The sequence below is a fragment of the Dermabacter hominis NBRC 106157 genome (genome assembly GCF_001570785.1).
Lineage (GTDB): Bacteria > Actinomycetota > Actinomycetes > Actinomycetales > Dermabacteraceae > Dermabacter > Dermabacter hominis.
Map to the genome: position 1 here is coordinate 113743 of NZ_BCSI01000004.1, position 57671 is coordinate 171413.

Sequence of the window (57671 nt, forward strand, 5' to 3'; positions counted from 1 at the left end):
AGGTCGACGACGGGGTGCTCGAATTCGTCACTGTTTCGGGCCTGAGCAGAACCGGGCTCGTGCGCTTTTTCCCTCGCGTGTTCTCGGGAACGCACGTGTCCCTGCCTAACTACACGGTTACTGCTTGCACTTCGCTCGCGATTGGCTCAGACGATCCTATTGAGGTGTGCAGCGATGGGGAAACACGCGCCTTTCTCCCACTTCGCGCTCGAGTTTTGCCCGGGGTGGTGAGCATCCTCGCCCCGCAGCTTCACGACGACCAGATTCAGGAGGCAGCATGAACGACGCTCCAGATACCGGCCTTCGCGGGCACTTTACCGAGCGCTTTGCGTTTGACCTCGATCCGTTCCAGCTGAGCGCCATGGACGCGCTGGACCGAGGAAGCTCCGTTCTCGTTGCCGCTCCCACGGGCGCTGGCAAAACCATCGTCGGCGAGTATGCCGTTCACCGGGCCATGGCGCACGGCGTCAAGGTCTTCTATACGACTCCGATCAAGGCCCTGAGCAATCAGAAGTACCAAGAGCTTGTGGAGTGGCTTGGGCACGAATCGGTCGGGCTTGTGACGGGCGACGTAAACGTCAATTCGGAAGCCCAGGTCGTCGTGATGACGACCGAGATCCTTCGCAACATGATGTACGCCGATTCGCCGACTCTTCATTCGCTCGGCTATGTCGTGATGGATGAGGTCCACTACCTCGCGGATCGAATGCGAGGGCCCGTGTGGGAAGAGATCATTATTCACTTGCCGCGAAGCGTGCAGCTCGTTGCGCTGAGCGCGACCGTTTCGAACGTCGAAGAGTTTGGTGCGTGGATAGAGGAGGTGCGGGGGAGTACGGAAGTGATCGTTTCCGAGCGCCGCCCGATCCCGCTGTGGCAGCACGTGCTCAGCGACCACGAGCTCATCGACGTGTTTCTCGACGAAGACGGGCGGGCAACGCCCTCCCACGGGCCGTTTGCCCATCGGCGCTATCGCGAGGTCAATCCCATGCTCGCCGAAATCGGCAAGGGGACATGGGGCGACGTGCCAGACGGTCAGCGCTACGGAGGCAAACGTCACGGGCGGGGGCGGAAGAGCGGCAGGTCGGGCCGCCGGGGCTATCGGGATCGGCGCAACGATCAGCGTGGTCCGCATCGTTCGCATCGCCACGAGCAGAGGATGCGGCCTCGGGCGATGAGCCGAGCCGACGTCATCTATCTCCTCGAGGAGCGCGGCATGCTCCCCGCGATTTTCTTTATTTTTTCTCGGAGCGGCTGCGATCAGGCGGTGGCACAGCTCATGCGAGCGAACGTGCGGCTCACGGATGACGCTGAGCGCTCGCAGATTAAAGAGGCCTTTCGCGCCGCGCTCGGGGATTTGCGTGCTGACGATTACGATGCGCTCGGGATCGGCAGGATTGAGCGGGCGGCGATGAACGGACTCGCGGCCCATCACGCGGGTCAGCTTCCCGCTGTCAAGGCCGTGATCGAGGATCTTTTTGCTCGTGGACTCATCAAGGTCGTGTGCGCAACGGAGACCCTCGCCCTCGGCATCAACATGCCGGCGCGCACCGTCGTCCTGGACAAGCTGACGAAGTTTAACGGGACTGAGCACGCGAAGATCACGCCGGGGGAGTACACGCAGCTCACGGGACGCGCGGGGCGCCGCGGCATTGACGTCGAAGGGCACGCTGTCGTCGTTGTTGGCTCCTCGATCGCGGCACAAGACGTCGCCGGCCTCGCCTCGACTCGAACGTACAAACTGCACTCTGCCTTTAGGCCCACGTACAACATGGCCGTGAACCTCCTTGACCGGTTCAGTCTTGACGAAGCGTACGAGACCCTTGAAAGCAGCTTCGCGCAGTTTCATACGGACCGAAGCGTCGTGGCGCAGGCGCGCAAGGCGCGCGAGAAGCAAGAGGTGGCCGAGCAATACCGTGAGGCGATGCACTGCTCGAAGGGCGATATCGCGCAGTACGCGGACATCCTCGAAATGATCTCGGCACGAGAAAAAGAGCTGAGCCGAACGCGTGCCGATAAACAGCGCGAGCGTACTCGCTCAATCGTCGGGAAGCTCCGACGGGGGGAGGTCATCGCCATCCCCGGGGGACGCCGCTCAGGTTTCGCGGTTGTCATTGACCATGACAAGACGGTTCGCGGGCCACGCGTGTGGGTCATCACGCGTGAGGGCCAGCTTCGAGATCTCTACACCGAAGATTTCACCGCGAGTCCAATGGTGCTCACGACCATGCGGGTGCCCGCGCTCGACCGGGTACGCAGTGCGAGAGTGCGAAAGGACACGGCATCCGCTCTGCGGGAAAAGCTCCGAGGTGAGGACTCTCCCCGCGCGGCGGTGAGGGCCCGCTCCAGTGAGAAGAGTGCGAACCCGAACCATGATTCTCTCCTCGTGCAACTCCGCGAGGACCTGCGAGAGCATCCGTGCCACCACTGCGACGATCGCGAGCAGCACATGCGGTGGATCTCGAGGTACCGGAAAGCCGCTCGCGAGGCAGCGCGGGCGGAACGAACAATTGCGCAGCGCACGTCACAGCTCGTGCGGCAGTTCGATCGGGTGCGCGCGGTTCTTGAGGCACTCGGGTACGTGGGAGAATCCGACGCCAGCCGGCACGTCACCGTCACCGCAAAAGGCGAGTTGCTCAAACGCATCTATTCGGAGCGTGACCTCATCGTGTGCGAGGCCCTCGACCAGGGAGTGCTCGACGGGCTCTCGCCGGCAGCACTTGCGGCCGTCGCGAGCGCGCTCAGTTACGAACCGCGCCGCGAAGAGGGGGGGAGCGAAGACCACGACGACCGTTCCGTCTCCCGCGCCCTGTACGCGCTGTCCGTTCTGGCCGACGACATTAATGTGCAGGAAAGGCGGGCGGGACTCGATCAAACTCCCGCCCCCCATCCCGGTCTGTGCTCGGCGGTGTACCGCTGGGCAAAGGGGGAGGGGTTCGCGCAGTCGATCGGAAACGCGGCCGTCGCCCCTGGTGATTTCGTTCGTCACGTGCGTCAGGTCATTGATCTTCTCGATCATCTTGCTCATGTCCCCGGGCAGTCCCACGCGGGCGTTGCGGCGACAGCGCGGAAGGCTCGCCTTCAGCTTTTGCGCGGGATCGTGGCCCAGGATATGTAAAAGTGCTGTTTGGAGAAACAGTGTGGGTCGAGTGATCGGTGAAGGCGAGTAATGTCGGTTCAACAAACGCGTGTGGCGGTGATTTCCGCGTCCACTCCACGCCGCCGACTCTTCGCTTTGCCGGTGCAAGGAGACCGTTGTGAAGGATAAACCCTCGGCGGCCGACGATATTCGTGAGGTCCTCGTCCCTCATTTCGAGGGAGAAAAATTTACACCGCCGATTATCGCGCTCCTCAGTGCCATCGCCGGCGGGTTTCTATTCCACCTGTCTTTTGACCCCTACGGGCTCTGGGGGCTGCTTCCCGTTGCTCTTGGCGGGCTTATTTTTGCATCGTTCACGCGCCGCTGGATCACGGCTGTGGTTGCGGGCCTCGCCTTCGGCGTGAGCGCATTCATCCCGCTTTTTTCCTGGGCCAATATTTATGCGGGACTCGGGCCGTGGCTCGCCCTCGCCGCCTTTGAGGCTCTCTACATCGCCGTATTTAGTTCTCTCACTCGGCTCATACTCGTCCGCCGCGGCATTCGCTTCTCGAGCAGCGTAGGGATCGCGTGCCTGTGGGCGATCATGGAATTCGTGCGTGCAAGTGTTCCGTGGGGCGGCCTTTCGTGGGGAATGAGCGCGTTTGCCTTCTCAAACTCCCCTCTCTTGAACTTCGGCCCGTGGCTCGGTATTACCGGGCTTGGCGCTGTTTCTGGGTTGCTGGGCGCACTCGTGTTTAGCGCTCTGTGTGCGCTGACTTTCCGGCGGGCGAGGGGGCGAAACGGCATGCACGCCGTGTGGCCCGCATCCGTGGCGATCATTATTGTTCTGTGCTCCCTTGTGACGCCTCGACCAGCTAATTCCGTTGATTCGGGCCATCACTCGATTCGTATTGCCGGTATTCAAGGAAATATCGAGCGCCCCAAGGCCGGTTCGTACTACATTCCCGACACCATGTTCGACAATCACGTCGAGCGCACGCGCGAGTTCCTTGACGCGGATGGGAGTGCGCGCCTCATCGTCTGGCCAGAGGATTCAACCGGATGGGACGTGACCGCTCATCCGGAACGCATGGCAAAACTCAAGGACCTTGCTGGCGAAGCCGGTGCGCCGATTCTCGTGGGCACTCAGCGGCCCAACGGTAAAAAAGCGCGCTTCAACACTTCAGTTTTGGTTGACGACAACGGTCTCACGGGCCAGGAATACACCAAACGCCACCCGGTGCCTTTTGGCGAGTACATCCCTCTACGAGAGTTTTTCGCCAAAATTACCGACAAGGTTTCGCTCGTCGAACGCGATATGACACCGGGGGATAAGCCCGGAATAATCGACCTCTCGGGTGCGAAAATTGGCGTGCTCATTTGCTTTGAGATCGCCTACGAGCAAAGTGTCGCCGATACCGTGAACGCGGGAGCTGAACTGCTCGTCGTCCAATCCAACAATGCGCTCTTCCTCGATTCTCACGAGTCCGTTCAGCAGCTCGCACAAGCGAAGGTGTTCGCCGTCATTTCGGGACGGAGCGTCGTGCATATTTCTACCGTGGGGGAATCCGCGATCTTTACTCCCGAGGGTCGTAAGCTTGCGGGCCTTGGCCACTGGACCGCCGGCACCATGACGGAGGACGTTCCCGTTCGCACGGGGCTTACCCCCGCCATGCAGCACGGTGTCGCGATTCGCGGAATCATCGCGGCGTGTGCAGGCGTTGTCCTACTAGGGAGCATGATTGCTCCGCCGCGTACCATCAAGGAAAGGCGTTCCCGTCCGTGACAACGCTCGTCATCATTCCCACCTACAACGAGATCGACGCGCTCCCGCCCACGCTCGAGCGCCTCAGGTCTGCAGTACCCGAGGCGCACGTACTCGTTGTTGACGATGGATCGCCGGATGGGACTGGCCAGTGGGCCGATCGCCTCGCCGAACGCGATGAGCAGGTCCACGTCCTGCACCGTACGCAAAAGGGCGGCCTCGGGCCCGCATACCTCGCGGGTTTCGCATGGGGTCTCGAGCACGGCTATGACGTGCTGTGCGAAATGGATGCCGATTCCTCCCATAGGCCCGAGCAACTCGGAACACTCCTCACGGCGCTCGAACGTGGCGCCGACCTCGCGATCGGTTCGCGTTGGGTCCCTGGGGGATCGGTCCACAATTGGCCCCTCAATCGCGAGCTTCTCTCGCGTGGCGCAAACACCTACGTGAATTTCGCTCTCGGGCTAGGCGTGAAAGATGCAACGGCAGGCTTTCGAGCCTTTCGCGCTCACGTCCTCACACGCGTTCTCGCTGGCGAGCACATCGCAAGCCAGGGCTACTGCTTCCAGGTCGATATGACGCGCAGGGTCCGTTCCGCGGGCTTTGTGATCCGGGAAGTTCCGATTGACTTCGACGAACGCGAATACGGTGAATCCAAAATGAGTTCCGCAATCATCAAAGAGGCCATGCTTCGAGTGACGCAGTGGGGTATTCACCACCGTCTCTCACAAGCCCGTTCGCTCGTGAAAAAGGGTGCATGATGAACGACGCTCGCCTATCTCGTTCCCTTCCGGCATGGCTGCTGCCCGCCGGCGCAATCGTGCTCGGCATTGTCGAGATCGCGATCCTCATCTGGATCGGTTCTGCGACTCACTGGTGGGTACCTCTGCTCCTTATTGCCCTCGGGTGGATCGTCGGCTTCGCTCTCATACTGTCCGCTGGCCAGCAGTCGATCACGCGAATCATCTCGCTGTGGCGCGCCGCCACCGGCCGCGGCGAACGTAAGAAGCACCTGTCTCGCCCAGCCTTCACGCTGATCTCCGCCATGCTGTTCTTTTTCCCCGGCGTCCTCACCGACATCGCGGGACTCATCCTTTTGTTCACGCCCGTGCAGCAAAAGACGCTCGATACCGTAGGGCTTGGCTCCGGAAAGTCTTCGCGCCGAGTTCTTTTCACCTCGCATCGGGGTTCGGTCATTGAAAGCGAGATTGTGATCGATACGACCGGGCAAGCGTCGGACCCCCAAGGCTCCCACCCTGGAACTACCGCACACCCGAGCGGCCAGCTGCCGCCTGCCCCCGAGAATGATCGCTCAAGCAGTGAGGGCGGAAACGGAAAAACGCCGCCCCCTTACGAGGGCGACGTTCTCTAAGATCTACGGTGGCGGGGGACAGGGCCGCCGCCACGGCCACTACAGGAAGTGGCGGTTCGAGTGAAGCTTACCGGCGCGAAGCAGCTCCAGACGCTTGTCGAGAAGCTCCTGCAACTCTTCTTCTGAGCGGCGCTCGAGGAGCATGTCCCAGTGGGTGCGCTGAGGCTTACCGGGCTTGCCTTCGGGCTTTTCGTGATCGCGAAGAACGGCGGTCTCACCGCAGCGGCACTCCCACACGAGCGGTACATCGGCCTCAACCGAAAACGGGAGGATGATGATGTGCTTGTTGGGGCAGTCATACTTTGCTTCCTGACGCGGAGCGGCGAGAACGCCGTCATCCGTTTCCATCGAAAGCGAACCGAGTCGGGTGCCTCGCAGTGAGCGAGAGTTCATCGAGCGACCTTCTTCCCTACATTGTCCGTTGTGGGCGCCTTTGGCGAATCTTCGCCAGCATTCACGACCTATGAACGCCTCGGCCGGTGGTGTTATTCCCTTCCAGGCCCCGTGCGGCGAGTGGCACGAGCCTCGCGAACCTTCACGAGCCGATCAACACGGTTACTCACGATACCATCCACGCCCATGTCGAGGAGGGCGTGCATGGCCGGCTCGTCATCGATTGTCCACGCGTGTACCTCACACCCAGCCCGGTGTGCGGCGGCCACAAAACGGGGCGTAAGGATCGGGAGCCCCCTAAAGCGAATGGGGACCTGGAGGGCCGCATAACGTGCGAGCACCCGTGTGCACAGCCGCTCGGCTCCCAGCCAGGAGGCTGCAAGGAACGCCGCGACCGTCGTGCGAGAAGCGCTTGCCATGACCTGATGCCCGCAGGCGCTGCTCGCTCGTGACACGACTTCGCGTGCGACCGCGGGATCAAAGCTTGTCAGGCACACCCGCCGACCGGCGCCGGTTCGCGCGATGGCCGCGACGGTGGGCTCTATGGCAGAAGCAGCCTTCACATCGATGTTGAAGGGGAGGTCGGGGAAAGACGCGAGTGCATCATCGAGGCGTGCGATCGTGCCACGACCGTGCACACGAACCGTGCTCAAACGCGACCACGGGGTTTCGGCTATCGCGCGTGGGTCACCGTCCGCGACTCGTGCAAGCGTAGGGTCATGGAAGGTCATCGCTACGTTGTCACTGCTCGCGCGCACATCTGTTTCCATGACGTCCGCCCCGTTCGCACGGGCGGCTGCAAAGGCCTCAAGGGTGTTTTCTCCACCTGCAGGCGCGAAACCGCGGTGGGCTATCGCACGGGGGAGCGGTCCCGAAAAGTATCGGCGCACTGGCGAGCTCACGATCCGTACCCTTCGTCGAGCAGTGAATCTTCCTCGTCCTCATCCGTGCCGCGCGAGCGGTGTCGGGTGTGGCGAGTGGCGCCGTAGCGCCGCACGGAACCGCGAGCAGGGGCCGCGGCGACATCGTTGGCGACGGCGGTGGCTGAGACGGCGTCGGACTCCTCCTCGCCCTCGTAGTCGCGAAGCGTACGCCGTGCCGCCACCACAAAACCGAGCACAAAAAAGGCCGAAAATATCCACCACTGGAACGCGTAGGACAGATGCGGCCCAAGCGAGGTCGAGGGTTTTTCCAGGGCGGAAAGCCCTTGCGGAGCGACCCCGTTCTCGCTTACGACTTCGCCGTAGGCGCCCTCGAGGACATCCTCGAGTTGCGGTACCTGAGAGAGGACGTCGGTCGCATTGACCGAGTGGAGCTGCCCCGGGACTTCTGGTCTGTCGGAGAGACGGGGTTCGCGCGGCCGCAAGCGCGCGACGAGCTCGACCTCGTCGGAGGGAACTTTCGGTCGGGACGCGGGAACCGAGTCCGTCTGCCCAGCCGTGACCCAGCCGCGTACTGCCAGGAAAGTACTGCCGTCGTTCGTCTCGAACGGGACGAGCTGCCAAAACCCCACGCTCGAACCCTCCACGCGGTTTCTCACGTACAGCACACATTCGGGACGCGAGCAATAGTGGCCGCGGGCGCGCACGACGGTGTAGTCATCGGCGGCGGCTAATTTCGATCGGGCCGAGGAAGGCGCGTCAGTGAGCGCAATCGGCTCGGCATCGTAGTGTTGCTCGATCACCGCCGCCCGTGCGCGCTTGTCCTCAAAACGATTCAATTGCCAGATGCCAAGCCGCACGCACGTAAGCGTTGCGAGTAGGACAAAAAGGAGTGCGAGCGCCCACCGCCAGGTCAAAATTGGGCGAAGACCGACGCGCCTCACAAGTGCTCACCGCCCCATGTCTCGCGGACTGTGCCGTCCTCGTCAACCGTGATGAACGGCTGAGAAGGCTCTGCCGTAAGAACAAAGGGGACGGGCTGTTCATCGAGGCGCTGCTCCCGATTCGGCGGTGTGGGAACCGCCTGGTCATTGGCAACGAGGACCGCGAAAAGAGGCAGGACAACCGCTCCGATCAGCGCGACAAGCTTCCATACGCCGGGCACAACGATCAGCAGGGCGAGGCACACCATGCGTATCGCCATGGCAAGGATGTACGTCCGTGAACGGCGCGACACATCGGCAGAGCGCGCAATGGGAATCGCCGCGGGTGGCGCCGAAAAAGACGTGTGAACTCTCGCGGGAGGGACGGTATTCTCGAGGGGATCAGAAGGCATGAACGCCTGACAGCGAAGACCAGTGCAGCAACGACGCCGCGGCGCTTTCACCCTTCGGTAGCTCGTTCATCGCAAAGGAGAACAGTTCCGAGAATCCATAGACCGCGGCAGCCACGAGGAGTGCGCCCACCACGCACAGGCACACGTTCACGATGACCCGCCTGCGGCGAGCGTGCGGATCGTACGGGCCAAACGCACGCGGTTTCTCCGGGGGAAAACCATTGATGAGCGAAGAGCTGGCTTCGCTTGCACTCACGTGCCCAGGAAGTTCAACGGTCGCGGGGTACTGCCGGATACGCTCAGCCACGATCTCACTTGCGTGGACGTTTTCGCTGCGCACAACGGGAGCGGGAACAGCGGGGGAAGGTCCGACGGTGGAAGGGTCATAGTCAAGACGCCATCCCGCGGGGACTTCCGGCCACTGAGGGTTCGGTTGCCACGACTGCGGAAGCGCCCCGGTACCCTCGGGAGGCTCGGGCCATGACGGAGGCGGATTAAAGCGTGACGTCACCGGTGCTCTCCTCCCGCGTGCCAATCGTGTCTTATGACGTGCCGTCCTACCATCGTAGGCTATGCGCCGCCGCGCAAGCTTTAGCGATAGGCTTGGCCCGAACCTCATTCTTCCACAGCGTGAAAGGGCAACTGTGACCTCTCGAAGCGTGTTGATTACCGGCGGCAACCGTGGCATTGGCTACGCGCTCGCCGAACACTTCCTTTCCCTCGGCGACAAGGTGGCCGTCACCTCGCGGTCGGGGGAGGGCGGCCCTGAGGGTGCGCTCACCGTTAAAGCGGACGTCACCGACTCGTCATCGCTCGATTCGGCCTTTGCTGAGGTCGAAGAAGCACACGGGAGCGTCGAGGTCCTCATTGCCAACGCGGGTATCACTGACGACCAGCTCATGCTGCGCATGAGCGACGACTCGTTCGACAACGTCGTCAATACAAACCTGAACGGTACGTTCCGCACCGTAAAGCGGGCCATCAGGGCCATGATGCGCAAGAGGAAGGGCCGCATCATTCTCCTGTCGTCAGTGGTGAGCCTCCTCGGCTCGCCCGGTCAGGTGAACTACGCCTCGTCGAAGGCTGGCCTCATCGGTATGGCACGCTCACTCACGCGCGAACTTGGCTCGCGCGGCATCACGACCAACGTCATTGCCCCCGGCTACATCGAGACGGAAATGACGCGCGGGCTCGACGAGGCTCGCAAGGAGCAGTACCTCTCGCAGATTCCCGTCGGTCGCTTCGCAGCACCCTCTGAGGTCGCAAAAGTTGCGGCGTTCCTCGCGAGCGACGATGCGTCATACATTTCGGGCGCCGTCATTCCTGTCGACGGCGGCCTCGGCATGGGACACTAAAACTGCGCACTTCCACAACGAGAATTAACGTCGAGCGCGCCTTGGGCGCAGAACGGGTGAAATCGCGTGAGTGATGAACCTCCTAGTCGCATCCTTCTTTTGATGCGGCATGGAAAAGCAGAATCGGATGCCGCAAGCGATATGGAACGCGTGCTCACTGATCGAGGGCATTCGCAGGCCAGGCTCATCGGTGACTACCTTTGCGCGCAGGGGGTACGGCCGAGCTGTGTGCTCGTCTCCTCTGCGGCGCGTACGCAAGAAACGTGGAGCGATGTCCACGCGTCACTCGGGAGCCCTGAATGCAGCGTGAGTGTGCTCGACGAGCTGTACCACGGAGGTGTTCGGGATGTGCTCTCACTCATCCGGGACGTCGACGATTCTTGCCGGGTTCTCCTCGTCGTTGGGCACGAGCCCACCATGAGCCAACTCGCTGCTTACCTCGGCAATGACGATGACTCTGACCCCGCCTCCCTCGCCCAGGTGCGCATCGGTGTGCCGACCGGCTCCATGAGCGTCCTTACCTCGAGTGCCGATTCGTGGAAAGACGTCGCAGAGGAGGAGCTCAATCTACTCACCCTCGTGCGGGGCTAACGCGGCTCACGCAAAAAAGGGAGGGGCCCGGACGGGCGCCCTCCCTTTTTCTTTCAGGTCAGTGCTGCGGCTCGATGATTGTGCCCTTGCCAATCACCGTGATTCCCGAATCCGTGACGGTCCATCCGCGAGCGAGGTCTTCCTCGCGGTTGAGGCCGATCTGGGTTCGCGGAGGGATCACGATGTCTTTGTCGATGATCGCGCGGTGGATTTGCGAGTGACGGCCAACCGTCACATTGTCCATAATCACTGAATCGGAAATAGAGGACCACGAGTGGAGCTGGGCCCCCGGGCCAATGACGGAGTTGGAGATTTGCGCGCCCGACACCACGACGCCTGCCGAAACGATCGAATCGACCGCGGTACCGACACGACCCGGGCCGGCGTGGACGAATTTCGCGGGTGCAAGGGCCGATCGCGATTCCGTAAACACCGGCCATGCGGTGTTGTACAGATTGAAGATCGGGTGGATCGAGATGAGATCCATGTGTGCTTCGTAGAAGGCATCGAGCGTTCCGACGTCTCGCCAATAGTCGCGGTCGCGGTCCGTAGAACCAGGCACGTCGTTACGAATGAAGTCGTAGACGCCCGCGTCGTTGAGGTTCACGAAGTGGGGGACGATGTCGCCACCCATGTCGTGGTTTGACTCGCCGTTGTCTGCGTCCCTCGTGACGGCCTCAACGAGGGCGTCGGCGGTAAACACGTAGTTTCCCATCGAGGCAAGCACCGAGTTCGGGTCGTCCGGCAGGCCCTGGGTCTCCTTGGGTTTCTCGACGAACTGCGCAATGCGAGTGGGATCTTCGGGATCGACTTCGATCACGCCGAACTGATCGGACTGCTCGATGGGCTGCCTGATCGCTGCCACCGTGCACGAGCGACCCGATTCGATGTGGGCCTCAACCATCTGCGAGAAATCCATCCGGTAGACGTGGTCTGCACCCACCACCACGATGTAGTCGGGTTTGGAATCACCAATGATGTTGAGGTTCTGATAAATCGCATCGGCGCTCCCGAGGTACCAGTGCTTACCCATGCGTTGCTGAGCAGGGACGGGGGCGACGTAATTGCCGAGAAGTGAGCTCATGCGCCATGTCTTTGCGATGTGCGTGTCGAGCGAATGCGACTTGTATTGAGTAAGGACGACAACCTGGAGATAACCGGAGTTCACGATGTTGGAAAGCGCGAAGTCGATCAGCCTGTAGGAGCCTCCAAAAGGCACGGCGGGCTTTGCGCGATCGAGTGTGAGCGGCATGAGGCGCTTGCCTTCACCGCCGGCGAGAACAATTGCGAGGACCTTCGTTGCGACCATGCTTCAATCGTACTGCACAGTTAGGTGCATCACGTCCTCGTTTACCGCGTGCTCACCTCGGTGCCGCTCAGCTTTCGTTTCGCGGGAACGTACCGGCCATGCGAGCTTTCGTACGTGTGACTATCATGACAATGCGGAGGGCGAACCGCCAGAAGGTGCAGCGCCCAGCCCGTTTCGCCCTTGACGTCTCACCTAGGTAGGCAGTTCCGTAATGCGCGTTGACATCCTGACGAAGGAATACCCACCCGCGATCTATGGAGGCGCTGGCGTTCACGTCGATGAGCTCAGCAAGGTTCTTCGAAGCCGCATCGACGTACGCGTACGCTGTTTCGGCGAAGAACGCAGCGAAGCCGGCGTCCAGGCCTATTCCGTCCCCGAAACCCTCGCCAGCGCTAACTCCGCCCTCCAGACCTTCGGTGTCGACCTCGCCATGGCGCAAGACTGCGCTGGTGCGGACCTCATACACTCCCATACCTGGTACGCAAACTTTGCCGGGTTCACCGCACAGCAACTCCACGCGATTCCCCACGTGCTATCTGCTCACTCCCTCGAACCACTGCGCCCCTGGAAAGCCGAGCAGCTGCAAGGCGGGTACAGACTTAGCTCTTTTGCGGAAAAAACCGCTTACGAGAACGCCGACGGCATCATCGCCGTCTCGGGGGGAATGCGCGAGGACATCCTCCGCTCATACCCGAAAGTAGATCCCGCGCGCGTCCACGTCGTGCATAACGGCATCGATGTCACCGCGTGGAAGCCGAATCCTGCGACCGATGTTCACGAGCGATACGGCATCGATCCTTATGCCCCCACCGTCATCTTCGTTGGACGAATCACGCGCCAAAAGGGGCTGCCGTTCCTGCTGCGCGCCCTCGCCACCCTCGATCACGGCGTCCAGGTCATTCTGTGTGCCGGCGCTCCAGATACTCCGGAAATCGCCGCCGAAGTCGAGCAGCTCGTCGCCACGCTCAAATCTGAACGAGAGGGCGTTTTCCTTATTTCGGAGATGCTCCCGCGTCATGAACTCACGCAGCTACTCTCGCACGCCACCACATTCGTGTGCCCGTCTGTGTACGAGCCGCTCGGCATCGTTAATCTCGAAGCAATGGCCTGCGGTATCCCCGTTGTTGGCACCGCCACCGGGGGTATCCCGGAAGTGATTGTCGATGGCGAAACCGGCATTCTCGTGCCGATCGACCAGGTGAATGACGGCACCGGCGCGCCCGTGAATCCGGATAAGTTCGTCGGGGACCTTTCCGACGCCCTCAATGAGATCCTCTCAAACCCGGAGCGCGCCCGCGCGTGGGGCGCTGCCGCACAAAAGCGCGCACGCGATCACTTCTCGTGGGAATCCATCGCCGATCGCACCGTTGAGGTTTACAACGCCGTACTTGGCGCAGATGCGTAGCTGAGCGTGAGGGCAAGCACCTCGCGCCCCTCCCGTCCAAGAATCCGCAGCTCCTCTAAAGCCTTCTGCGCACCCGCATCTGACGAGGTCGTTGCCTGCGCGATCGCGGCCTCTGCAAGCGATACCAATCGCCCGGCGAGCCTCGCGGCGTGCACATGCGTATCGGGCATGCCCCGTGGAGGTTCGACCAGAACAAACCCCTGAGGGAGCGCCTCCGGCCTCACGGGCTCCTCGGGAATGAGGTCGTATTCGACAAGCCGCTCATGGGTCTGTGAAAGGGCTCTATATAGGCGCTCACGCGCGCTGGCTGCATCCGATGCCGCAACGGGAATCGGTGTCGGCGCCACGTCGAGCCTTCCGATGTCGAGCGTGCGCGCCTCAGCATGCCGGGCAGGGGCGACGGTCAGCAGATGCTGTGCGATAGCGCCGTCTCCAACCGTGAGGGCCTGCCCGCCCGCGAGCGCCGCCATCACACCTCGCGGGCCGCCGGCGATACCGGCGATCCTTCCGGGCTCGGGCAAGACGACCGTGAGCGTGGGCATGGCGAGGGCACGCACGTCGAGAATCCACGCGAGCGTGTCGAAGTGCGCGCCGCCGAAGGTACCAAAGCCCGCATCAAGGAGATCAGCGGCCTCCTCGATCGGCATGTCCCGGCGCAGTGCGGCTCCCGCAAACAACGACAGCGCACCGAGGTAGGGCGCCGGAATGAGGCTCTGCAGAGACGTAGGCGCTTTCGATGTCGAGGCAATGATTCTCATGCGGGCGTCGGACCCTGCGCACCGTCCGTACCACGCGCGCGACCTGCGCTCACGACCGAGAACTCCGCCCAGTTCCGAGACTCTTCCACCCGTTCAAGGCGCGCTTTCACGCGCGTGCCTATCGGAAGGTTCTCCCCGTCAATCCACCGCGCCACCGGGGGATTGCTGAACTGAACTTCGATTCGATCGGGGCGAGCATTCGAGGGGTTCGATCCGCCATCGGTCGCGGGCCTGAAGTCGAGCACCGTCCCCTCGAATTCACTTCCCACAAGCGTCGAGAGAACACCGATTTCGGCGATTTCGCGCGCCTTCTTCTCCACTGCCGAGTGGCGTTGCTGGGCGCTGTGCATGAGCGAGGGAAGCTCCGGCAACGCCGCACGAACGCGATCATCGAGCGGTGCTCCCGTCTTGAGGCTGTGGCAGACATGGAGAACGAAACGGTCGACGAGACGGCGCAGGGGCGCGGTGGTGTGCGCATACGGGGCCGCTATCGCCGATTGTTCGAGAACCTCCGGAAGTGTGCCGTCGAATGCCTCGTATCCCGCCCCTCGAAAGAGTGATGTCGCCTGGTCAAGGAGGGCAAGGTGGCGCCCCTTGCGCCAGTCGAGCGTGCGAAGGAATTCACCATAGGGGAGATCCTGTGGCCACGGCTCTTTCAGGGCTGCAGCTTGCGCGCGGAAGCGCTCGATCGCCTCGGGAGCTGCCGGAGGCATCGTGCGAAGAATACCGAGCTTGCCCTCGATCATGATCTGTGCGGCGGCCATCCCCGTCATGAGGGAGATTTGCGCGTTGTGCTCTTCGATTGGCTCGGGCAGGCGCCACTGAAGGTGCACGGAATCGTCATCGGTCACGACTTCCTGTTCGGGCGAGTTAAGCGAGGCTCCTCCGCGTTCAATTTCGAGCGCCGCCCGTTTTTCTCCCACCTCGACGAGCAGCTGCATCACACTGCCCGCTTCTCCGTGTTCGAGTGCGCGCTGAACCGCGGTGTAGGCGAGCTTTTCACGATTGCGCACGATGGCGCGCGTAAGGTTCACGTGCGTGACGCTTGCGCGCTCGTCGAGGGAGAAGTCCCACACGAAGGCCGGAGTGTCTTTGCCCGGTAGGAGTGAGGCTTCGTCTTCGCAGAGCACGACGGGGTGCAGCGGGATGCGCCGATCGGGTAGGTAGAGCGTGAGGCCACGCTCACGAGTCTCGGCATCGAGAGGTCCGTGAGGCTCGACGAAGAGGGGGACATCGGCAATCGCGTAGCGCACTCGGTAGCCCGTGCCGTCCCGCTCAATGTGGAGGGCCTGATCGAGATCCGTTGAGCTTTCGGGATCAAGGGTCACGAACTCGATTGCGGTGAGGTCCTCATGCTGTGCCGCATGCTCTCTCCAGGTGCGAGCTGCACTCTCGGCCTCGGCGAGGGCGGCCTCGGGGTACGTGGTATCGATGCCAGACTTTTCGAGTGCCTCATCGATTCGTGCCGCGACTGTGGTGAGCGGCGCTTTCTTGCGGTCGCCGGGCATTGAGAGGCGTTGAACGGGCACAGTTCACTCCTTGGAATAACGGTCCGTTTTAGTGTAGTGAGCATCGCCTGCCGTAGGCTGGAGGCATGGTTGCTGTGTGCTCATTGAGCGATGTTGTAGTGCGCCGTGGCGCAAAGACTCTTCTGGATCACGTTGACTTCCGTGCCGGTGAAGGCGAGCGGTGGGTCGTGCTTGGCCCGAATGGTGCGGGCAAGTCCACCCTCATTCGCCTGCTCGCGTCGCGACTGCACCCCACAAGCGGGAGCGTGCAGATTCTCGAGGAAAAGCTCGGGCGGGTCGATGTGTTCGAGCTTCGCCCCCTGATTGGCCTCTCCAGCCAGGAGCTCGCCGAGACGATTCCCGCACAGGAGACGTGCCTCAATGTTGTCATGACGGCCGGCTACGCAGTCGTGGGCCGCTGGCGCGAAACGTACGAGAGCGAGGATGAGCAGCGTGCCCGCATGCTTCTTGGCGCGTTTGGAGTGGCTCCGCTCGCTGAGCGCACGTTTGGCTCTCTCTCCACCGGGGAGAAGAAGCGCGTGCTTTCCGCCCGTGCACTCATGACCGATCCCGAGCTGCTTCTCCTCGACGAGCCCGCTTCGGGCCTCGATGTGGGAGGCCGAGAGGAACTCGTGCGCTCACTCGGGGCTCTCGCAAAGGATCCCGCAACCCCCGTCACGATCATGGTGACGCACCACCTTGAAGAGATCCCCACGGGGTTCACCCATGCACTTTTGCTGCGCGAGGGGCGGGTTGTCGCCTCGGGGCCAATCGCCGAGACCCTTACTTCGCAGAACCTCACGCGCACTTTCGGCCTCCCGCTCGCTCTTGAAGAGCGCGATGGTCGTTATTTCGCGACGGCAGTTCCGCTTGCGCAATGAGCCTCGTCTCGATGAGCGCGCACGCGGATCATCCGCTGCTCGCCGATTACGTGTCGATGACCGACGTCAAACTGCGCTCGTGCCTCGAGGTTGAGCGCGGCTTGTTCATGGCTGAAAGCTACAACGTGATCGAACGGGCCCTCGAGGCAGGCGCCATGCCACGATCGTTCATGATGAGCGAGAAGTGGCTCGAAAAATTCTCACCCCTTTTTTCGCGCTTCCCCGATACTCCCGTTTTTGTGGGCAGCGAAGCTGAGCTCGAGGAAACGACGGGCTTTCACGTGCATCGCGGCGCTCTCGCTTCGATGCAGCGACCGAAGGAGCGCTCCGTCGAATCCGTTATTGAGGGGGCGCGCACCGTGGCCGTGCTCGAGAACATCGTGGACCACACGAACGTCGGTGCGATGTTCCGCAGTGCGGCCGCCCTCGGCGTGGATGCGGTTCTCGTCACGCCTTCCGCAGCGGACCCGCTGTACAGGCGCGCGATTCGAGTCTCGATGGGCACGGTCTTTCAGGTGCCGTGGGCGCGCTTTGAGTCATGGCCTCGCGGGGGAGTGGATCTCCTGCGTGCGCGCGGTTTCGATACGCTCGCACTTGCACTCACGGAGAATTCTCGCCCGCTGCACGAGGTTGATCTTTCGGCTTCACGCAAGGTGGCCTTCGTTCTTGGCACCGAGGGGCATGGGCTCACCGAGCAGACTCTTCGCGCCGTAGATGAGAGCGTGATTATCCCCATGAGCGGTGGCGTCGATTCACTCAATGTCGCCGCGGCGAGCGCAGTCGTGTTCTGGCAGCGCGAGGTATCTATGCGCGCGTGAGGTGCGTGCGAGTTTAAATGTCTCACCCCTCCCCACAATGGGAACGTGCGTTCGATACTGGCGCAAAGGCCCCCGGATCACTCTTGATCCCACACCCTTTTCGCCCTAGTATTCGAACACGTGTTCTATTTCGTGTGAGTGGGGAGGGCAATGTCCGCACATGCTTCTGTAGCGCCGCGTATCGCGGCGGATCCGCAGCGTCTTGCGCTCGCACAGTCGGTCCTCGGGAAGGCAGAGGCGAAAACTCAGCGCGAGCGCGGCCCAGTGCGTGGGGAGGAACTCGAGCGCAGCGGGCGCTCGTTCCCCATTCCCCGGGCTCTCGAGGAACTCATTTCGCGAGGTGAGGTGCGGGCGGGTAGCAGTATCGAGGTGACGGGGCCGTGCGGAACGTCGCTCGCCCTTGCACTCGCGGCGGTCGCCATGGGGGAGGAGTCCTGGTGTGCCCTCGTGGGTATGCCCCACGTGGGGATCGCCGCGTGCGCCGATATCGGCGTAGATCCGCGGCGCACTGCCCTTATCCCCGATCCAGGGGCACAACTTTCTTCCGTGCTCTCCGCGCTCATCGATGGCATCGAGGTGATTGTTCTCGGTGCTGATCTCGCTCTCACACCCGCGCAGTGGCGCACGGCAAAAAATCGCGCGCGCACACAGGGGTCCCTACTCATTCGTCTGGGGGAAGCACGCTGCGACCTCGCCGTGCAGTCCTCCTCGCCACGCTGGGTGGGGCTTGCGCGCGGCTCGGGCAGGCTCAGGTTTCGCAGCGCTCGTGTCGCGGCATGTGGCAAGGGTGCTGCGGGTTCCGGTTCAGCAATGGAGATTCGTATTCCGACGCCTGCCGGGGCACTCGCGAGCGCACCGCGCACGGCGGTGCCCACCCCACGCAGGGGCAAAGCACCCGCTCGGGCGCGCGCGACGCTCACACTCGTGCAATCGGGGAATCGATGATGACGCAGTCCACGCGCACCGCATGCGTGTACATCGATAATTGGCCCGTCCTTGCCGCGATTGAGAGGTACGAGCGCGCCGGTGAGAAAGTGCCGAACGAGATCGCGATTATGGAACATCACCGTGTTGTCGCTGCCAGCCCCTCGGCCATGCACGCCGGTGTCGCACTTGGCATGAAGAAGCGTTCTGCCGAGGCCTTGTGCCCGCACATCGCGATTGTGGAGCGCGATCTCGATGTCGAGTGGCGCGTTTTTGAAAGCGTGTGCTCCGCCGTAGATACGGTTGCCTCGGGAATCGAACCTCTTGGGCCGGGAACGCTCTTGCTTCATGCGCGAGGTCCATCTCGACACGCCGGGGGAGAACACGCTCTCGTCCGTGCTCTCCTCGATGCCGTCGCCGACCATACGGGCTGGGAGAGCTCCGTGGGAATCGCCGACGGCCCACTCGCCGCTATTCTTGCGTCTCGCTCCGGGCGCATCATACTTCCGGGAGAATCGGCGCGTTTCCTCGTCCCCTTCCCCATAGAAGCGCTCGAGCACGCCCCCGTGGGGGCGGGGAAACGCTTTTGCACACCCGGGGTTTTCGAGGGGCCCGCGCACGTAGCCGAGTTCATCAGCGTGCTTCGCCGCCTCGGCATCACCTCTCTCGGCGCGCTGAGCGAGCTTCCGCGCTCCTCGGTGAATGAGCGTTTTGGGCCGCTCGGTGCGCTCCTGCATACCCTCGCGTGCGGAGGCGAACCAGGCGAAGGGGAGCGCGTGCGGCCCGCTCAGCCAATCCTCGTCGAGCGTCACCTCGATCCGCCGCTCGAGCGCGTCGATCAGGCTGCGTTTATCGCGCGCCCCCTTGCCGAGGAGCTCGCCGAAAAGCTGCGAAAACACGGCCTTATGTGCACGCGGCTTCGCATTATCGCGCGCGGTGAGAACGGGAGCGAGGTTGAGCGCACGTGGCGCCATGAGGGCGCCTTGAGCATCGATGACGTCGTGGATCGCGTGCGTTGGCAGTGTGACGGGTGGATACTCGCTGCCGAACGGGGCGCCTCACGCCCGGGCGGTCATCGCGAGGGCCAAACAGCAGCCGCGCCCATCGTTCACGTGCAACTCATTCCCGTGCACACCGAAAGCGCGGGGGAGTACGCACAGCGGTTGTGGGGGCATGCAAGCACGGCCGAAAAGCGCGCCGCGCGGGCCCTCACGCGTGTGCAATCGCTAGCGGGAGAGGAGTCCGTTCTTGTCCCTGCAGAAAAAGCGGGCCGTTTTTTGAGCGAGGCGATCACGGTGCGGCCCTTTCGCGCGGCACGCGTGCGCGAGCACCGCGAGGGGCCGTGGGTGGGATCTCTTCCGCGTCCCCTGCCTGCCACGGTTTTTACTGAGCGGATCAGCGCGAGCCTCGTATGCGAGGGGCAAGCGGTCTACGTGAGTGCGCGGGGACTGCTCACCGGCACCCCTGCACACCTCGTTCTCACGCATGCGGAAAATGGCGTGAGCGCCGAGGGCGCGGCACACGCGAACGTCTGCGCGCACGATGCAGCAGGATCCAGGAGCGCAGCCGTAGCCGCGAAAGGCGACGTTGGACGTAGCCGGAAAGGGGAGGAGCCTGCGCCGCTTCCCGCCGCGCTTCGCCACCTCGGCTACGAGAGGCTGCTCCCCATCGCGCACTACGGCCCTCCCATCCTCCTTGATCAGCGGTGGTGGTCCGAAGGCGCGGGAAGCCGTAGGAGCGCGCGGCTTCAGATCGTGCTCGAGGGAGGGGAGGCACTTGCCCTACTCTCACGCGAGCGCGCGTGGGAGGTGGAGGCGCTCTATGACTAGGGCTGTTTTGATGACTGCGGGTGTCGTGACGGGCGACTGTTTTGCGTGGGTCCTATGTGACGCACGTGAACGTGGTGGATTGTGCGTCTTGCCGGGTGAACATGAGTGCAGGGACAGGCATGAGTAAGTGGTTTCTTGGCCCGCCATCGTGGCGCGATCTCGAGGCGGTGTTGAGCGATCGGCCGGTTCCCGTGCGTCCCACGGTGACGCTTGTGAACGCGGGCACTCCACACGAAAGGGAACACCCGCGAGGGCGAAGCTCACGCCTGCATGCCCCAGCCCTCAATGCCGAGCTCGACATCCCCTTTGCCGAGCTTCACGCGCATTCGCACTTCAGTTTTCTCGACGGAGCCTCGAGCCCGGAGGACATGGTTGCCGAAGCTTCACGGCTCGGTCTGCGCGGCCTCGCACTCATCGACCACGATGGATTTTACGGAGCCATCCGCTTCATGAAGGCGGCGTCGGAAGCCGGCCTGCCCACGATCTACGGCGCTGAACTGACGCTTCCCACAGGGGTTACAGCCGGACTCCCGGGGCCGTCCGCATGCCCCTCTCCGCTTCGTGCGGCTGCGGCAAGCGCGCCACGCACGGGCAGCGCTGATCCCGAGGGCGAACACCTCGTGCTTCTCGCGCGTGGGGTGGCGGGGTACCGAAGGCTTTCGTCCCTCATAGCGCGTGCGCACCTTGCCGGCCCCGGCAAGGGCACGCCGCTCTACAGTGCTGCAGGCGTGGTCGAGGCGCTCACAAGCGGCGACATCGTCGTTCTCACGGGGTGCCGAAAATCCCCATTCACGCAAGAGCTCCTTGCTCTCCTCCCGCAAGGCGACCTAGAGCAATCGGCGTATGCGGCCGCGCGCGGAATCGAGGCCGCACTTCGCGCAACCGGCACGCTTGAAACCCCGGGTGCCCCCGCCCGCGATGGCGACGTCCCGCGCGTGATCGTGGAACTTCCCCTCACGGGCGATTCCCTCGAATCCGAACTTCACGACGCGCTCGTGCAAGGTGCACGCATCGTGCGAGAAGAACACGGTTTAAGCGAAGCCGAGTTGCCCGTCGCTCTCACCTCCAACGCACACTACGCACGCCCAGAACACAAGCACCTCGCGGATGTCCACGCCGCACTTCGCGCACGGCGCAGCCTCGCTGACGCGGACCCTTTTCTCCCATCGCGTCTGGCCCATCTCAGAAGCGGAGCGGAGCTTGCACAACTCGTGCCGCGCTACCCGCGCGCGATCACGACCGCCGCGCATCTCTCCTCGAGCCTCGCGTTCGATCTCTCCCTCGTCGCTCCACACCTTCCTCCTGCGCCCACCCCCGAGGGCCACAGCGAAGAAAGCTGGCTTCGGGCTCTCACCGAGCGCCTTGGCGAGGCTCACTACGGACCGAGGGCGAACCCACGCCTCGAGGGAGCGTGGGAACAGATCGATCATGAGCTTCGCATCATCACCGAGCTCGGTTTTCCCGGCTATTTTCTTATCGTCTACGACATCGTCGAGTTTTGCCGCGCACACGGGATTCTGTGCCAGGGGAGAGGCTCGGCCGCGAATTCCGCCGTGTGCTACTGCCTCGGTATCACGTCGGTCGATCCGGTCTTTCACGGACTACTGTTCGAGCGTTTTCTCGCTCCCGAGCGCGATGGCCCACCGGATATCGACGTCGATATCGCCGCGGACCGGCGCGAGGAGGTCATCCAATACGTCTTCACACGCTACGGGCGCGAGAACGCCGCGCAGGTCGCGAACGTCATCTCGTATAAGGCGAGGCTCGCGGTCCGCGATGCGGCACGAGCACTCGGCTATAGCGTGGGGCAGCAGGATGCCTATGCAAAGATGATCGAACGATCCTTTTCGTCTTTACGCGAGGCGAATATCCCCGAGGACGTGAAGACCCTTGCCGCCCAGCTTCGCGATGCTCCGCGACACCTCGGGATCCACTCGGGCGGGATGGTGCTGTGCGACCGGCCCGTCATTGATGTCGTGCCGATCGAACACGCGCGCATGCAAGGCCGAACGGTCGTGCAGTGGGACAAAGACGATTGCGCGGATGCGGGACTCGTGAAATTCGATCTCCTTGGTCTCGGTATGCTCACGGCCATTGACCACGCTTTCTCGATCATCGAACGAGTCCACCAAGAGTCGTTGACCCTCGCGAGCATCCCGCAAGAGGACCCGGCGCTGTACGACATGCTGTGCAGGGGCGATGCCGTGGGGGTGTTCCAAGTGGAGTCGCGCGCACAAATCGCGACTCTGCCTCGCCTCAAGCCGCGTGAGTTTTATGACCTCGTCGTCGAGGTCGCCCTCATTCGCCCTGGGCCCATCCAGGGTGGAAGCGTGCACCCGTACTTGCGCAGGCGTTCCGGCGCCGAGGACGTCACCTATCTTCACCCTCTTCTCGAGAAATCCCTCGGCCGCACTCTCGGGGTGCCGCTCTTCCAGGAGCAGCTCATGCAGATGATGGTCGACCTCGCGGACTTTACGCCTTCGCAAGCCGACCAGCTACGCCGCGCGATGGGGTCGAAGCGGTCAACTCAAAAGATGGCGGCGATGCGCGAGGCAATGTTTGACGGAATGGCGAAAAACGGCCTTACCGCCGAGCAATGCGAGCTTGTTTACCGCAAAATTCTCGCATTCGCGAGCTATGGCTTTCCCGAGTCGCATGCGTACTCTTTCGCCTACCTCGTGTATGCGAGCGCTTTCCTCAAGTGCCACTTTCCTGCAGCCTTCACCGCCGCGCTCCTGCGGAGTCAGCCGATGGGGTTTTATTCACCTCAGTCACTCGTCTCGGACGCCCGCCGACACGGGGTTGAGGTGAGGGGAGTGGACATCGCCTACAGCGACGCCTGGGCAAATCTCGAGGTCGATGCCGAGCACTCAGCCGCAACTTTCGCCGAGCGCGCAGAGTCGTGCGAGGGCGGGCATCCACCGCAGGTCTGTGGCAGCGAGGCCGCGCGCGGGCCGGTGATTCGTCTTGGACTCGAGTCGGTGCGCGGGATCTCGCGCGTATTCGCCAAGGAGATATGCGAGGAGCGTGCGCGCGCTCCCTTTCGGTCAATTGCCGATCTTGCGCATCGCACGGGCGTGAACACGCATCAGCTCGAGGCGCTTGCGACGGCGGGGGCGCTTGACTCACTCGCCCCCTCAAGGCGCGCAGCTTTGTGGAGTGCGGGTGCGGCGGGAGGCGTGAAACCCGGGACGATTCCCGGCCTCGCCCTCGCGCACAACGCTCCCACGCTTCCCGGAATGAGCGATGCCGAACTCATGGCAGCAGACACGTGGGCCACGGGAGTCTCTCCCACGCGCCACCCGTTCACGCTTGCTCGCGAGGAACTCCTCGAAAGCAGCGTGCTTCGCATCGAGGACGCCAAGAAAGTCGAGCACGGCACGCGGGTATGGACGGCGGGACTCATCACGCATCGCCAGCGTCCCGCGACCGCCACGGGCATCACGTTCCTTGGCCTCGAGGATGAAACCGGGATTCTCAACGTCGTGTGCTCACACGGCTTCTGGAGGGCCAACAGGGCGCTCCTTCGCACGGCGCCCGCGGTCCGTTTGCGCGGCCTCGTGGAGCGCAATGAGGATGGCGTCGTAAGCTTCCTCGCCGATGCCATCGAACCGCAGTCGCTCAACGCGACCACGACCTCGAGGAACTTTTGCTAGCCCGCGGCGCGTGCAACCCCTATGCTCGGCGACTGGCGGGGGGCCGAAGAAGGCTTCACTCGGCGAGCTCCACGCGAAAACACGAGCGTCACTGCGAAGCTTACGGCGGCAAAGAGGGCGAGTTCCGCGAGTGTCGTTCCGGTCGAGACGATCGCACCACCGAGGGCAGCACTCACGAGGCCCTGGGAGGCAACGGTGAGCGGCATGAACGCGGTGAGAGATTGCAAGAGCGAGGGGGCGCTCTCGAGGGGAAGGATCCCCACGAGGGAAACGACCTGGAGCACGAGGACGATGATTGACACAACTCGGCCTACTCGCGCGCCAAACACGGTCAGGAGCATCTGATGCACGATCGCGAAGCACAGAGCCGCGGCAATCGTGATGGCAGCAACCGACGCGAGCGAGGCTACGGGGACACCAAAGACCACGAGCAGGCCGATCACCAAAAGCGCTTGGAGAGCGGCAAGGACGAGGGGCCACAGAAGCGAGAGTAGCGCCACCCGCCACATGGGAAGAGCCGAATTGAGGAACCGCTCGCGAAGCGCCGGCCACACAAGGAAAATCCCGAATGCTCCGAGCCACAGGCCGAGGGCCGCGACAAACGGGAACGTGGCCACCGCGCCGCCATCGGCTTCGTTTTCACGCGAGGTCGAAAGCGTCACAGCCTTCGTGCTCATCTCTGCGAGATGCGTACGTTCACTCTCGGAGTAGCTCGGCACCTGATCGGCACCGTCACGAAGTCCAGTCCAGAGTTCGCGGCTGCCGTCCGCGAGGCGGCGAGTGCCGTCGGAAAGCTGAGTTGTTCCCTCGGCAAGACCATGCGCACCTTCTGAAAGGGGGGCGGTGCCCGTGGCGAGCTTCGAGGTACCGTTCGCGAGCTCGTCGGCGCCGTCGGCAAGCTGTCCCGTGCCCGAGGAAAGCTCACTCGTGCCCTCTGCGAGCCCCTTGGCTCCCTCATCGACCTGGGCGGCGCCAGTCGAAAGCTTTGCGGCACCGTCAGCAAGTTGCGCTGCCCCGCCGCGAGAGGCATCTACGCCATCGGCGACCTGCGCCGCTCCAGGGGCGAGCTGCGCCGCGCCATCTCCGAGCTTCGCGATCCCACCGTTCAGCTGATTGATGCCGTCTACGAGCTGAGGTGCAGCGTCAGCGGAGGCCATCGCACCGTCGGCGAGCTTTTGCGCGCTTGGTGTAAGGCCCGGGTTTTCGCGTGATCCGTCGCCCTCGAAAACGGTGTCGACGGCCTTTGGAACAACGTGATCGGACAGTGCCGACCGCACTCCGTTCACGCCTTCCTCACTCATCTGAGTGAGCCCGCTACACATGTCCTCCAGCCCCGCGACACGCGGGTCCCCGCTCAAGCGTGGGTCGACGCTAAAGGCCTGTTCGAGTTCCGTACAGCTCGCGGCGAGTGTGTTCATCGATTCCGCGAAGCCCGGTTGACCGTCGCGCCCCGTGTCGAATGCTTGATCGATACCGTGCTGAAGACCCTGCGTGAGTCCCTCTTGGGCTTGGGGGAGTCCTGAAGCGTACTGATCGAGGCCTTCCGCCAGCTGCTGCGCGCCCTCGGCGAGTCCGGGATTTTCCGCGCTCCCGTCGCCGTTGACCCCCGACGCGAGCTTTTCGGCGCCCTGGCGAAGCCCGGGCTGCGCGTCAGTGCCGTTGAGTCCCTCGGAAAGCTGGGCAACACCTCCAGAAACCTTATGCGCACCGTCCGACAGCGCACCTAGACCGTTCGAAAGGTCATCCGCACCACCGGAAAGATCATCTGTTCCAGAAGCGAGTGCGCCTGTACCACCCGTGAGCTTGTGCGCTCCATCAGAGAGTTTCTTCGTTCCCTGATCGAGCCCGCGTACGCCATCGGCGAGCTCCCCGGCTCCGTCGTCGAGCGCGACCACGCCGCCGTTCAGCTCATCGACTCCTGTGGCGAGCTTACCTGCGCCTTCGTCGAGCCCTTTCGCACCGTCGGCGAGTTCGTGGGCACCGTCGGACAGTTCACCTGCGCCATCGGCGGACTTGGTGAAGCCGTCTTTGAGGCTGTTGAAGCCCACGTACATTCGGTCGAGGTACTGCTTTGTCATCGTTCCGTTGAACTCGCTCGCAACGACCTGGGTAATCGCCTGTCCCACCATCGAGTCGAGCATGCCCGAGGAGTCATTCGTGTTGACGATCACGGTGGCCTGGCGAGCATCGGCCTTCCCCATGGTTGCCACATCGTCGCTGAAGTCCTTGGGGATCACCACGACCGCGGAATAGGTGCCGTTCTCAAGCCCGGATTCAGCGTCTTTCTGGGTGGTGAGCTGCCAATCAAAGCCCGCGGAGTCGAGGTTCGCCAAGCTGCCGTCGGAATTCTCGTTCTTCATGGTACCCGGCTGCGTGAGTGCGCCCGCGAGAAGCCTTCCGAAGGGGACGGTCTGCGTTTTGCCGTCCACCTCCATTTCCGTTCCTTCATCGAGGTTCACCACGGCAGCGGGGACGTTGTCGAAGCCTTCCGCGCGGTCTTTGAGCGCCCAAATACCCACGCTCGCGACGAGGAGCGGCAAAAGCACAACGATGAGGAGGGGCTTTGGGAAGCGAGCGAGAGTTTTCATGCGTATGCCTCCGCATCTGTATTCAATGGCAGGGGGTCGGTGTGGTCGGTGACGAGGGCTGTCAGGGGCAGGACCTGTACACGCGCGGGATCCCGCAGGCGTTCGGTGAAGCTCTCGGTGAGAGCGTCTTGGCCAATCACGATTGTCGCCCCGTGCGCAGCGAGCAATTCGAGCCGTTGCGAAGTCGCGTCGTCGGCCTCGAGAAGGTCGGAAAGGGATTCGATGACGATAATCCGCGAGTCTCGTTCTCGCACGAGTGCGTGGGCACTTGCGCCTCCGCGGCCTTCGGGGTAGAGCTCAACGTGTGATTGGGCCGCTCCCGTTTCGCCGGGAACCTGACGGTCATAGACGAAGAGTGTGCCTGCTGAGGGCTCGAGGCGCGCCGAGAATAGCGCAAGCACACTTGCGCGCGCGTCCACATCTTCGCTTGCGATGAGAGTGATCGATCCCGGGGAGATTGCACCCGAGAGAGGGCCGAGCTGCCCGCGGCCGCTCATGTGCGGAATTTCAACGTCGCGAAGCCGAAGAGCACTGGTGCCCCTCGCTGCCGTCCATTCACGGTGCTCGAGGGCAACCCCGAGTCCCTCACCTTCGACGTCAAGGTGGGGGAGAAGGCGGTCGAGCACAGCGGGGAAGTGCCAAGCGCGATCGCCAAGAAGCGCGAGAACGGCCGGTACAAGTGTCATGCGCACAACGAAAGCGTCCACGAAGACACCGACAGCAAGGGAGAGGGCGATCGGTTGAATCATGTACATCGACCCGGGAATGAAACCCGCGAAGATGAAGATCATGATTGCCGCGGCCGCGATCACCACGGGCGCCGACGCCGTGAACCCTCTCATGATGGCCTGACGGGCATCACGGGTATGCATGTACTCCTCACGCATGCGTGTCACGAGAAAAACTTCGTAGTCCATCGCGAGGCCGAAGAGCACGCCGAGCGTCATGATCGGCAAAAACGCAATCACGGGGCCCGTGGCTTTCGCCTGAAGAAGGTCCGCACCCCATCCGTAGGTGAACACCATGGAGGTCACGCCGAAGGCAGCACCTGCGGAAAGAAGGAATCCGGCCGCAGCCTTGAGGGGCACCCAGATACTTCGAAACACCATCGCGAGAAGCACGAGGGAGAGCCCCACAACGAAGATCGTGAAGGGCAAGAGCGCCTTGTCGAGGCGGTCGGCAATGTCGATCGCAACGGCGGTGGAGCCCGTGACTTTGATGTCGGAGATGCCGAGGTCCTTTTCCCACTGAGGTGCATCGGCACGGAGCTCATCAACGACGCTCTTCGTGCGCTCCGAAGTGGGGCCCTCCGTCGGTCGAAGCACCACGACCCCCATGTCGGCACCCATGTTGGGCGTGGCGATCTGCACGCTATCAACGCCGTCGATCGCGAGAACATCACGTTTAAGCTCATCCATGACGCCGAGTGGGTCCTCGGTGTTGATGATGTCTGCCGTGAGCATGATCGTCGCGTTATGACCCGCGCCGAACTTCTCGGTCACAATGTCGTAAGCTTCGCGGCCGTAGGAGCCCGGGTCTTCCGTGCCCTGGTCGGGAAGCGCGAGCTCGAGATCTTTGAAGGGAAGGGCCACCGCACCGAGTCCCACGGTCACCACGAGAATCGTCACGAGAGGGAAGCGAATGGCGGCACGAACCCAACGCTCGAGTAGGGGCGTGCGGCGAGGGCGTGCGGAGGGGTCCGACGCTTGCGTGGCTGTGCGTTGACGCTGACGTTTGGGGCGAATCCGCTCACCGAAGAGCCCAAGGATGGCGGGCAGCAGTGTGAGCGCGGCGAGCACGTTGCAGGCAACCGCGACGGCAGAGACAACGCCCATGACGGTGATGAACGGGATGCCTGTGATGAAAAGGCCCACGAGGGCGATGACGACGGTGAGGCCTGCGAAGATCACGGCGCTTCCGCTTGTCGCGGTCGCGCGTGCGATGGATTCATACGGGTCGAGGCCGCTTCGCAGTTGATCGAGGTGACGCGACACGATGAACAGCGAGTAGTCGATGCCCACGGCGAGACCGAGCATGAGTGCAAGCGTCGGGGTCGCCGAGGAAATGGTGAAGATACTCGTACCCATGAACATCACGATCATCGAAACGATGATGCCCGTGATGGCAGTGACGATCGGGATGAATGCGGAGCGAACTGCACGGAACACGATGCTGAGCACGATGAGGGCCGCAATAACGCCGAGAACCTCCATGATGCTCATCCCCATTTCGGGGGTCATCGTGACCTGGCCTCCGATGTAGGCATGGAGGCCGTTGTCCGCCTCGGTCGTGGAATCGACGATGTCGGTGAGAGAGTCCAGGGTCTTTTTGGGGACGGCATCAAGGTCAGGATCGAGCTGAATGTTCGCGATGATGGCCGTTCCGTCCTCGCTCGTTTCGCCCGGCATGTCTTTGTCGAACGGATTCGTTGCGGTTTCGATGCCATCGACGGCGCGGGCGCGATCCATCGCTTGGACTATGTGGTTCTCATGAGCAGAAACGGGGGAGCCGTCTTCACTCACAAAGATGATTTGGCCACCTGTACCACCGAGCTGCGGGAAACGCGTCGCGAGAGAGTCGAGCCCCTCTTGCGCTTCGGTGCCCGGAATACTGAAGGCGTCGTCGAGCCCCTTTCCGGCCGTGATTGCGCCCGCAGCTGCGAGAACAATGATGGCCAACCAGGCACCGATGACCTTCCACGGCGAACGCGAGGCCCACAGGCCGAGGCGATAGAGAGTCGATGACACGCGGGCTCCTCCACATGGTCAAGGTCCATCAATACATTTTCGTATCGAGTTTGATATTAGAATGTCTCAGCTGGCCATCCAAAGACCCTGCGGAGCCCCTATTGTGAACCTCACAACACCCAATGACACCCCACAGCTGCGGTCAAAAACCCATACCCGCCGCAAGCTGATTGAAGCCTCGATTGAGGTTTTCACCCAAAAAGGCGCCCAGGGCGCGACCGTTGACGACCTCACGCGAGCGGCAGGCTTCACGCGCGGAGCGTTCTACTCGAACTTCACGTCCAAAGAGGAGGTCTTTTGGGAGGCCTTCGCCGTCGTCACGAGTCGCTCACTGCAGGCAACTTCCTCCGTGCCACGAAACACCGACAGGCAAGTACAGGGGCTCTTTGAAACTCTTGAAGCGCTTCGCCCGCTCGGCCTCGCCTGGTACCTCATGCACACCGAGGCGGTCGCCCTTGCGCTCCATGACGAAAGTGCGAGGCCCCGGCTCGCGCGCGAGCGTGGCCGGCTTATCACGGGAATCGCCGATACTTTTCGTGAGCTCGAAAAAACGGAACCCATCGCGCTTTCGGCACAGCCTGAGGCAATTGCTGAAACACTCCTTGGCGTATATCTCAATCGCATGGTTGCAGAGTTAGCCACGGGGGAGAGGCTCGAGAAAGAAACCTCCACCATTATTGAGGCCATCCTCGAAACGTTTGTGCACGGGCATGACGGCCAGGGCCACCGCACGCCGTGGAACCCGTTTTCCGTGAAAAAATCTCTGGAGTGAGGCAATGAACGAACACCTTCCACAAGCGGGAGATCGCTCTGCACGCGGCAAGGCCGTGTATGCGACACGAGGGAACTCCCACTATGACGTCCTGAGCGCGCTCATGGCAGTCGTCGTCGTCATTTCCGGCATTGGCGCCGCCAAGGGCGTCACGATCGGATTCGTGATTACCGACGCGGCGTTCTTCCTTTTTCCTCTTGCCTATATCCTCGGCGACATCATTACCGAGCTGTATGGACCGCGTGCAGCGCGCCGCGCCATCCTAACGTCGTTCGCCCTCAACGTTTTCGCGGTCGTGTGTTACGCCGTCATCATTTGGCTCCCGGGCTTCGACGACGACTATGGAGTTGCGAAACAGGGCGCGCTCGAGCTCGCGATTGGGCCTGTATGGCAGATCGTTCTTGCTTCTCTGTGCGGCTTTCTTGCCGGGCAGAGCCTGAACTCGTTCATTGTGAGCCGAATGAAGCGCCGCACGGGCGAGCCCGGCATCGTCGCGCGACTACTCATGTCAAGCGGCACGGGCGAGCTCGTCGACACGATCATTTTCTGCACGATTGCCGCGCCGGTGCTCGGGATTACGACATTCGGTCAGTGGCTGAACTACACGGCCTTCGGCTTCTTGTACAAGGTCATCGTGCAGTACGCGGCAATTCCCGTCACGGCTTACGTGATCGCACGACTCAAGAAAGCGGAACCTAGCTACCAAGAAGCCCTCACACGAATTGCATAGAAGTTGTGGGGGTTAGGCATCGGCGCAGTTCCACCCCGCCACACGCATTACGCCGATAATGTACGTTATGTAAAGTGAATGCGGAAAACGGCTCACGGGTCTAGGTCCGACGCCTGCTCAGTAATCGTCGGACCCCTACCCCGCAAAACAACACCAGCCCTCACCCCGCCGGTGACGCACAACCTAGTGCTCGCACTGACCACACGCGAGAGCGAGACCTTTGCTCGTACACGCCTCACAGCGCAAGAACTGCTGTCGGCACGCCGGATTCACGCAATTGACATACACCGGCGTCTTTTCTCCGCACGCGACGCATGACCCAAGCGACTCGGCACCGTCGCCAAACTCCATGTGCATGCGCCCATCGAAGACATACAGGGAACCGTCCCACAGACCATCGTTGCCGTATTTTTCCCCGTAGCGGACGATCCCGCCGTCGAGTTGGTACACCTCGTTGAAGCCGCGATTCTTCATGAGTACCGTGAGCACCTCGCACCGGATACCGCCCGTGCAGTACGTGACCACGGGGCGATCCTTGAGGTCGTCGTACATGCCTGATTCGAGCTCGCCGACGAAATCGCGCGTCGTTTCCGTCTGGGGAACGACGGCGCCACGGAAACGGCCAATTTCCGCCTCCATGCGGTTACGACCATCGAGAAAGACGACGTCCGAGCCTCGGGCGTCGACGAGGGCGTGCAGGGCCTCGGGGCTCAGGTGCTCTCCCCCGCCAATGACGCCCTCAGCTCCCACCTTGACTTCCTCGGGAACGGTGAATGTCACGAGCTCTTCCCTGACCTTCACGGAGAGCTTCGGGAAGTCGTGGCCTGTCCCCTCGGACCATTTGATGTCAGCGGCTCGGAACGGCGCGTAACCTCGCGTACGCTTGACGTACTGCTTCACCGCGCCGATCTCACCGCCCACCGTCGCGTTGATGCCGTCTTTCGAGACGATCACGCGGCCCTTGAGGCCCAGCGAATCGGCGAGTGCAAACTGCCACAGCTTCACTGCCTCCGGGTCGGCGAGCGGGGTAAAAACATAAAAGAGAACGATTTTGTGAACAGCCACGTCACAAGTCTAATCGGCAGCGGAATAACTCTTCGCCAGCCGGGCGTTCTAGAGTGTATAAAACGTGCACACTAGGAGGTTTTCCGTGCTCGATCCCACCACGCTCTTCAGCTATGAACGCGATGTCGACTCACGCTCGCTTCGCGCGAGCACGCTCGTCGTGACTCTCGGCTCGTTTGTCGACTCCGGGCGTGTCCAGGAGAAACTCGACGAGTTCATCACGGACAACTACCCCAATCGAATCGTGGGGACGTTCGACTCCGATCAAGTCATCGACTACACGGCGGTGCGGCCGCCCATTTCGCTCGAGCAGGATCACCTCACGGGGTACTCCTCCCCCGCACTCACCCTTCGCGAAGTTTCGCCTGAGGGCGAGGCGCCGTTCCTGCTTCTGAGCGGCCCCGAACCTAATTTCCAGTGGGAGCGCGTGGCGCACGCGGTCAGGATCATCGTTGAACAGCTCGGCGTGACACGAACGCTCGTCGCCACGAGTTTTCCCGGCGCTACGCCGCACACGCGCCCCGTCGCGGTGAGCAGGTACGCGGGCGATCCCAAGGACCTGGTTCTCGCAAGCCCGTTCCCTGGCACCATCGAAATGCGGGCGTCCTTCCCGGCTTTGCTCATCGTGCGCATGGCCGAGGCCGGCCACCCCATCATCGGCCTCGCGGCTCACGTGCCGTCCTATGCCCACGAGGTCGAGTACTACCCTGCCCTCCCAGCACTATTTACGGCGCTCGACATTGAAGGCGGCCCGGCTTTCACGCCAACCAAGAAGCTCGAGGAGAAGATTGCCGAGGTACGCGAAGCCCTCGATCAGAGTGCGGCTGAGAACGAGCAGCTTGCTTCCCTCATCAAGGGATTCGAGGACAACTACTCGCGTATGGACGGCATGGTGCAACACCTCACTCCCGGTTCCGATACTCCCCTCCCCGGTGCGGAGAACCTCACGACCGAAGTCGAGGACTTCCTCAAAGAAATCCTCGATGAGCCGGAAAACACGGACGAGGAGGGCGAAGACCCCGGCCCGGATTCGATAGGCTAAATAGCGTGTTTGTCGTCAGCGTATATTCACTCAAAGGCGGCGTCGGAAAGACCTCCGTCACTCTCGGTCTCGCGTCCGCGGCCCTCAACCAGGGCGTGAACGCACTTGTCCTCGATCTCGACCCTCAGGGCGATACCACTCTCGGCCTACTCGGGCACCCGGGAGGTGAGCCCGATATCGCCGAGGTGATTGCGTCAGGGCGAACCGAGACTGTCGACCGTGCCATCGTGCAATCCCCTTGGGTGACTGGCGAAAACGGCGAGGGTTCTGCCTCGAGTCACCTCGACATCATCCCGGGCAGCCATCGCTCATCGAGGCTTGACTCCCCCACCCTCGCGCAACGGAGTGTAAGGCGCCTTCGGGAGGCGCTGAATAAGCGTTCCTTCCACTACGACATCGTCCTGGTGGATTGCCCGCCCTCGCTCAACGGCCTGACGCAAATGGCTCTCGCGGCCTCGGACCGCTCCATCGTCGTGTCCGAACCCGGGTTCTTCGCCGTTTCCGCTGCCGACCGAGCACTCAAGCTCGCCGATGAGCTCCATGACAGCGGTATCGCTCCCCGTTTGCAGCCACTCGGGATTCTCGTGAACCGCTACCGCCCCCGCAGCGTGGAACACCAGTTTCGCCTCAACGAGCTGCGCGAACTCTTCGGGGATCGCGTGCTCGACCCCGTTCTTGAAGAACGCGTGGGGCTTCAGCAGGCACAGGGCGGAGCCATCCCCCTCCACGCGTACGAAGGTTCAAGCGCGAAGCAGCTCACCGAGGATTTCGATCGCCTCCTCGCGACGATCATGGACTCGCGTCAGAACTCCTAGGGCTTCCGGCGCGAGGGGCCGCGGCCCTTCACGGGGCCTGTTCCCCTCGTCGCCTCAATGTCAAACGCCCCTCTACGCGTGTCGAAAATTCCCGACGTGACATGCATAAAGGGGCGTCAGTAAGCCTTAACGTTCAGCTCAGTACCGGAAGCGGCGCTTCTCTCTTAGCTGGCTTTACGCGCGCGGCGTGCGGCGAGTTCGTCGCGAAGAGCCTCAGCGGCATCGTGCTGTGGGTCGACGCTCGGAAGGATCGCAAGATCGGTTTCAACCTCTCGCGCCACTCGGCCAACAGCGATACCGAACACGCCCTGGCCGCCCTGGACGAGGTCGAAGACGTCTTCGGCACTCGTGCATTCGTAGACAGAGGCACCGTCGCTCATGAGCGTGATCTGTGCGAGATCGTCGGCGCCGCGCGCACGCATGGCGTCGACGGCGACACGAATCTGCTGGAGCGAAACACCCGTGTCGAGAAGTCGCTTGACGACCTTGAGCACCAGGATGTCGCGGAAGCCGTAGAGGCGCTGCGAGCCCGAACCCGTGGCTGAACGGACGCTCGGTTCAACGAGTCCGGTGCGCGCCCAGTAATCAAGCTGCCGGTACGTAATGCCCGCAGCTTTGCACGCCGCCGGGCCTCGGTAGCCGAGTTCGCCGGGAGTATCGACGAGATCGTCGAAGAGGACGCCCTGGGCTTCGGTTGCCGGGACTGTGCTCTGCGCACCAAAGGTGCTGCTATCGCGCTTGCTCACGTGTGCCTCCAGTTGGACTTTCGTGTCGGGGAAGGGAGAAAGTCTCGAGGACAGAATACCCATCTCCGCAAGCTTGCGGGATTAAACGCGCCGAAGTGTGGCGAGAATTTTTTCTCGCCGCGGGTTCACGAGAGCGTGAAGAATGTGAAACGGTACTTGCCGATCTGGATCTCGTCGCCGTTACTCAAGTGAGCTTCCTCGGTCAGCTCGCGGTTCACATAGGTGCCGTTGAGAGACCCCATGTCGAGAATCAGGAAGCCTCCTTCGGTGCGCACGAACGTCGCATGCTTACGGGACACAGTGACGTCGTCGAGGAAGATTTCCGATTCCGGGTTGCGGCCGGCCACGGTGCTTTCCGAGTCGAGCAGGAAGCGCGCCCCCATATTCGGGCCCTTGCGCACGATCAGGAGGGCCGTGCCTGCGGGCAGCGCCTCAACAGCCTGGCGATCCTGGGCAGAGAGACCGTGCTCGGCGTCTTCGGTGAACTCCACCTTGCCGTCGATGGGGGAAATTTTGGTGGTCTGCTCGGGGGTGGAGTCAAACACGTGTTCATTCATGGTGCAGACCTTCTTTCTTCACACACCCCATCCAGCGAACCGGCATGAGAGTCCAATACTTCCGTTCCCATTTTGCCACCGCGTTTTGTACAACTGTTCGTTTTTGGTCGAACGCTGCGAATCTTTTAGCTGTTCTTGACCAAGCTGCAAGCGTGGCACGCCTCACCCTTGCGAATTCGCGAATCGGCAAATACCTCGGCTATAGTGGACAAGTCGAAAACCGCGGGCTGTGGCGCAGTTTGGTAGCGCACACGACTGGGGGTCGTGGGGTCGCAGGTTCAAATCCTGTCAGCCCGACGCGGATCAATGGGCGAGGCACTCCGGGTGCCTCGCCCATTTCTTTGTATTTCGCCCGATGTCTCTGACTTATAGTCGAGAGCAAAATGAGGCTTATGGAGGTTGGTGCAATGTCCACATTTTTCGGTCATGTGACTCACGAAGGGGACATCAAAGCGTGGCCAAAGGTCGCCGAAAGCGGCAGGTGTGCACTCGAGGGGTACGTATTGCCGTCAGGGGCACGCTGCGCTCTCACGGGCTCCGAGGGGGCCGACGCCGCCTCGCGCCTCATCGAAGAGAAGGGTGTAAGCAGCCTTGCCGCGCTCAACGGCGAGTTTGCTGTCGCTTTCATGGACGCCGACTCCTCGCTCGTCCTCGCTCGAGACGTTTTCGGATCGCGGCCTCTTTATTACGCGCACACGTCAACGGGATTCGCGTTTGCGTCCACGATCGCCGACCTCCTTCGACACACGGATATCCCACGCGAGCCCAACACCGACGTGCTGCGCCGGTACCTTCTCGGCGATACTCAGCGCGGGAGTGAAACATTCTTCTCCGGCATCGCTCGCGTATTGCCGGGAGAGTCGGTGAAATTCACACGCGAGGGGCTCGTGCGCGCTCCCCTCATCGACGCTCATCATGACGTCTTCGCGGCTCCGTCGAACCCGCGCCGCGCCGACCACTCATGCATCGAAGAGTTCCGGACGCGGCTCACAGATGCGGTCACGCGACGCGTAACCGGCGAGGGGGCAGCCCTCGTGAATGAGCTCGATCCGGTTGCCTCACAAGCCCTCGAGCATGCCGTGCGCACAGCGGATTCGCCGCTTGCGGTCCTGCGCTGTGCCCCTAGCGCGGGTGGCCCATCCGGCGACGCCCGCGAGAACCAGGGCGTCGTCACGGGCACGCCGCAAAGCTTGAAGAAGGATCTCCCGCTTGTGCTTCGCACGTATGAAGAACCTCCGGCCTCGCTCGAGTCCTACTTTGCGTGGCTTCACCTTCGCGCGTGCATTCAGGGTGAACAGCAGCTCGCTCTCGATACCTATGGTGCTTCGGCGCTCCACAGGGCTTCCGGCACTCGATCCTCACTTCTGTCCCGCGTTATGGGTGCTGCGCGAGGGAGCGCACCTGATCGATGCGAATCCCTCCTTGGCCCCTCGCTGCGAAGCAGCGAAAGGGAAAAGACGATTAGCTTCGAACCCTCCCCCGAATACGAGGGCCCTCTCGCTCCTCTGGCGGCCTCGGGCTCTCACGAAGCGGAACAGCGCGCAAAAGCCGCGCACGCGCTTGGCAGTCACGTCATGGTGAGCTCCCCGTTCACCGATCTCGACCTTCTCCGTTTCTATGCGTCGCTTGAGGAGACCGCCTTCGGCGGCGCACGGACTCGTTCCCTCATCGAGGCGGCCTACGGCCAGGCACGCGAAAAAGCGCCGGTGCTTTCCACGCAGGAGCGCGAAACAGCCTGGTTTAAGCGCATTAAGGGCACGTACTTTTCGTTGTTCTCGTCGAAGACCTTTGGCACCCGCGGGTGGTTTGATCAGGCCGAGGTCCTCAAGGCTTTCGATGCTCACATCAATGGCCGTTCGAGCGTCAGCGCCGCCCAGCTGTGGCGCTTCGCGTGTGCGGAACTGTGGGCGCGCGTCTTCTTCGACGCGGACGACCTCGAGGCTCTCGACGCGCAAGAGGATTCCGCCCTGTTGGCCGACGATAACGGTCAGTCGCTACCGCCCGATCCCCACACCCCGCTCACCGCTAACGCGGGCAAGCAGCTTGATCTTGAGCTGGACGACGGCACACTAGCGCGCCGCTACCCGATTCAGACGGCGAAGTTCTCCAAGGATTCGCGCATGGACGAGGAAATTGCGGGCTACGTCAAGCAGTTCTTCAAGGACCTTGACGAGCGGGGCACGAGCGAGGATCGTCACGCAACCGAGAACCGCCGCTGGAACTTTACGGTGTCGGAGAAAATCATCGCGATTATGCAGGGCCGTTCGTGGTTCGTGTGGGAAATCAAGCCGTCTTTCGCCGCCAAGCAGCTGTCGCGGTTCGTGACGCGCACCCCCGCGGGGATCGGCCTCGGTGACCCGGTCACGATGCAGCTCGCGATCAATGAGGCTGGGCTTGCCCGCATCACGTATGCCGCGGCCCTCGGTGCCCTCGGGAAGGTGCGGGGCAAACGCGGCGTTTTTTATGAGCACGCGGGCGCCAATGTCCGTGCGATCGACGGTCCGACTGAATACTCGGTGTACCCGTCGAATGTCTCGGCAAAACTTCCGCCAAAGGATCCGGATCTCGTTGCAGCTCACCTCGTGGATGTTATTCGCGAGGTCGTCCCTGCGCGTTTCGTCGAGACTTTCGACGGCGTCGTCGTGATGGATGCAAACGATATCGGGCGCAACGTTCTTGGCCTTTCGGCTTCACGCGAGCAGGAGCACTACGAGGCGCAGTTCGCGGATAACCCACTTGGGCAGGGGTCGCAGCAGACCCCCATGGCCGTGGTGTTCGAGCGCCCCGCGCACGAGCGCTAAAGGCTTTTACCGTTTGAAGTACGCCGCGCGGTCACCGCTGAAGAGCTGGTCGATCGCGCGGCGTAGGCCTGCCCGAAAGCGACGGTTGAGCTCGGGCATGTCGTCGATCGGAAACCACGCGGCTTGGAGATTCTCACCATCGGCCGGGTGTGGTTCTCCCCTGACGTGGGTGGCCACAAAGGCGAGATCGAGGTAGCTCGCGAGGTCGCCGTTGGCATGCGTGACGGGCCCGACGGCCCCCACATTCGAGAGAAACTCGATCGTGCACGCGCATCCCGTTTCTTCCAGGACTTCGCGCACCCCTGCACGGGCGGGCTCCTCCCCCGGGTCGATAATGCCCGTAATTGGCGTCCACTGGTGGTTGTCGGCGCGCTGAACGAGGAGACAGTGGGTTCTGTCGTCGTCAAAGACGAAGACCGTCACACCGGACAGCCACAGGTGGTCGTGGCCGATCTTCTCGCGGAGCTTGAGAACAAAGTCGGGCGTGGGCATCGCGCCCCTCCTTACCTGTTCTTTCTCTTTTCGCGAACGCGAACGCTGATCTCCACGGGAGAACCGTCGAACGAGAAATCCTCGCGCAGACGACGCTCGATAAAGCGGCGGTAGCCGTGTTCGAGGAAGCCGGACGCGAAAATCACGAATCGGGGCGGACGCGTACGGGCCTGCGTCGCAAAGAGAATGCGCGGTTGCTTGCCGCCTCTCAATGGGTGCGGGTGCGCCGCAACTAGCGTTCCGAGGAAGGCATTTAGGCGCGAGGTCGGGATGCGCGTGTCCCACGATTCGAGCGCGAGATCGAGCGCGGGGACGAGCTTGTCCGTGTGTCGCCCGGTGAGAGCGGAGATGTTCACACGGGGAGCCCATCGAACGTGGGAGAGGTCCTTCTCGATCTCCCATTCGAGCTGGGCCCGCCGCTCTTCATCGATCAAGTCCCACTTATTGAACGCGAGCACGAGTGCGCGGCCGGATTCGAGGACCATGTCGATGATCTTGAGGTCCTGGGTCGAAATCGGTTCTGATGCTTCCAGGAGAACGACGGCGACCTCGGCGCGATCGAGCGCGGCCTGGGTGCGGATCGATGCGAAGAAGTCGGCCCCCTCACTTTGGCGCACGCGGCGACGGATGCCTGCCGTGTCGACGAAGGTCCACTCGCGTCCGTCGAGTTCGATGACTTCGTCGACCGGGTCTCGTGTCGTGCCGGCGGTCGGGTCGACGACGACGCGGTTCTCGCGCGCAAGCTTGTTCAGTAGGGAGCTCTTGCCGACGTTGGGGCGACCGATGAGAGCCACGCGGCGCGGGCCACTTGGCTTGGCACGCGTTTGCCCCTCTGCCGGAAGGATGTCGAGGATACGGTCGAGCACATCTCCTGAGCCGCGTCCGTGGAGGGCCGAAACGGGGTGCGGTTCGCCGAGCCCCAGATTCCAGAGAGCGGCGGCCTCGAGTTCACCTCGCTGGTCGTCGACCTTGTTAGCGACGAGGAGCACGGGCTTCTTGGAGCGTCGGAGAACACGCACGAGCTGCTCGTCGGTGTGAGTGATGCCCACGTTCGCATCAACGACGAACATCACGGCATCGGCAAGGCCAATGGCGAGTTCAGCCTGTTCGGCGACCCGGTAGGCGATGCCTTCAACCTTGTCTTCCCAACCACCCGTGTCGACGAGCATAAAGTCACGGCCAGCCCAGTTCGCTTCGTAGAACACGCGGTCACGGGTCACCCCGGGGGTATCTTCGACGACCGCTTCGCGGTGCCCGAGGATGCGATTGACGAGGGTAGATTTTCCGACGTTTGGCCGGCCAACCACGGCGAGGACCGGGAGCATTCGTTCATCTTCGGCGCTCGCAACGGGGGCGTACTCCTCCGTCAGGAGGCTGCGATCCTCCTCGTCGAGGCCGTAGTCTTCGAGGCCGGCGCGCAGTGATGCCGTGCGAGCCTCGTCGTCGAGGTTGCTGTCGTCGAAAGCCGCGGGGTTTTCCCCCGAAAGAGATTCGTCGTTCTCGGGCTCATCATCGATGAGTTCGATTCCGGGAACGAGCTCGAGCACGGTGTTGATGACCTCGTCGATGTCGAGATCGGTCGTGTCGATAAGGTGCACGCCTTCGGCTGCTTCCGTAAATTCGGAAACCGTCGAATCATCAGCATCGCGGCGAAGAACCTGGTCGCGCATACGCTCGCGCACGGCTTCAGTTTCCTCAAGACCGAGCTGGCCCGCCCTGCGCCTCAATCGAGCTTCCGGGCTTGCCGTCAGCAGCACGCGTACGTCGGCATCGGGGGCGACGACCGTTGTGATGTCGCGGCCTTCGGCGACGCAAAACCCGAGTTCGTTAGCGGTGGTAAACAGGACGGCGCGCTGGCGTTCCTGAAGGATGGCCCGGACGTCCGTGTTGGTTGCCACTCGACTCACGCACGTCGAGATTTCCTCGGAGCGGATCTGGTCTGAAATCTCCGTACCGCCAACGAGAATCGCCGGATCATCGGGATTGGTGGACACCACGAGGTCGAACTCAGCGACGTGGGCCGTCACAGCTTCGCGATCGTCGAGGTCGACACCGCTGTTAAGGCACGACCACGCTGCCGCGCGATACATGGCCCCCGTATCGAGGTAGCCCCCCTGAAGTGCTCGCGCTACCTCTTTCGACACCGTCGACTTCCCCGAGCCTGCGGGGCCATCGATCGCGATGGTGACGCCGTTCATGTCTTTCCTCCCCTGTCGCTGGTCAAATTCCAAGTTTAGTCGTCGGACGCGCCCACACGCGCGCCGGCAGATCACTCTGTGCCCGCGCGTGCCCAACCTCTCTTTTCAAGCATCGCGGTGAGGCGAGGTTCGTCGGCCCGCGTGACACTCACGTGCGCAAGCCCCATTCTTTGCCCAAGAGAGTGTTCGAGGCGCAGATCTTCGAGGTTGATGTTCTCCTCCCCCATGTGCGTGAGGAGACGCGCAAGCTCGCCCGGCTCGTCAGGAACGAGCACCGTGACCCGGCAAAAGCTCTCCGCTCCCCCACCGTGCTTGCCCGGGATCCTGGCGACGCCGTCGTTGCCCGCAGCGATCGCCCGGGCGATACAAGCGCGCGAGCCCGGTTGCGGTTCCATGTCGCCGAGCATCTCGAAGGCCCGTGTAAGCCCATCGAGATCCTCGCCTAGAGCCTTGAGGATTGGTGCGATGCGCCCCGCGTTGGCTGAGAGGATCTCGACCCACAGCCTCGGATCGCTCGCGGCGATGCGCGTCGTATCCCGCAGGCCCTGTCCCGACAGCCCTAGAGCTGCTTCACTCGCCGCGGTCAGTCGACTTGCGAGCACGCTCGAGACGATCTGCGGAACGTGCGAAACATAGGCGACGGCCTCATCGTGCACATCGGGTTCGATCTCCACGACCGTCGCTCCGAGTTCGACGCCGAGCAGCCGTGCGAGGGCGAAACTTCGAGGGCTGGTCGCAGGCGTCGGAACCACCACGAAGGCCCTGCCCCTGAACAGGTCTCCCCTCGCGGCGACCACCCCTGCCACTTCCCGGCCGGCCATCGGGTGCGTACCCACGTAGCGAGAGGCGTCAAGCCCTCTCGCCGCCGCCCCGTCGAGCACCCCCTGCGCAATGGGCTGCTTCACGCTCGCAACATCGAGCACGCATGCCCCGGGAAACTCCTCGAGAGCGTCGAGTGCCACCGATGCGCACACATCGGGTGGTGTCGCGACAATGACCATTTGCGGCTCGTCGCCCTCGCGGACCTCGCGCCCCACCCCGAGTTCGCACGCGAGCCTGGTCGTTCCCGGGGACGAATCGCGAACGAGAACGTCGAGACCGGCGTGGCCGAGAGCCATGCCGATCGATCCGCCAATCAATCCCGCACCTATGACGAGAACGGGGCCCTCGAGCGCTACAGCTTCGCGACTGGCGCCAATGCTCACAGGCCGACCTCCGCCATCAGGGTGCCGAGTTCTTTTCGGGTCAGTTCACGCGTAGCACCCGGTTCAAGATCGGCGAGAACGACGGGCCCGATTCGCGTGCGCACGAGACTCGTAAGTTCATACCCGAGCGCAGCGAACATGCGGCGAACGATCCTGTTTCGCCCCTCGTGAAGGGTGACTTCGACTATTGCCTCTCGCCCATCGTGGGCAACGAGGCTTGCGCGGTCGGCCCGCGCCGGGCCATCGTCAAGTTCGAGGCCGGCGCGCAGCTTCGCCAGAATCGACCGAGGGAAGGATCCCGGGCAGTCAAAACGACACACGTAGGTTTTTGACACCTCAAAGCTCGGGTGCGTGAGGCGGTGCGTCAGCTCCCCGTCGTTGCTCAAGAGGAGGAGCCCCTCGGTTTCATAGTCGAGCCTGCCGACGTGGTACAGGCGCACCGGGTAGCGCGCCGCAAACTCCTCGAGAGTTCGGCGCCCCTGTGGATCCTCCATCGCGCTCATCACCTTGCGCGGCTTATTGAGGGCAACCGTCAATTTCGCCTCGTCGAGCTGCACGCGACGCCCGTCGACGTGGATGACGGCAGTGCGCGGATCGACGCGGACTCCCTGCTCTTGCACGACCTCACCCCCAACAGAGACACGCCCCTGCGCGATAAGCGCTTCGCACGCACGGCGCGAGCCAAAACCCGCGTTCGCGAGCACTTTCTGAAGGCGTACACCGTCATGGGGAACAGGCTCCGACGGTGCCTGCGAGGAGTTATCCCGACGTGCTAGCGGCGCACCGGCGGAGTCGCGAAGCCGAACCTTTTTCGGCGCGGTGAAGTCGCTCTTGCGCCGTTTCGGCCTGCGCCCCGGCCGATTCGGGCCCGTCAAGCCGCTGCCCCGCGCGCGAGGAGTTCGCGCGCAAGCTGGCGGTAGGCGTCGGCACCCTTGTTGTTCGAGGCAAACGTCGTAATCGGTTCGGCCGCAACCGAAGCGTCCGGGAACTTCACGGTGCGGTTGATTGCCGTATGGAACACCTTGTCGGGGAAGGCCTCAACGACTCGGGCCACAACCTCGCGCGCATGCAGCGTGCGCGGATCGAACATCGTGATGAGAATGCCATCCATTTCGAGGCGCGGGTTGATGCGGTCCTGAACTTTTTCAATCGTTTCAACGAGCAGTGCAACGCCACGCAGCGCAAAGTACTCGGCCCCGAGCGGGATGATGACGCCGTCGCTCGCCGCAAGCGCGTTGACGGTTAGAAGACCGAGCGACGGTTGGCAGTCGATGAGAATAATGTCGTAGTCACCGACGACGGGGCGAAGCACGCGGGCAAGAGCCATTTCGCGCGCGACCTCGTTGACAAGCTGGACCTCCGCTGCCGACAGATCGATGTTGGCCGGAAGAATCTCCATGTTTTCCGTCGTCGTCGGCTGGATCGCCTCGCGAATGTCGTGATCGCGCTCCAGAAGCAAGTTGTAAACGGTGAGGTCGAGTTCGTAGCTGTTGATGCCCGTTCCGGCGCTGAGCGCGCCCTGGGGATCGAGGTCTACGAGAAGAACCTTGCGACCAAGCTCAGCAAGTGCGGCACCGAGATTAATGACCGAGGTCGTCTTCCCCACGCCGCCCTTTTGGTTCACCATCGAAATGATTCGCGCGGGTCCGTGAGAGTCGAGTGCCTTTGGCTCGGGAAAGTCCGGAAGCGGGCGCCCCGTGGGGCCGTAATTGAGGTTCAAATCAAGCTCGCTCTTTGTCACGTGTACCTGTCCCTAAGTCGTTGGTGTTCGCGGGCTTTCGCATGCACTCACTGCACGCGGCCCATGAAAATAAGTCTAACCGGCAGCCCTGGATACGAATTCCACCCACGCCCCGCTACAGCGCTCGCGGATGAGAGCTCGCGTGTATTTCTCGGAGCGCCTGTTGACCCAGGTGTGTGTAGCGCTGAGTCGTCGTGATTGAGGCGTGCCCTAGCAGCTCCTGCACCGTGCGGACGTCGGCCCCACCTTCCAGAAGATGCGTCGCATAGCTGTGACGGAGCGTGTGAGGACTCACGTGCGCCGTAATCTTCGCATCTTCGGCTGCGGTCTTGACTATCGCAAAGGCGGCTTGCCTCGTCAGGCGCGTGCCCCTGTTGCCAAGGAAGATCGCAGGGCTTCCGCTCCCTTTCGCGAGAAGCGTTGGACGAGCCCGCGTGAGGTATGCCTCGAGCGCCTCGAGGGCGTAGCGCCCGAGCGGGATAAGACGCTCTTTATTGCCTTTTCCGCGCACGCGAATGATCTGATCGGCCAGCGCAGTGTCATCAACGTCGAGCGCAAGGGCCTCGCTAATGCGGCAGCCAGTGCCATAGAGCACCTCGACGAGGGCCCGATTGCGAAGGGCGCGCTCGGAGGCAAGTCCCCCGGTGAAAGGCCCCGACGCCGCATCGATAAGCGCGGTTACCTCCTCAACGCTCAAGGCATCGGGAAGGCGCAAGGGATGGGAGGCTTCGCGTACCCGCGCCGCCGGATCGCCCGTGCGTGTTTCGTTCTCTTCATCGAGGAAGCGGTGGAAGGCACGGATCGAAGCGAGCGCTCGCGCCGCGGACGAAGGCGCAAGGGGAGCAGTTCCCGCGCTCCCCTCGCGCAGGGCACCGATATACCCCGCAATCGTGGGCGTTTGAACATCGCGCACATCGATCGCGCTCTCGTCGAGATACGAGAGGTACCGCGTGAGATCGCGGCGGTACGCAGCGACGGTATTGGGGCTCAATCCTCGTTCGATGCGAAGGTGCGTGAGGAAGTATTCGGCAAGGCGTGTAGCGCTGTCGACGCGCTGGGGCATGAGGTCTCTCTAGAGCACCACGAAGGGGTCGATGGCAAGCGCGACGAACACGAGCGTGAGGTACGTGATCGACGCGTGGAACACCCCCATCGGATTGAGCTTTGAACCGGTCATACCGCGCCGCACGCGAACCGCGTATCGCACAACCAGGAACAAGAACCAGCCGCCGAACACGATCGAGCTCACCGTGTACACGATGCCGGTGGGTGCGAGGGGAATGATCGCAAACGAGCACAGCAGCATCATGACCGTGTGGAACACCATGTGCTTCGCGACGGTCGTGCGCGAGCTCACGACGGGGAGCATAGGAACCTCGGCGCGCGCGTAGTCCTGCGTAAAACGCTCGGCGAGCGGCCAGTAGTGCGGCGGCGTCCAAAAAAAGATCACGAGGAAAAGAAAGAACGCGGTCCATGAGACGCCACCCGTGACGGCTGACCAGCCGATCAATACCGGCATGCAGCCCGCAATCCCGCCCCACACGATGTTCTGACTCGTGCGGCGCTTGAGGATCATCGTGTAAAACACGACGTACAGCAGGATCGCGCCCAGCGCGAGGAGTGCCGAAGGCGCGTTGACAAACGCCCACAGGTACACCACCGAAAGCGCGCACAGGGCGAGCCCGAATGCGAGAGCCGCCTGCGGCGAAACCTCACCCGTGACGAGCGGGCGGTTCTTCGTGCGCTTCATCTTCGCATCGATATCGCGGTCCAGATACATGTTGAGGACGTTCGCGCCACCGGCGGCGAGGTAGCCACCCACCATCGTGTTGAGGATCAGCAGCCACGACGGGAAACCACCGGCCGCGAGAAACATCGTGGGGATGGTCGTGATGAGCAAGAGCTCAATAATGCGCGGCTTAGTGAGAGCAACGTACGCGAGAAGGGTACGGCGAAGCGAGCGGTCACTTCCGTCTCCATGCTGCGCCGTCGCCTCATGGGAAAGGATGGTCGTGCCGGGGCTCTGATTCACTCGCGTTCCTCGATTGCGTGGAGATTGCGTGGACGAAAAGGCTGGGGAGGGCCTTGTGATAGGGATTGGCCACAGCGAAGGGCCTAACGTCCCTCCACAATAGTCGCCCGGGAGGCCGGGAGCCAGGAACTCTCGGGTAAGTCACGCCACTAGAGATTCAGGTCCGACGTTTGAAGGGCAGACATCGGACCCACCCGGCAACGTTCCGTGCTAGCACCGTCATTGACAGCGTCTTTCCTGCGTTTCCTGAGACAGCAGTCACCTATCCCCCACTTTCGCGCGATACTATCGACACGATTTTGGCCCCTCGCGCCGATCCGGTCCCGCCCTCGGCGCTTGAGATGGATCAACCGATGGAAGGGAAAGAACTTTCGTGAGTAGCAATTTCGTAGCCCCCGAGGGCTGGAGCGATCTCGACAAGCGTGCCATCGACAACGCGAGGATCCTCGCCGCGGATGCCGTACAGAAGGTCGGCAATGGGCACCCGGGCACGGCTGTGAGCCTTTCCCCTGCTGCCTACCTCCTGTACCAGGACATCATGAACCACGATCCCAAGGATCCGGACTGGTTCGGCCGAGATCGCTTCATCCTCTCGTGCGGTCACACGAGCCTCACGCAGTACCTCCAGCTCTTCCTCGGCGGCTTCGGCCTCGAGGTTGAAGACCTTCAGGCGCTGCGCACCGAGGGCTCGAAGACCCCGGGCCATCCCGAAAACTTCCACACGGCCGGTGTCGAAATGACGACGGGTCCGCTCGGCCAGGGAATTGCATCGTCCGTAGGCTTTGCCATGGCGCAGCGCCGCGTTCGGGGCCTCCTCGATCCCACCGCCCCCGCCGGCGAGAGCCCGTTCGACACCTTCACCTACGTGATTGCATCCGACGGCGACCTCGAAGAGGGCGTGAGCCACGAAGCCTCCTCCCTCGCCGGCACGCAGCAGCTCGGCAACCTCATCGTCATTTGGGACGACAACGAGATCTCCATCGAAGGCGATACCAACATCGCCTTTACCGAGGACACCGCCGCCCGCTACCAGGCCCTCGGTTGGGATGTGCGCACCGTGGACTGGACCAATGGCGGCACCGAGTACGTCGAGAACCTCAAGGAGCTGAAGGACGCGATCGTCGCCGGCCAGCAGGTCACTGACAAGCCGACCTTCATTCGCCTCCGCACCGTGATCGCATGGCCGACCCCCGGCAAGTCCGGAGACCACGCTGCTCACGGATCCGCACTTGGCGATCAGCCCATCGCCGGGCTCAAGGACATCCTCGGTTTCGATACCGAAAAGACCTTCGAGATCGACGAAGAAGCTCTCGCACACGCCCGCGCCCTCATCGAGCGCGGTGCCCAGAAGCATCGCGAATGGGATGCCAAGGTGGAAGAGTGGCGCGCCGAGAATCCCGATGCCGCGGCGCTGTACGACCGCTTGATCGCCCGCGACCTTCCCGCGAATCTCGACGAGGCGCTGCCGGTGTTTGAGGCTGACGAGAAGGGCCTCGCGACCCGCGCTGCCTCCGGCAAAGTCCTCTCTGCCCTCGCTCCCGTTCTTCCCGAGCTGTGGGGTGGATCGGCTGACCTCGCGGGCTCCAACAACACGACTATGGCGGGTGAACCGTCGTTCATTCCTGAGGCCAACCAAACCAAGGACTTTTCGGGCAGCCCGTACGGCCGCACCCTCCACTTCGGTATTCGCGAGCACGCGATGGGCGCCATCCTGAGCGGAATCTCGCTCTACGGCCTTACACGCCCGTATGGCGGCACGTTCTTCCAGTTTGCCGACTACATGCGCGGCTCGGTGCGCCTCGCCTCGCTGTGCAAGACTCCCGCGATCTACGTGTGGACACACGACTCAATCGGCCTTGGCGAAGACGGCCCCACCCACCAGCCTGTCGAGCACCTCGCCGCCTACCGCGCAATCCCGAACCTCTCGATCGTGCGACCGGCTGATGCGAACGAGACTGCTCAAGCGTGGAAAGCGGTCCTCAAGCGCGACGAGGGTCCCGCTGGTCTTATCCTCACGCGCCAGGGTGTTCCCACCTTTGACCGCGAGGAGTATGCGAGCGCGGAGAACCTCGACAAGGGCGCCTACGTCATGAAGGACGCTTCCAACGGTGAGCCCGAGGTCATCCTGATCGCGACGGGTTCCGAGGTCCAGCACGCTGCAGGCGCGCAGAAGCTACTTGAAGCCGAAGGCATTCCCACGCGACTCGTGTCGATGCCCTGCGTCGAGTGGTTTGACGAGCAGAGCGAGGAGTACCGCGAATCGGTTCTTCCCAGCACCGTCAAAGCGCGCGTGAGCGTCGAAGCCGGGATCGCGATGCCCTGGTATCGCTTCCTCGGTGACGCAGGACGCGCAGTCTCGCTCGAGCACTACGGTGAGTCGGCATCGGGCTCGCTCCTGTTCGAGAAGTACGGTTTCACGGCCGAAAACGTTGCGGCGAAGGCGAAAGAATCCCTCGCTGCAGCTCGTAAGTAACCGCCAATCAATCGGATACTCAGCTCAACCGAACACCTCCCGAAAGGTTTTGCCATGACCGAACTGACGCAAAAGCTCAGCGACCTTGGCGTCTCCCTCTGGCTCGACGATCTCTCCCGTGCGCTCATCGACACCGGAGACCTCGAAAAGCTCATGAGCGAACGCAACATCGTCGGGGTCACCACGAATCCCGCGATCTTCAAGGCGGCCATCGCGGGCAAGTCGGATTACGACCGTGCAATCGCCGACGCGGCTTCGCGCGGCCTCGATGCCGATGCAATCATCACGGAGCTGACGACGCGCGATGTGCGCGATGCATGCGACGTATTCGCGCCGACCTACAAAGCCTCGAACGGCTTCGACGGTCGGGTGTCGATCGAGGTCGATCCGCGCCTCGCGCACGAGGAGGATGCGACCGTCGAGCAGGCGAAGTCGCTTAACTCGCTCGTGGACCGCGAGAACGTGATGATTAAGATCCCCGCGACCGACGAGGGCCTCCCGGCGATCACCCGTGCGATCGCTGAGGGCATTAGCGTGAATGTCACGCTCATCTTCTCGCTCGAGCGCTACCGCCAGGTGATCGATGCCTACCTCAGCGGACTCGAGAAGGCCGCAGAAAACGGCGTGGATCTCTCACGCATCCACTCGGTGGCCTCCTTCTTCGTGTCCCGTGTGGACAGCGAAATCGATAAGCGCCTCGAAGCCATCGGCGGCGATGCCCTCGACCTTCGCGGCAAGGCCGGCCTCGCCAACGCGCAGGCTGCGTTTGCCGAATACCTCGGGTATGTCGGCTCCGATCGTTTCGCCGCCCTCAAGGAAAAGGGCGCGAATCCGCAGCGCGCCCTGTGGGCATCAACCGGCGTGAAGAACGAGGCCTATCCCGACACGATGTACGTGGACCGCCTCGTCGGCAATCCGGTCGTCAATACGGTTCCAGGTAAAACCCTCGAAGCCGTTGCCGACCATGCCCGTATCGAGGGCCCCCTCACCGAGAGCGACCTCTCCGCCGCACGCGAGACCCTCGAATCCATCAGCGCCGCCGGCATCGACCTCGACGATGTCTTCGCCGTGCTCGAGCGCGAAGGCGTCGAAAAGTTCGAGGCCGCTTGGGAGGACCTCCTCTCGGCGGTTCGTGACGCCGCCTCGGCCGCACAGTAATACCCCTTTACGCGCCGTGCCCGCGCCCCGTCCTTTGGGTGCGCGGGCACGGCCGCGACAGAAGTCAATACCTACCAAAGGACCATAGTGAGGCAGAACGAAGCTGCACCAGGCAACCCTCTGCGCGATTCGCGCGACCGTCGCCTCCCCCTCATCGCTGGACCGTGCTCGGTCGTCATGTTCGGAGTCACGGGCGACCTCGCCCGCAAAAAGCTCCTTCCCGCAATCTATGACTTGCACAATCGCGGTCTACTCCCCCCGGCTTTCGGCCTCGTGGGCTTCGGTAGACGCGACTGGAGCCACGACGACTTCGCCGATTACATGCGCGAAAGCGTAGAGAAGTACGCACGCACCCCCTTCAACGAGCACGCGTTCGAACAACTCAGAGGCGGCCTTCGATTCGTCACGGGTGCCTTTGATGACACTGAAGCCTTCGAAGAACTCACGCGAGTGGTAAGCGAGCTCGACGACTCGAGGGGAACGGGCGGCAACCATGCCTTCTACCTCTCCATCCCGCCCAGCGCCTTCCCTCAGGTCGCGGAACAACTCGCACAATCGGGCCTCAACACTCCCTCCGAACATTCGTGGCGGCGCGTCGTCATCGAGAAGCCCTTCGGGCACGACCTCGAAAGCGCACGAGAGCTCAACGACATCGTCGAAAAAGTCTTTAAGCCCGAAGAAATCTTCCGAATCGACCATTACCTCGGTAAGGAAACGGTGCAGAATCTGCTCGCGTTCCGGTTCGCGAACCAGATGTTCGAGCCCGTGTGGAACTCGCGCTATGTTGACCACGTGCAGATCACGATGGCTGAGGACATCGGGATCGGCACCCGCGCCGGGTACTACGACGGTATTGGAACCGCGCGCGACGTCATCCAGAACCACTTGCTCCAGCTTCTTGCCTTGACGGCCATGGAAGAACCCATCACGTTCGATGCTGCCGAGCTTCGTAATGAAAAAGAAAAGGTCCTCGCCGCAGTCGAACTGCCAGAGGATCTCGCCGAAGGCACCGCCCGTGGTCAGTACGTCGGCGGCTGGCAAGGCGGCGAACAGGTCAACGGCTACCTCGAAGAGAACGGTATCTCGCCCGACTCGACTACCGAGACTTTCGCGGCGATCAAGCTCAAGGTCAATACTCGCCGCTGGGCCGGCGTGCCGTTCTACCTCCGTGCGGGCAAGCGCCTCGGGCGGCGCGTCACGGAAATCGCGATCGTCTATAAGCAGGTGCCGTTCCTTCCCTTCCGCGATACCGACACCGTAGACCTCGGCCAAAACGCGGTCGTCATCCGCGTCCAGCCGGATGAAGGTGTGACAATGCGTTTTGGCTCGAAGGTTCCCGGTACCCAAATGGAAGTGCGCGATGTCAACATGGACTTCGCGTACGGATCGACATTCACGGAGGAATCCCCCGAGGCCTATGAACGCCTCATTCTTGACGTTCTGCGTGGCGCTCCCCCTCTCTTCCCCCGTCAAAAGGAGGTGGAGCTCTCCTGGAAGATCCTCGACCCCATCCTCGAGTTCTGGGATGAGCATATGCCGCCCGCCCCGTACCGTTCAGGCACATGGGGGCCGCAGACTGCACACGACATGATGGCCCGCGACGGCCGCACTTGGAGGCGTCCATGATTTCGACACTTGAGAACACGACAGCTTCGCAGATCGGCGCTAAGCTTCGCGATTTGCGCGAAGAGGACGGACTCATTTCCCTCAACCGCGTCGCGACGCTCGTCATCGTGACGCACACCGGCTCGCTCGACGAGCCGATCCAAGCCGCGGTGCGGGCAAGCCAAGAGCATCCAGCACGGATCATTGTGATCGTGACCGAGCACGACTCGGATCGCGATGCCCTCGATGCGGAAATCCGGGTAGGTACGGATGCCGGCGCGGGCGAGGTCATCATTTTGCGCGCGCACGGACGCGTGAATGCTGGCCTCGACACGCTCATCACGCCGCTTCTACTTCCCGATGCCCCCATCGTCACGTGGTGGCCTTACACTCCGCCGGCCTCACCGTCGCAGGATCCGCTCGGTGCAATCGCGCAGCGCCGCATCACCGACGTCTACCAGTGCGAGAGCCCGAAGTCGTCCCTTCTGCGTCTCGCCCGCGGTTACAAGTCGGGCGATTCCGATCTGTCGTGGTCGCGCATCACCAACTGGCGCGGTCTCGTCGCAACCGCGTACGACTACCCGCCCGCCGACAAGCCGAAGGCCATCACTATCGAAGGGCTCGAAGACAATCCGTCGTCGCTGCTCATGCAGGCCTGGCTCCAGCGCTCGCTCGGCGAAGATGTTCCGGTCGAATTTAAGGTCGTCAAAGCCGATCACGGCCTGAGCGCCGTGACCCTTCACCGCGACGACGGCGACATCCGCCTCATGCGCTCGAGTGAAGAGGGCATCACGATGAGCCTTCCCGGAAACAATGACGACCAGTTCGTGACGATGCCGAAGCGCACCATGTACGACCTGCTGAGCGAGGAGCTTCGCCGTCTCGACCCCGATGACGTGTACGGCGATGTCCTCGCCGCGGCATTCCCGCTGACCGGTGACCCGAACAGTTTCGCGGTGGGCAAGCCCGAGTCGTCCAACGTTGTCTCGGACGATATGGATGCCGTCGTGAAGGCCGTGGCGAAGGATGCCGTGGCTCGGATCGCCGCCGCTATTGAGGAGCGCGGTATCGCCCACCTCGTTCTCACGGGCGGGCGTGCAGGAACGGCGACGGCGGAGCGCATCGCTATCTCGCTTGAGTTCGCTGAGGTCGACACGTCGAAGCTGCACGTCTGGTGGGGTGACGAACGCTTCGTCGCGACGAAGTCCTCGGACCGCAACGATCGCCCCGTGATCTCGGCGTTGACGACCGGCGCGGGTATCCCCGTGTACAACGTGCACACGATCCCCGGTTCCGACGCCGGTATGAGCCTTGATGAGGCGGCCGCCTGGTACGGGCAGCAGCTCACGATCCAGGGAAGCGACTCAGCGTTCACGACACAGGGCGAGGCCTACTTCGATGTGCTTTTGCTCGGGGTTGGCCCTGACGGCCACGTCGCCTCGCTTTTCCCGGAGCACCGGGATGCTCGGGCGACATCGGCCTACGCGGTTCCCGTGCGCAATTCCCCGAAGCCACCGTCGGAGCGCATTTCGCTTTCTTGGCCTGTGCTCAATAGCGCGCGTCACGTGTCCTTCCTTGTCGCGGGCTTCGATAAGGCGCAGGCGGTAAAGACGGCGCATGGGAAGGTCGATGCTGCGGCCTGCCCGGCCTCGGCGGTGCGGGGTACGGAATCGACGACGTGGTTCCTGGACAAGGAAGCAGCGCACTTCCTGTAAGCCACGAGTGCGAGCCACAGATGTGGATCGCGGTGAAGAAAGGCGAACGAAAGCCATGACGACGGGCCTGATGATTGGCGAAGTCAGCCTCGGTGAAGACCACAGGACGGCGATCATCGCGCCCGTGCTCGGTTCAAGCGTGAGCGAACTGAGCGATCACGCGGCGCTGGCGCGAGAGGCACCCGTGGACATCCTCGAGGTGCGTCTCGATCACCTCCTAGGCGAGGCCGACGTTCCCCAGGCCCAGGCCGAGACCACCATTATGAACGCGCTCCGCGCTGTTCGCGCGACCGCTCCCTCGCATCCGCTGCTCGCGACGATCCGCACTGCGACTGAGGGTGGCACGTGGAGCGTTACCGACGACCTTTACGCCGAACTGCTCGGGGCAATCGCGAAATCCGGTCTCGCCGAGGCACTCGACGTCGAGATCGCGCGGCATCCCGCTGCCATCAGCTCCGTTCTCGAAGCTACCGAGGCCTCTGGCATTCCCGTTGTCTTCTCGCGTCACTACTTCGACTCCACTCCCCCGCGCGAGGCGATGCTCGCGATGCTCGAATACATGACGACCCTCGCACCCCCGCAGCGGGCCATCGCGAAACTCGCGGTGATGCCGCAATGTCCCGACGATGTCCTCGCCCTTCTCAGCGCGAGCCTCGACGCGAAGAGGCGCCTTGAGCACCCGCTCATCACGATAGCGATGGGGCATCTAGGCAGGGTAAGCCGGCTCGCAGGCGAAGTATTCGGATCCGACGCAAGCTTTGCCACCGTCGGAGCTCAATCCGCCCCGGGGCAGCTCAGCGCCAGCACCCTCGCGACCCTGCTTGATAGATAGCTTTTCTTTCCCGGGGCCCACTCCGATCAGCCGATTGAAGGGGCGCAGAGGAGAGTGAAAACTGGCTCGAGGGAAAGAAAAACACCCGAGTGCCTTCGAAATACACCCGGGTGCAAAAAGAATCAGTGTGGGAGAAACGGCGCAAGGCGCGCCAGGTCCCTACATGAATCGCTCAACCACGGCGATACCAATCGCCGAGCCAAGCCACACCACGCCCACGACGGTCGTAATGATGTTGAGGTTGCGCTCCGCAACGCCCGAAGAGCCCGCACCGGTCGAAATGCCGCCGCCGAACATGTCGGAGAGGCCACCGCCACGCCCCTTGTGCATGAGGATAAACATCATGAGCAAGAGGCTCGTGATCGCAAGAACCACAAAGAGAGCGATCTTGAGAATTTCCATGACCGGGAGATTCCTTCGGTTGACATAGGGGAAACGAGGTTAACAATACGCTACACGGCCCAGCCTAAGGCCGAGCCGCGTAGCGAGGTTCTCACTTCGTGAGGGAAATCAATCAGCGACGTTGTAGGTGGCGATCTTCGCGAACTCATCGGCCTTGAGCGATGCACCACCAACGAGTGCACCGTCAACGTCAGCCTGCTGCATGAGGTCAACAATCGAGGAGGACTTCACGGAGCCGCCGTAGAGCACGCGCACCGAATCGGCAACCTCGTCGCCGAACTTCGTACGGAGCAGATCGCGGATCTCGCAGCACACTTCCTGCGCGTCTTCGCTCGTCGCGACTTCGCCGGTGCCGATCGCCCACACGGGCTCGTAGGCAATGACGATCTTCTTGACGTCCTCGGCCGAGAGGCCTTCGATGCCACCTTCGACCTGAGCGAGGGTGTATTCGACGTGCTTACCGGCCTTGCGCTCCTCGAGCGGCTCGCCTACGCAGAGAATCGGCGAAAGATCGTTCGCGAGTGCAGCCTTGACCTTGGCATTGGTCACCTGCTCGGTCTCGCCGTGGTACTGCCGGCGCTCCGAGTGGCCAACAGCTGCGTAGGTTGCACCGAGAGCCTTGAGCATCGCGCCCGAGACTTCGCCCGTGTACGCGCCAGATTCGTGCTCGGAAATGTCCTGACCGCCGTACACAATCCCGGAACCCGAACCATCGAGAACAGTCTGAACAGTGCGGATGTCAACAAACGGAGGAAGAACAGCAACCTCGACGGCATCGGCCTTGTGGCCGGCCTCCTTGAGGTTCTCGACGAGGTCCTCAAGGAGCGCCTGGGCCTCGATGTAGGTGAGGTTCATCTTCCAGTTGCCTGCAATAAGCGGTGTGCGAGTCATGATCACTTCTCCTCAAGAATGGCGATACCCGGCAGCTCCTTGCCCTCGATAAGTTCGAGGCTCGCACCGCCACCGGTGGAAATGTGCGAGTAGCGCGCTTCGTCGAAGCCGAGGTTGCGGATCGCGGACGCGGAATCGCCGCCACCCACGACCGTGTAGCCCGGGCATTCGGCGAGCGCTTCGGCGATAGCTTTGGTGCCGTCTGCGTAGAGTTCAAACTCGAATACGCCCATGGGACCGTTCCAGAAGACCGTGCCGGCATCGCCGAGCTTCGAGGCGAACAGTTCGCGGGTCTTCGGGCCGATGTCGAGGCCTTCCATTTCGGCCGGGATTTCGTTCGAGGGCACGACGTCGGCGGGGCCGTCCGGCCCGAAGTTCTCGGACACGACGTTGTCGACCGGAAGGACAATCTCGACGCCCGATTCCTCGGCGCGCTTGAGGTAGCCCTTCACCGTCTCCACCTGGTCATCTTCAAGGAGCGACTTGCCTACCTCGTGGCCAAGGGCCTTCTGGAAGGTGTAGCTCATGCCGCCGCCGATCAGGAGGCGATCGGCTTTCCCGAGGAGGTTATCGATCACGCCGAGCTTGTCGGAAACCTTCGAGCCGCCGAGAATCACGACGAACGGGCGTGCCGGCTCATCGGTCACCTTGCGAAGCGACGCGACCTCCTTTTCGACGAGCGAGCCCGCCGCAGCCGGCAGGAGCTTAGCCACGTCGTACACGGACGCCTGCTTGCGGTGAACGACACCGAACCCGTCAGACACGAACACATCGGCGAGCGAAGCGAGTTCCTTCGCGAAGGCCTCGCGCTCTGCCTGGTCCTTGCTCGTTTCACCGGCGTTGAAGCGGACGTTTTCGAGAACGGCCACATCGCCGTCGCCGAGGCTTTCGACCGTCTGCTTGGCGCTCTCGCCAACGGTGTCCGTCGCAAACGCGACCGGCGCCCCGAGGAGCTCGCTCAGCCGATCCACGGCGGGCTTGAGGGAGAACTTGGGATCCGGCGCGCCCTTGGGACGGCCGAGGTGAGCGGTCACAATGACACGCGCGCCCTTCTCGCGAAGAGCGTTGATGGTCGGCAGCGAAGCACGAATACGGCCATCATCCGTGATGGTCGTGCCGTCGAGCGGAACGTTGAGATCGGCGCGTACGAGAACGCGCTTGCCGGCGAGATCGCCGAGTGAATCGATGGTCTTAAGCATGGGTCACATCCTCATAAAAAGGGCGGGGTGGCGATTGCGCACCCCGGTGGGGCCTTTCAGCCCCAGGTGGACGAAGGGCCCGCGCCCACAGCGCTGCCGTGACGCGGACCCTTCGTTGAGGTACTCAAGAGTGAGCGGAGGGGAGAATCAGAGCTTCTCGCCCATAAGGACGGTCAGGTCAACGAGGCGGTTCGAGTAACCCCACTCGTTGTCGTACCACGACACGACCTTGACCTGGTTGCCGATGACCTTGGTGCAGCCGGCATCGAAGATCGAGCTGTGCGGATCGGTCTCGATGTCCTTCGAGACGATCGGATCCTCGGTGTAGGCGAGAACACCCTTGAGCGGGCCCTCTGCAGCCTTCTTCACAGCAGCGTTGATCTCCTCGACGGAAACCTCGCGCTCAGCCTCGAAGGTGAGGTCGACGACCGAGCCGGTCGGCGTGGGAACGCGGAGCGCGTAACCGTCGAACTTGCCCTTGAGCTCGGGGAGCACGAGAGCAACCGCAGCAGCGGCGCCGGTCTTCGTGGGGATGATGTTGAGAGCTGCGGCGCGAGCACGGCGCAGGTCCTTGTGGGGCGCATCGAGGATGCGCTGGTCACCCGTGTACGCGTGCACCGTCGTCATGAGGCCCTTGACGATGCCAAATTCATCGTTGAGAACCTTTGCAAGCGGGGCGAGGCAGTTGGTCGTGCACGAGGCGTTCGAGACCACGTGATGGTTCTCAGCGTCGTAGTCGCCCTCGTTCACGCCAACGACGAAGGTTGCGTCAACGTTCTTGCCGGGAGCCGAGATGATGACCTTCTTGACGGTATCGCCGAGGTGGGCCTTGGCCTTCTCAGCATCGGTGAAGAGACCGGTCGACTCAACGACGACCTCAGCGCCAACCGACGCCCAATCGATAGCAGCCGGGTCCTTTTCCGAGAACACCTTGATCGACTTGCCGTCGATGGTGATCGAATCCTCGGTGGACTCAACCTCGCCGTCGAAGCGGCCGAGGATCGAGTCGTACTTCACGAGGTGCGAGAGGGTCTTGGTGTCGGTGAGGTCGTTGACAGCAACGATCTCGATGTCGGCGCCCTGCTCGAATGCAGCGCGCGCGAAGTTACGGCCGATACGACCGAATCCGTTAATACCAACCTTTACGGTCACAGTTCCTCCTTGGTGCACGGCGGCGTTTCCGCCGTGTGGGACTGGGCTTCGCGCACCTCCTTGTACGCATGGATCCCGCGTGTGCGGGTTGGCTCGATTCTATCAACATTGTGATGCGAGGCTCATAGGAACCTGGAGAGCCACAAGCGGCACAGCACGCTTTTTTATTCCGCATCTAACATTTCGGGACCAAGGTTTGCCTCGGTTCCAGGAATGCCGCGTTCCTCGGCAGTTTTATCAGCGAGGGCGAGAAGCCGACGGATCCTCCCTGCCACGGCGTCCTTGGTCATGGGTGGATCGGCGAGTTGGCCGAGTTCCTCGAGACTTGCTTGACGGTGTTCGAGGCGGAGAAGACCTGCGGCACGCAAGTGATCGGGAATGTCGTCGCCGAGAATTTCGATCGCCCTTTCGACGCGGGCGCCTGCGGCAACGGCGGCACGCGCCGACCGGCGCAGATTTGCATCGTCAAAATTGGCGAGGCGGTTTGCGGTCGCCCGTACTTCCCGCTTTGAGCGCTTGTCGTTCCAGAGCGCCGCAGTTTTTTCGGCCCCCATGAGCGCGAGCATGTGGCCGATTGCTTCGCCGTCGCGAATCACCACGCGGTCTGTCCCGCGTACTTCTTTCGATTTCGCTTGGATGCCGAGCCTCCGGGCCGATCCCACCATCGCGAGTGCGACTTCGGAGCCGGGGCACGTGAGTTCAAGCGCGGCACTTCGGCCTGGTTCGGTGAGACTTCCGTGAGCGAGGAAAGCTCCTCGCCATGCAGCAGCCTGATCCTCTGTGCTCCCGCCAACGACGAGCGGCGGCAGACCTCGTACGGGCCTCGACCGCGCATCGAGAAGGCCGGTTTGTTTCG

General features: G+C 62.6%; 48 protein-coding genes and 1 tRNA gene (2 of these 49 only partly in view). 24 read left to right on the top strand and 25 right to left on the bottom strand.

Annotated elements, in window-relative coordinates; translation table 11 throughout:
* From DEHOM01_RS05940 to DEHOM01_RS05960, 5 genes are all read left to right on the top strand, one after another.
* A protein-coding gene (locus DEHOM01_RS05940; protein WP_061211936.1) for a diacylglycerol/lipid kinase family protein crosses the window boundary here: on the top strand, positions 1-281 show its 3' portion. The gene continues 652 nt to the left of window position 1, outside the view; the window shows 281 of its 933 coding nt (coding positions 653-933); its start codon lies beyond the left edge, outside the window; it ends in the stop codon at positions 279-281.
* Positions 278-3115, top strand: a complete 2838-nt coding sequence (locus tag DEHOM01_RS05945; RefSeq protein ID WP_061211937.1) for a DEAD/DEAH box helicase — start codon at positions 278-280, stop codon at positions 3113-3115. The genes DEHOM01_RS05940 and DEHOM01_RS05945 overlap by 4 nt, the downstream gene beginning before the upstream one ends.
* 139 nt (positions 3116-3254) lie before the next feature.
* Entirely contained in the window at positions 3255-4862 is a 1608-nt protein-coding gene (lnt, locus tag DEHOM01_RS05950) for an apolipoprotein N-acyltransferase (protein WP_061211938.1), read from the top strand.
* Positions 4859-5602 carry a polyprenol monophosphomannose synthase gene (locus DEHOM01_RS05955; RefSeq protein ID WP_061211939.1) on the top strand — a complete coding sequence of 248 codons (744 nt, stop codon included), beginning with the start codon at positions 4859-4861 and terminating at the stop codon, positions 5600-5602. The genes lnt and DEHOM01_RS05955 overlap by 4 nt, the downstream gene beginning before the upstream one ends.
* Entirely contained in the window at positions 5599-6213 is a 615-nt protein-coding gene (locus DEHOM01_RS05960; protein WP_082738744.1) for an FxsA family protein, read from the top strand. Before DEHOM01_RS05955 ends, DEHOM01_RS05960 begins: the two co-directional genes overlap by 4 nt.
* A gap of 39 nt (positions 6214-6252) precedes the next feature.
* Here DEHOM01_RS05960 and DEHOM01_RS05965 read toward each other — a convergent pair whose 3' ends face one another.
* The 5 genes from DEHOM01_RS05965 to DEHOM01_RS05985 form a co-directional block, all read right to left on the bottom strand.
* The gene (locus tag DEHOM01_RS05965; protein WP_016664563.1) at positions 6253-6606 is read right to left on the bottom strand and encodes an RNA polymerase-binding protein RbpA; all 354 of its coding nucleotides are present in this window, start codon (positions 6604-6606) and stop codon (positions 6253-6255) included.
* A gap of 92 nt (positions 6607-6698) precedes the next feature.
* Positions 6699-7508 carry a glycerophosphodiester phosphodiesterase family protein gene (locus tag DEHOM01_RS05970; RefSeq protein ID WP_245630665.1) on the bottom strand — a complete coding sequence of 270 codons (810 nt, stop codon included), beginning with the start codon at positions 7506-7508 and terminating at the stop codon, positions 6699-6701.
* Complete coding sequence (locus DEHOM01_RS05975) at positions 7505-8431, bottom strand: SURF1 family cytochrome oxidase biogenesis protein (RefSeq protein ID WP_061211942.1); 927 nt, start codon at positions 8429-8431, stop codon at positions 7505-7507. The genes DEHOM01_RS05970 and DEHOM01_RS05975 overlap by 4 nt, the downstream gene beginning before the upstream one ends.
* The gene (locus DEHOM01_RS09780) at positions 8428-8823 is read right to left on the bottom strand and encodes a DUF3099 domain-containing protein (RefSeq protein ID WP_082738745.1); all 396 of its coding nucleotides are present in this window, start codon (positions 8821-8823) and stop codon (positions 8428-8430) included. The genes DEHOM01_RS05975 and DEHOM01_RS09780 overlap by 4 nt, the downstream gene beginning before the upstream one ends.
* Complete coding sequence (locus DEHOM01_RS05985) at positions 8813-9334, bottom strand: hypothetical protein (RefSeq protein ID WP_061211944.1); 522 nt, start codon at positions 9332-9334, stop codon at positions 8813-8815. The genes DEHOM01_RS09780 and DEHOM01_RS05985 overlap by 11 nt, the downstream gene beginning before the upstream one ends.
* 61 nt (positions 9335-9395) lie before the next feature.
* Between DEHOM01_RS05985 and fabG the strand changes: the two genes are divergently transcribed.
* The gene (gene fabG, locus DEHOM01_RS05990; protein WP_245630666.1) at positions 9396-10178 is read left to right on the top strand and encodes a 3-oxoacyl-ACP reductase FabG; all 783 of its coding nucleotides are present in this window, start codon (positions 9396-9398) and stop codon (positions 10176-10178) included.
* Positions 10179-10280: 102 nt separating this feature from the next.
* Positions 10281-10769 carry a SixA phosphatase family protein gene (locus DEHOM01_RS05995; RefSeq protein WP_061211945.1) on the top strand — a complete coding sequence of 163 codons (489 nt, stop codon included), beginning with the start codon at positions 10281-10283 and terminating at the stop codon, positions 10767-10769.
* 58 nt (positions 10770-10827) lie between these two features.
* On the opposite strand, the gene glgC is transcribed toward DEHOM01_RS05995, so the two are convergent.
* Positions 10828-12078 (bottom strand): glucose-1-phosphate adenylyltransferase, encoded by a 1251-nt coding sequence (gene glgC / locus DEHOM01_RS06000; protein ID WP_061211946.1) that lies wholly within the window; start codon positions 12076-12078, stop codon positions 10828-10830.
* A 211-nt stretch (positions 12079-12289) separates the two neighbouring features.
* Here glgC and glgA point away from each other — a divergent pair, with 211 nt between their 5' ends.
* Positions 12290-13483, top strand: a complete 1194-nt coding sequence (gene glgA / locus DEHOM01_RS06005; protein ID WP_061211947.1) for a glycogen synthase — start codon at positions 12290-12292, stop codon at positions 13481-13483.
* Here the strand turns inward: glgA and DEHOM01_RS06010 are convergent.
* Together DEHOM01_RS06010 and DEHOM01_RS06015 are read right to left on the bottom strand one after the other, a co-directional pair.
* Positions 13453-14241, bottom strand: coding sequence for a hypothetical protein (locus DEHOM01_RS06010; protein ID WP_061211948.1), 789 nt, complete (start codon positions 14239-14241; stop codon positions 13453-13455). The two genes, glgA and DEHOM01_RS06010, sit on opposite strands and share 31 nt — an antisense overlap.
* Complete coding sequence (locus DEHOM01_RS06015) at positions 14238-15770, bottom strand: ribonuclease catalytic domain-containing protein (protein ID WP_156468312.1); 1533 nt, start codon at positions 15768-15770, stop codon at positions 14238-14240. The genes DEHOM01_RS06010 and DEHOM01_RS06015 overlap by 4 nt, the downstream gene beginning before the upstream one ends.
* A gap of 65 nt (positions 15771-15835) precedes the next feature.
* Between DEHOM01_RS06015 and DEHOM01_RS06020 the strand changes: the two genes are divergently transcribed.
* The 5 genes from DEHOM01_RS06020 (at position 15836) to DEHOM01_RS06040 (ending at position 23857) form a co-directional block, all read left to right on the top strand.
* The gene (locus DEHOM01_RS06020; protein ID WP_061211949.1) at positions 15836-16630 is read left to right on the top strand and encodes an ABC transporter ATP-binding protein; all 795 of its coding nucleotides are present in this window, start codon (positions 15836-15838) and stop codon (positions 16628-16630) included.
* Positions 16627-17448 (top strand): TrmH family RNA methyltransferase, encoded by an 822-nt coding sequence (locus DEHOM01_RS06025; protein WP_245630667.1) that lies wholly within the window; start codon positions 16627-16629, stop codon positions 17446-17448. The genes DEHOM01_RS06020 and DEHOM01_RS06025 overlap by 4 nt, the downstream gene beginning before the upstream one ends.
* 150 nt (positions 17449-17598) lie before the next feature.
* On the top strand, positions 17599-18393 hold the full coding sequence (imuA', locus tag DEHOM01_RS10065; RefSeq protein WP_061211951.1) for a DnaE2-dependent mutagenesis accessory factor ImuA': 795 nt from the start codon (positions 17599-17601) through the stop codon (positions 18391-18393).
* Entirely contained in the window at positions 18393-20201 is a 1809-nt protein-coding gene (locus DEHOM01_RS06035) for a DNA polymerase Y family protein (RefSeq protein WP_061211952.1), read from the top strand. The genes imuA' and DEHOM01_RS06035 overlap by 1 nt, the downstream gene beginning before the upstream one ends.
* A gap of 119 nt (positions 20202-20320) precedes the next feature.
* Positions 20321-23857 (top strand): error-prone DNA polymerase, encoded by a 3537-nt coding sequence (locus DEHOM01_RS06040; RefSeq protein ID WP_061211953.1) that lies wholly within the window; start codon positions 20321-20323, stop codon positions 23855-23857.
* Here the strand turns inward: DEHOM01_RS06040 and DEHOM01_RS06045 are convergent.
* Complete coding sequence (locus DEHOM01_RS06045) at positions 23854-26445, bottom strand: YhgE/Pip domain-containing protein (protein WP_061211954.1); 2592 nt, start codon at positions 26443-26445, stop codon at positions 23854-23856. The two genes, DEHOM01_RS06040 and DEHOM01_RS06045, sit on opposite strands and share 4 nt — an antisense overlap.
* Positions 26442-29192, bottom strand: a complete 2751-nt coding sequence (locus tag DEHOM01_RS06050; RefSeq protein ID WP_061211955.1) for an MMPL family transporter — start codon at positions 29190-29192, stop codon at positions 26442-26444. The genes DEHOM01_RS06045 and DEHOM01_RS06050 overlap by 4 nt, the downstream gene beginning before the upstream one ends.
* A gap of 103 nt (positions 29193-29295) precedes the next feature.
* Here DEHOM01_RS06050 and DEHOM01_RS06055 point away from each other — a divergent pair, with 103 nt between their 5' ends.
* Together DEHOM01_RS06055 and DEHOM01_RS06060 are read left to right on the top strand one after the other, a co-directional pair.
* Complete coding sequence (locus DEHOM01_RS06055) at positions 29296-29964, top strand: TetR/AcrR family transcriptional regulator (protein WP_061211956.1); 669 nt, start codon at positions 29296-29298, stop codon at positions 29962-29964.
* Between the two features lie 4 nt (positions 29965-29968).
* Positions 29969-30694 carry a queuosine precursor transporter gene (locus tag DEHOM01_RS06060; protein ID WP_061211957.1) on the top strand — a complete coding sequence of 242 codons (726 nt, stop codon included), beginning with the start codon at positions 29969-29971 and terminating at the stop codon, positions 30692-30694.
* A 183-nt stretch (positions 30695-30877) separates the two neighbouring features.
* On the opposite strand, the gene trhO is transcribed toward DEHOM01_RS06060, so the two are convergent.
* Complete coding sequence (gene trhO / locus DEHOM01_RS06065) at positions 30878-31759, bottom strand: oxygen-dependent tRNA uridine(34) hydroxylase TrhO (protein WP_061211958.1); 882 nt, start codon at positions 31757-31759, stop codon at positions 30878-30880.
* 85 nt (positions 31760-31844) lie between these two features.
* Between trhO and DEHOM01_RS06070 the strand changes: the two genes are divergently transcribed.
* Together DEHOM01_RS06070 and DEHOM01_RS06075 are read left to right on the top strand one after the other, a co-directional pair.
* Entirely contained in the window at positions 31845-32801 is a 957-nt protein-coding gene (locus tag DEHOM01_RS06070; protein ID WP_061211959.1) for a PAC2 family protein, read from the top strand.
* A gap of 5 nt (positions 32802-32806) precedes the next feature.
* The gene (locus DEHOM01_RS06075; RefSeq protein ID WP_061211960.1) at positions 32807-33616 is read left to right on the top strand and encodes a ParA family protein; all 810 of its coding nucleotides are present in this window, start codon (positions 32807-32809) and stop codon (positions 33614-33616) included.
* Positions 33617-33780: 164 nt separating this feature from the next.
* Here the strand turns inward: DEHOM01_RS06075 and DEHOM01_RS06080 are convergent, their stop codons facing one another.
* Together DEHOM01_RS06080 and DEHOM01_RS06085 are read right to left on the bottom strand one after the other, a co-directional pair.
* Complete coding sequence (locus DEHOM01_RS06080) at positions 33781-34362, bottom strand: MerR family transcriptional regulator (RefSeq protein WP_016664587.1); 582 nt, start codon at positions 34360-34362, stop codon at positions 33781-33783.
* Between the two features lie 125 nt (positions 34363-34487).
* Complete coding sequence (locus DEHOM01_RS06085) at positions 34488-34919, bottom strand: FHA domain-containing protein (RefSeq protein ID WP_061211961.1); 432 nt, start codon at positions 34917-34919, stop codon at positions 34488-34490.
* Between the two features lie 223 nt (positions 34920-35142).
* Between DEHOM01_RS06085 and DEHOM01_RS06090 the strand changes: the two genes are divergently transcribed.
* Both DEHOM01_RS06090 and DEHOM01_RS06095 read left to right on the top strand, forming a co-directional pair.
* Positions 35143-35216 (top strand) — tRNA-Pro (locus DEHOM01_RS06090).
* A 110-nt stretch (positions 35217-35326) separates the two neighbouring features.
* On the top strand, positions 35327-37720 hold the full coding sequence (locus tag DEHOM01_RS06095) for a hypothetical protein (RefSeq protein WP_167346652.1): 2394 nt from the start codon (positions 35327-35329) through the stop codon (positions 37718-37720).
* 6 nt (positions 37721-37726) lie between these two features.
* Here the strand turns inward: DEHOM01_RS06095 and DEHOM01_RS06100 are convergent, their stop codons facing one another.
* The 7 genes from DEHOM01_RS06100 to DEHOM01_RS06130 all read right to left on the bottom strand — a co-directional run bounded on the left by DEHOM01_RS06100 (position 37727) and on the right by DEHOM01_RS06130 (position 45388).
* On the bottom strand, positions 37727-38212 hold the full coding sequence (locus tag DEHOM01_RS06100; protein WP_061211963.1) for an NUDIX hydrolase: 486 nt from the start codon (positions 38210-38212) through the stop codon (positions 37727-37729).
* Between the two features lie 11 nt (positions 38213-38223).
* Positions 38224-40410, bottom strand: coding sequence for a bifunctional cytidylate kinase/GTPase Der (gene der, locus DEHOM01_RS06105; protein ID WP_061211964.1), 2187 nt, complete (start codon positions 40408-40410; stop codon positions 38224-38226).
* 71 nt (positions 40411-40481) lie between these two features.
* On the bottom strand, positions 40482-41615 hold the full coding sequence (locus DEHOM01_RS06110; RefSeq protein WP_061211965.1) for a prephenate dehydrogenase: 1134 nt from the start codon (positions 41613-41615) through the stop codon (positions 40482-40484).
* Entirely contained in the window at positions 41612-42490 is an 879-nt protein-coding gene (locus DEHOM01_RS06115; protein WP_245630668.1) for a pseudouridine synthase, read from the bottom strand. The genes DEHOM01_RS06110 and DEHOM01_RS06115 overlap by 4 nt, the downstream gene beginning before the upstream one ends.
* Complete coding sequence (locus tag DEHOM01_RS06120) at positions 42487-43356, bottom strand: ParA family protein (RefSeq protein WP_016664594.1); 870 nt, start codon at positions 43354-43356, stop codon at positions 42487-42489. The genes DEHOM01_RS06115 and DEHOM01_RS06120 overlap by 4 nt, the downstream gene beginning before the upstream one ends.
* A gap of 115 nt (positions 43357-43471) precedes the next feature.
* A complete protein-coding gene (locus DEHOM01_RS06125; RefSeq protein ID WP_061211966.1) occupies positions 43472-44419 on the bottom strand; it encodes a site-specific tyrosine recombinase XerD in 948 nt (315 codons plus the stop codon).
* Between the two features lie 9 nt (positions 44420-44428).
* Positions 44429-45388 carry a heme o synthase gene (locus tag DEHOM01_RS06130; protein WP_082738750.1) on the bottom strand — a complete coding sequence of 320 codons (960 nt, stop codon included), beginning with the start codon at positions 45386-45388 and terminating at the stop codon, positions 44429-44431.
* Positions 45389-45761: 373 nt separating this feature from the next.
* On the opposite strand from DEHOM01_RS06130, the gene tkt reads away from it, so the two are divergent.
* From tkt to aroD, 5 genes are all read left to right on the top strand, one after another.
* Positions 45762-47861: a transketolase gene (tkt, locus tag DEHOM01_RS06135; RefSeq protein ID WP_061211967.1), complete on the top strand. Its 2100-nt coding sequence runs from the start codon at positions 45762-45764 to the stop codon at positions 47859-47861.
* A 54-nt stretch (positions 47862-47915) separates the two neighbouring features.
* Entirely contained in the window at positions 47916-49019 is a 1104-nt protein-coding gene (gene tal / locus DEHOM01_RS06140) for a transaldolase (RefSeq protein ID WP_061211968.1), read from the top strand.
* 87 nt (positions 49020-49106) lie between these two features.
* Positions 49107-50645: a glucose-6-phosphate dehydrogenase gene (gene zwf / locus DEHOM01_RS06145; protein WP_016664603.1), complete on the top strand. Its 1539-nt coding sequence runs from the start codon at positions 49107-49109 to the stop codon at positions 50643-50645.
* Entirely contained in the window at positions 50642-52339 is a 1698-nt protein-coding gene (gene pgl, locus DEHOM01_RS06150; RefSeq protein ID WP_061211969.1) for a 6-phosphogluconolactonase, read from the top strand. The genes zwf and pgl overlap by 4 nt, the downstream gene beginning before the upstream one ends.
* A gap of 55 nt (positions 52340-52394) precedes the next feature.
* Positions 52395-53171: a type I 3-dehydroquinate dehydratase gene (aroD, locus tag DEHOM01_RS06155; RefSeq protein WP_061211970.1), complete on the top strand. Its 777-nt coding sequence runs from the start codon at positions 52395-52397 to the stop codon at positions 53169-53171.
* A gap of 159 nt (positions 53172-53330) precedes the next feature.
* Here the strand turns inward: aroD and secG are convergent, their stop codons facing one another.
* The 5 genes from secG to whiA all read right to left on the bottom strand — a co-directional run.
* Positions 53331-53573 carry a preprotein translocase subunit SecG gene (gene secG, locus DEHOM01_RS06160; protein ID WP_061211971.1) on the bottom strand — a complete coding sequence of 81 codons (243 nt, stop codon included), beginning with the start codon at positions 53571-53573 and terminating at the stop codon, positions 53331-53333.
* 108 nt (positions 53574-53681) lie between these two features.
* Complete coding sequence (tpiA, locus tag DEHOM01_RS06165; protein WP_082738757.1) at positions 53682-54464, bottom strand: triose-phosphate isomerase; 783 nt, start codon at positions 54462-54464, stop codon at positions 53682-53684.
* A 2-nt stretch (positions 54465-54466) separates the two neighbouring features.
* Positions 54467-55663, bottom strand: coding sequence for a phosphoglycerate kinase (locus tag DEHOM01_RS06170; RefSeq protein WP_061211972.1), 1197 nt, complete (start codon positions 55661-55663; stop codon positions 54467-54469).
* 147 nt (positions 55664-55810) lie between these two features.
* Positions 55811-56815 carry a type I glyceraldehyde-3-phosphate dehydrogenase gene (gap, locus tag DEHOM01_RS06175; protein WP_061211973.1) on the bottom strand — a complete coding sequence of 335 codons (1005 nt, stop codon included), beginning with the start codon at positions 56813-56815 and terminating at the stop codon, positions 55811-55813.
* A 164-nt stretch (positions 56816-56979) separates the two neighbouring features.
* Positions 56980-57671, bottom strand: partial view of a DNA-binding protein WhiA gene (whiA, locus tag DEHOM01_RS06180; protein ID WP_061211974.1) — the 3' portion only. The gene runs 292 nt beyond the window's last position; the window shows 692 of its 984 coding nt (coding positions 293-984); its start codon lies off the right edge, out of view; the stop codon is at positions 56980-56982.

Bases quoted from the DNA above. Each gene is read 5' to 3' on its own strand.
- DEHOM01_RS05945 (WP_061211937.1), top strand. From the start codon at position 278: ATGAACGACGCTCCAGATACCGGCCTTCGCGGGCACTTTACCGAGCGC.
- DEHOM01_RS05960 (WP_082738744.1), top strand. From the start codon at position 5,599: ATGATGAACGACGCTCGCCTATCTCGTTCCCTTCCGGCATGGCTGCTG.
- DEHOM01_RS05965 (WP_016664563.1), bottom strand. From the start codon at position 6,606: ATGAACTCTCGCTCACTGCGAGGCACCCGACTCGGTTCGCTTTCGATG.
- DEHOM01_RS09780 (WP_082738745.1), bottom strand. From the start codon at position 8,823: ATGCCTTCTGATCCCCTCGAGAATACCGTCCCTCCCGCGAGAGTTCAC.
- fabG (WP_245630666.1), top strand. From the start codon at position 9,396: ATGCGCCGCCGCGCAAGCTTTAGCGATAGGCTTGGCCCGAACCTCATT.
- DEHOM01_RS05995 (WP_061211945.1), top strand. From the start codon at position 10,281: ATGCGGCATGGAAAAGCAGAATCGGATGCCGCAAGCGATATGGAACGC.
- glgC (WP_061211946.1), bottom strand. From the start codon at position 12,078: ATGGTCGCAACGAAGGTCCTCGCAATTGTTCTCGCCGGCGGTGAAGGC.
- glgA (WP_061211947.1), top strand. From the start codon at position 12,290: ATGCGCGTTGACATCCTGACGAAGGAATACCCACCCGCGATCTATGGA.
- DEHOM01_RS06010 (WP_061211948.1), bottom strand. From the start codon at position 14,241: ATGAGAATCATTGCCTCGACATCGAAAGCGCCTACGTCTCTGCAGAGC.
- DEHOM01_RS06020 (WP_061211949.1), top strand. From the start codon at position 15,836: ATGGTTGCTGTGTGCTCATTGAGCGATGTTGTAGTGCGCCGTGGCGCA.
- DEHOM01_RS06025 (WP_245630667.1), top strand. From the start codon at position 16,627: ATGAGCCTCGTCTCGATGAGCGCGCACGCGGATCATCCGCTGCTCGCC.
- imuA' (WP_061211951.1), top strand. From the start codon at position 17,599: ATGTCCGCACATGCTTCTGTAGCGCCGCGTATCGCGGCGGATCCGCAG.
- DEHOM01_RS06035 (WP_061211952.1), top strand. From the start codon at position 18,393: ATGACGCAGTCCACGCGCACCGCATGCGTGTACATCGATAATTGGCCC.
- DEHOM01_RS06040 (WP_061211953.1), top strand. From the start codon at position 20,321: ATGAGTAAGTGGTTTCTTGGCCCGCCATCGTGGCGCGATCTCGAGGCG.
- DEHOM01_RS06045 (WP_061211954.1), bottom strand. From the start codon at position 26,445: ATGAAAACTCTCGCTCGCTTCCCAAAGCCCCTCCTCATCGTTGTGCTT.
- DEHOM01_RS06060 (WP_061211957.1), top strand. From the start codon at position 29,969: ATGAACGAACACCTTCCACAAGCGGGAGATCGCTCTGCACGCGGCAAG.
- DEHOM01_RS06085 (WP_061211961.1), bottom strand. From the start codon at position 34,919: ATGAATGAACACGTGTTTGACTCCACCCCCGAGCAGACCACCAAAATT.
- DEHOM01_RS06095 (WP_167346652.1), top strand. From the start codon at position 35,327: ATGTCCACATTTTTCGGTCATGTGACTCACGAAGGGGACATCAAAGCG.
- DEHOM01_RS06100 (WP_061211963.1), bottom strand. From the start codon at position 38,212: ATGCCCACGCCCGACTTTGTTCTCAAGCTCCGCGAGAAGATCGGCCAC.
- der (WP_061211964.1), bottom strand. From the start codon at position 40,410: ATGAACGGCGTCACCATCGCGATCGATGGCCCCGCAGGCTCGGGGAAG.
- DEHOM01_RS06125 (WP_061211966.1), bottom strand. From the start codon at position 44,419: ATGCCCCAGCGCGTCGACAGCGCTACACGCCTTGCCGAATACTTCCTC.
- tal (WP_061211968.1), top strand. From the start codon at position 47,916: ATGACCGAACTGACGCAAAAGCTCAGCGACCTTGGCGTCTCCCTCTGG.
- pgl (WP_061211969.1), top strand. From the start codon at position 50,642: ATGATTTCGACACTTGAGAACACGACAGCTTCGCAGATCGGCGCTAAG.
- aroD (WP_061211970.1), top strand. From the start codon at position 52,395: ATGACGACGGGCCTGATGATTGGCGAAGTCAGCCTCGGTGAAGACCAC.
- secG (WP_061211971.1), bottom strand. From the start codon at position 53,573: ATGGAAATTCTCAAGATCGCTCTCTTTGTGGTTCTTGCGATCACGAGC.
- tpiA (WP_082738757.1), bottom strand. From the start codon at position 54,464: ATGACTCGCACACCGCTTATTGCAGGCAACTGGAAGATGAACCTCACC.
- DEHOM01_RS06170 (WP_061211972.1), bottom strand. From the start codon at position 55,663: ATGCTTAAGACCATCGATTCACTCGGCGATCTCGCCGGCAAGCGCGTT.